This is a genomic window from Vibrio sp. 1151_11 (genome assembly GCF_029478525.1).
GTDB lineage: Bacteria > Pseudomonadota > Gammaproteobacteria > Enterobacterales > Vibrionaceae > Vibrio > Vibrio anguillarum.
The window spans coordinates 1-56,908 of the sequence record NZ_SHMN01000025.1; the positions used below are offsets into that span (position 1 = coordinate 1).

Here is a 56,908-nt window from a genome sequence, read left to right on the forward strand (position 1 = left end):
AATGAATTGACTGTGCCAAAATCAAGTAAACTTGATTCTGATTGGTCACTCAGTTCATTGATAAATCTTTTTTGATTATCATCAACGAGTGCCCACACAGATTGATAGGTTTATATTGTTAAAGAGCTTGCTTGGATGCTTATCTAAAAGCATTCAAAGCGGACGAACATTCTAGCGATATAACCTTAAGTGTCAAACACTTTATCGATTATTTCTTTTAAACAAGTGTCCATCTGTTATCAGCAGAAGTAACTAGCACTGCCCTGACAACGAGGCGCATTATAGGTAGTTTAGAGAAGGACACAAGTCCTAAAATGAAACTTTCTCATAAAAACGAACTGACAGCTCACAAAAGAACCAATGAGAGTGATTTTCAAACAAAAAGGGCCATTTCTGGCCCTTTTGAATGTAAATGTTTAGTCTTGATGAGCAATAATTTGGTCATTGCTAACAACTAGCTTAACTTTTTTATCCGGTAGGATTCTTCCTGCCAAGATTTCTTTCGCTAATGGATTTTCAACGCTTTGTTGAATAGCGCGTTTCAATGGTCTTGCTCCGTAAACAGGATCAAACCCAACTTGAGAAATCAGCTCTAACGCTTTTTCAGATACCTCAAGCTGATAACCTTTCTCTTCCATTCGTTTACCAAGACGGGCTAATTGAATAGAAGCGATCGATTTAATTTGTTCTTGCGCCAACGGATGGAATACTACACTTTCATCCACTCGGTTTAAGAACTCTGGTCTAAAATGTTTACCTACAATCTCCATTACCTCTTTTTTAATGCCTTCATAATCCAAGCTTGCGAATTTTTCTTGAATTTGCGAAGACCCTAAGTTTGAGGTCATAATTACCACTGTATTACGAAAATCAACTGTGCGTCCTTGTCCATCAGTTAAGCGCCCATCATCTAATACCTGTAGTAGGATATTAAAGACATCAGGGTGTGCTTTCTCAACTTCATCCAACAAGATAACCGAGTACGGTTTACGACGAATAGCCTCGGTCAAGTAACCACCCTCTTCGTAGCCCACATAACCTGGAGGCGCGCCGACTAATCGCGCTACTGAGTGTTTTTCCATAAACTCAGACATGTCGATTCGCACCATGGCATCTTCACTATCAAACATAAAGTTTGCGAGTGTTTTACACAATTCAGTTTTACCCACACCAGTTGGCCCTAAGAATAAGAAGGAACCAATCGGTCTATTTGGATCAGATAACCCAGCTCGGCTACGGCGAATCGCATTTGATACCACTTCGACGGCTTCAACTTGTCCGATAACTCGTTGATGCAGCGCATCCTCCATTTGCAGCAGTTTTTCTTTCTCAGCTTCCAGCATTTTAGAAACTGGAATACCAGTTTGCTTTGAAAGCACTTCCGCAATTTCTACATCAGTTACTTTGTTGCGCAGTAAAGTCATCTCTTGCATTTCAGCTTGAGTTGCAAGGTCGAGCTGCTTTTCAAGTTCAGGAATTCGGCCATATTGAAGTTCTGACATACGGTTCAAGTCACCCGCTCTACGTGCGAAATCCATATCCATACGCGCTTGCTCTAATTCGGACTTAATATGCTGAGTACCCGAAAGCGCTGCTTTTTCCGCATTCCAAACTTCTTCCAACTCGGCAAACTCGCGCTCTTTCACTTTTAACTCTTCGTTTAACACCTGTAAGCGTTTTTCACTCGCTTCATCGTGTTCATTCGTTAGCGCTTGTTGCTCAATTTTCAGCTGAATAATTTTGCGCTCAAGCTTATCTAAAGATTCTGGCTTTGAATCTATTTGCATTCGAATACTTGAAGCGGCTTCATCGATCAAGTCAATCGCTTTATCGGGCAACTGGCGATCAGAAATATAACGGTGCGATAGACTCGCAGCAGCAACAATAGCGGGATCGGTGATCTCCACATGGTGATGGAGCTCATAGCGCTCTTTCAAACCACGCAAAATAGCTACTGTGTCTTCTACGCTAGGTTCATCAACCAGTACCTTTTGGAAACGTCGCTCAAGTGCCGGATCTTTCTCTATATATTGACGATATTCGTCTAAAGTGGTCGCACCGACGCAGTGTAGATCTCCTCGAGCCAGAGCGGGCTTAAGCATATTCCCCGCATCCATTGCGCCTTCGCCTCGACCTGCACCGACCATAGTGTGCAACTCATCAATAAAGAGGATGACATTACCCTCTTCTTTCGCTAGCTCGTTAAGCACCGATTTTAAGCGTTCTTCAAATTCACCACGATACTTAGCCCCTGCAACCAAAGACCCCATGTCTAATGACAATACTCGACGACCACGTAGACCTTCTGGCACTTCATTATTAATAATGCGCTGCGCTAACCCTTCCACAATCGCCGTTTTACCTACACCGGGCTCACCAATAATCACGGGGTTGTTTTTGGTCCGGCGTTGCAATACTTGAATGGTGCGACGAATTTCATCATCACGCCCGATGACAGGATCAAGTTTGCCTTGTTCCGCTCGTTCAGTTAGATCTATTGTGAATTTCTCAAGCGCTTGTCTTAGCTCTTCTGCATTTGGATCATTCACTTTCTGACCTCCACGCACTTTTTCTATTGCTTCAGAAACTTTTTTCTCGGTAAGCCCTATTTCTTTGAGTAATTGACCAAGCGCGCCCTTATCTTCTAGTGCGGCTAGCAAAAATACTTCCGAAGAAATGTAGGAATCTTGCCGTTTTTGCGCGAGTTTATCGCACAAATTGAACATAGTACCCATTGCGCTAGAAAGCTGAACATCACCACCGATACCGCTAACTTTTGGCAAACGGTCTAATATCTCACTGAGCTTCGAGCGCAATTGCATAACGTCCACACTTAACATAGTAAGAAGTGGACGAATTGGACTGCCATTTTGATCGAGCAATGCCACCATCAAATGAACAGGCTCGATATATTGATGATCACGGCCTAATGCCAATGATTGAGCATCAGAAATGGCAATTTGAAATTTGCTTGTAAATCGATCAAGACGCATACCAACTTTCCTCACCTTAATTGAGAAACTAATCTTACGTAGCTAAAGATGGCTACGCACTAGTGCTTTTTCAAGGGGCAAGTTAGGGAAGATTGATCTTGCGTAAGTTACTCTTCGATCCAAATAAATGAAGCTTGGCGACCTGTGATTCCGTCGCGTCGATAGGAATAAAACTGATGAGGATTATGGAAGGTACAAAGGCCGCTATCTGATATTTCTGAAACACCGCATTGATGCAACCTTAACGTGGCTAACTGTGCAATATTTGCTAGCCATTTTCCATTCTCTTGAAGAGAAAATGCGACCTTTGCTTTGGTATTTTGATCAACAAAGGCATGGTATACATCATCACCGACTTCAAATGCCGTAGGACCGATAGCAGGACCGAGCCAAGCAAGGATATCACTAGAAAATTTGGCGAGCGTATTTTCGAGTATCCCATTAGCTAAACCGCGCCAACCAGCATGAACTGCAGCCACTTCGCTGCCTTGGTGATTAGTGAGTAGAACAGGTAAGCAATCAGCGGTCATTACAGAACAAACCACATTATGCTGATGGGTAAAAACACCATCGGCACTCAGAATCTGCTGAGTAGGTTGAGTAACCTCTAGCACTTGTGTTGAATGCGTTTGTTCAAGCCAAATAGGTTCAGAGGGCATCGCCGCTTGCTGCGTTAGCCATTGGCGATTTTTTTCAACGGATAAAGGATCATCCCCAACATGCATGCCTAAATTCAGCCCTTGATAAGGAGCTAACGAAAAGCCACCGACTCTAGTCGAGGAGAAAGCTTTTACATGTTTAGGTGCATTCCAGTTAGGGATGATCTTCTGCATTAGAACTCGTCTTTTTTATTCAACTTAGTATCTACGCGTAAAGCTTCCGCCATAATGATCATATCGTCAGGTACTGGCGCATGAAATTCTAGCATTTCACCAGTCACAGGATGCTCAAGTCGAAGCATAACGGCATGCAAAGCCTGACGATCAAAACCACGGATCATATCGGTCAGCTCTTGCGTTGCCCCTTTCGGAATCCTAGCGCGGCCACCATAGGCGGTATCCCCAAGCAAAGGATGCTGTAAATATGACATATGCACACGAATTTGGTGAGTACGGCCCGTTTCTAAACGCAACCGAAGGCGAGTATGTTCACGGAAATGCTCGGCCACACGATAGTGAGTTACCGCTGGTTTACCCATCGGGCTTACCGCCATCAATGTACGTTTTGTTGAGTGGCGGCCAATCGGCTTATCGATCATCCCACCAGCAGTCATAGTACCGATCACAATCGCTTCATATTCACGCGTAATCTTACGCTTTTGCAACGCTCGAACTAAGTGTGTTTGTGCAGGAACCGTTTTAGCGACCACCATTAGACCAGTCGTATCTTTATCCAAACGATGCACAATCCCCGCACGAGGTACTTCTGCAATAGCTGGATAGTGGAACAACAGTGCATTTAACACTGTGCCATCTGGAGTACCCGCGCCTGGATGAACGACAAAATCTCGTGGTTTGTTGATGACCATAATATCGTCATCTTCATACACGATATTTAAAGGTATATCTTGCGCTTCCCAACGCTCTTCATCTTCAAGCTCGGCTTGGACCGTAATGATTTCTCCCCCCATGACTTTCGTTCTTGGTTTAGTGATCACCTCACCATTGACCTGAACTTTGCCTTCTAAAAGCCACTCTTTTAGACGTGAACGAGAGAAATCTGCGAATAATTCAGCGACAGCTTGGTCTAAACGTTGACCTAACTGGCTATCTTTTACTGTATTTGTTAATTCAATCTGCTGAGCCATATCGAACTTTTTTAAAAACCGTGAGACTAATAGCGTCTAGTATGGATAAAATATGGCGTCATTGTATCTGTTACTGCTAAGAAAGTAACGAAACGATTTGTAAAGCGATTACGCACTCAATTAAGAAGCATTAATTCAAGGAAACGACTCCTGTCATGAAACACCACACTTTATCAGGCTTACTCGCATTATCACTGTTATTTGGCTGTTCAAGCAGCGAAGAGATTGTCCCTGATGTGCCGCCTTCTGAATTATACTCAGAAGCACAAACCTCACTGCAAAGTGGTAACTGGTTAACGGCCATTCAAAAACTTGAGGCGTTAGATTCACGTTATCCCTTCGGCGCGTATTCAGAACAAGTTCAACTTGACCTTATTTACGCTTACTACAAAAACGATGATCTTGCGTTAGGTTTAGCGACCATTGAACGCTTTACCCGTTTGAATCCAACCCATGAAAAAATGGATTGGGTACTCTACATGCGTGGTTTGACGCATATGGCGCAAGATCGCAACTTCATGCATGACCTATTTAATGTCGATCGCGCGGATCGTGATCCAGAACCGGTAAAAGCTGCGTTTGCTGATTTTAAGAAACTGCTGCAACGCTACCCAACAAGCCCTTATGCAGAAGATGCTCATAAACGCTTATTCGCGTTAAAAAATAGGCTGGCTGAATATGACCTTGCCACAGCTGATTTTTACTTACGCCGTGAATCTTGGATTGCGGCCATCAACCGTGCTCAGGAGCTACAAAAAACGTATCCAGACACTGAAGCGGCTCGCAAATCATTACACATTCAGTTGGAAGCGTATAAACAGCTCAAACTGAACGATGCCATTGCCAGAACTCAAAAGTTAATTGCACTCAATCCACAATAGTTTGCAATAAGCTTAGGTACGCCATGAAAACCACTCACGCTTTGAGTGGTTTTTTTATTTGGAGTCGATGGGAATAATAACACGCCAGCAAAAGACGGCTGGAAAATGAGTGGTGCAGGGAAAACTGAAATAAAAAGGGAGGTGTTCAAAACATCGTTAGAATAAAAATCACAAAAAACACTTGAATAAGAAATGATCAGCGCTCTTTTTAGGCCGCAAAAACACCCTAAAAATGGGAAATTCTTAGCTTAATCTTTTAACCAATCTATCCAGATTGATAGGAATCACAAGCTTTTTCTTTACTCTTTGTCAGCACTCTTTGCGTGAGATCACGTTTAAACTCGCCCTTTGAAATCACATCCAATAAAGTGATCTGGATCACATTACTTTAGTATTAAATCAGTAATCTGAAGTTAACCCATGAGGGATGCAACAGAGGAAAACATCTATGAAAGTAACTATCACTGGTAAAAATATCGACATCACCTCTGCAATCCGCACTCACATTGAGAGCAAATTTAAAAAACTAGAAAAATGGCAAGTGGATATCATAGGATGCCAAGCTAGCTTTAGTGAAGAGCCTAATAAACAAAAAAGATTCGAAGCTATTATCACGGTACCCAAAGGACAATTAGTCGCTTCTGCAACCCACGAAGATCTTTACGCAGCTATCAATGAGGTAGAACAAAAATTAGAACGCCAACTCAACAAACTGCGCCATAAACCGGAAGCTCGTCGTACCGACAAACCGGAAGTAGAAGAAGAAGTTGAATAAAGTTTAATATGATGAAAAATAGCGCTTTCAAGCGCTATTTTTTTGCTTGACGCTCTACGGTTGCTTGCTTATTGTGTCTTTACATTCAAAGAGAAATCATCTTCTTATGCACTTAACCTCACTGTTCTTTTTTGACTTCTTTTTTCTCCAATAACCTTGGAGGCATGGTCGTTGACAGAAGATAAGTCAAAAACGAACAGGAAGCCTCCCACTGGGAGGCTTTTTTACAAGGACATTTTTATGACTGAAAAGCACTATTCACTTGAAGAGATCCGCTTGCGACTGAACGAGCTTGATGATCAACTGCTAAACCTACTGGCAGAACGTCGAAAGTTCAGCATTGAAGTCGCTAAAAGCAAAGTGGAAACCGCAAAACCAGTGAGAGATGCAATACGTGAACAGCAACTTTTAGTCAAATTGATTAATACTGGTAAAGAAAAATACAATTTAGATGCTCAGTACATTACTAAACTATTTCATACCATCATTGAAGACTCCGTCTTGCTACAGCAAGCATACTTGCAGAATCTAGCCAATCCGCAACTGAGCCGTAAACCGCTGGCAAGAGTTGCTTTTTTAGGTGCTAAAGGTTCTTACTCCCATCTTGCAACCCGTGAGTACTTCAGTCGTAAAAATACAGAGTTGATCGAACTCAATTGCGATCAGTTTAAAGAAGTCACTAAAACAGTTGAATCAGGTCATGCTGACTATGGGGTATTGCCGATTGAAAATACCAGTTCAGGTTCAATTAACGAGGTGTATGATTTGCTGCAACATACTACCTTGTACATTGTCGGTGAGCTCACTTTACCGATTGAGCACTGCTTGGTCGCCACCTCTGAATTACGTTTGGAAGAGCTTAAAATCCTTTATTCACACCCACAGCCCCACCAGCAGTGCAGCGAATTTTTAAGCCGCCTAAAAGGCGTTACACTTGAAACCTGTGCGAGCACCGCTGATGCGATGCAAAAAGTACAGCAGCTTAATCGCAACGATGTTGCCGCAATTGGCAATGCTTCCAGCGGTAAACTGTACGGCTTACAATCGATCAAATCTAATATCGCCAATCAAACAGAAAACCAGACTCGCTTTATTGTTGTTGCGCGAAAACCCGTGGAAGTCTCTACTCAAATTCCAGCGAAGACGACATTAATCATGTCGACATCGCAACAAGCTGGTTCACTTGTTGAAAGCTTGTTAGTGCTGCAACGCTACGGCATCAATATGACCAAATTGGAATCGAGACCTATTATGGGTAATCCTTGGGAAGAAATGTTCTATGTTGATCTTGAATCTCATCTTGATTCCATTGAAATGCAGCAAGCATTGAATGAGCTAACAAAAATCACTAAGCATTTAAAAGTATTAGGTTGCTACCCAAGCGAAAATGTTAAACCGACCCAAGTAAAACTTCAATAATCACATTTAAGTCAAATATTTGACAGAAGTCAGCTGACAGCCATCAACATAGTTCATATAATGCCCAATCATTTCACACATAATTAATCACTATGTTTTGGGCTGTCAGCCTACTTTGAATTCACGGAATATATTCCGCACGTCATAAGATATCTGTGACACTTTCATTGTGAACGATGCCCTTTTCCAATAAATAAGGTTCATCTACTTATATCATGATGAAAATCCATCCTTTGGCTTTAATGCTATTTCTGCTAGGCATTTCAGCGCACATTCGAAGCTCAGAGCTCAATATTTATTTGTGGGAAGACACTATATCACCGCAAATCGTTGATCAATGGCGGCAAAGTAGCGGCATCGATATTAATCTATATCATTTTGATAATGACGATGAACGCAGTCTATTGATGGTCAAAAGTGTCCAGCTGCCTTTTGATATTGTAGTGTTAGATAACGTATCAGCTCTTATCTACTCTCGGCTCAACACCTTTGAAGATCTGAGTGCTCTGCCCAATAGAAAGCATAATGATACGAAATGGAATCAAGCGTGCGGTAGCCACGCCGTTCCCTACTTTTGGGGAACCGTAGGCATCGTCTACAAAAAAAGTAAATTTCCAGCCAAACCCAAAAACTGGGCTGATCTCATCGACATGCCACCAGCACTCCAAGGCCATGTGGGGATGCTTCACGATACAGTTGAAACCCTGCTGCCAGCATTGTATGCCCAACAACAATCGCCAATTACAAATAACGATAATGCACTGAAACAGGCTTATCAAAAGATGCTATCCGTGAATCACAACATCTTAACCTATGAATATATATTGAGTTACGTCCGAAGCCATCCTGACAGTGATGGCTTAGATATGGCACTCGCATACAGCGGTGACCAATTTTCATTGAATAAGTATTTTGGCAGCAATGATTGGGATTTTGTCACCCCGCAAGGCCGACCCTATATTTGGGTGGATTGTTTAGCCATCAACAGCAATTCAAAAAATAAAGAGCATGCAAAAGAGTTTATAAACCACTTATTGAGCCCAGAAGTTGCCGCAATAAATGCAAAAGATATTAAAGCTGCGACACCAAACTTAAGTGCCCTAAATTTAATGCCAGATAGTTACCGAAATGATGCATCATTATTTCCAAACCCAGCTTTGTTAGAACAAGGCATTATTGATAGCGAATTGCTCCCTGCCGATATTAGTTTGAGAGCAAAAATCATTAACAGTATTTTGGAACAACATGAAGCTCAACAATAGAATTCTGTTGCTGATAACACCGGTTATTCTTCTCAGTGCAGTGGCATCTAGTTACATTATCTACTCCAATCAGAAAGATGCTTTGCTGAAAAGAGAAGAAAGCTATCTTCAACTGAGTATGGAAAAACTCGCGGGTCACTTTCGTCAAACCCAATACCTGGTGAATAGCTACGCTTACACCCTAACGAAAAGCGATATCATTCGTCATTACGTTGCACATGAGCGCAACCCTTATCGAGAGTTAGAACTGGTTGATAACTTTCAGCAAACATTGGAGATTCTCCAATCACAAGAAAATAATTTCATTGCGTTATCGATTTTGGATGGCAGCAAAAATGTTCTTTATTATGCCGAAAATAGTGGTGACCCCTTCGCTAAAATCGATACAAAAATTCTCAACCACATACAAGACACTTTCGATAACACACAGAAAACCTCTTATGTTGACTATACGACAAATTCCAGCGGTGAAGGTATTCTAGTTCGGTATGATGTTTTAGATACTCAAACACTTACGACACCGCTTAGCTATAACCGCGATAAAATTTTCTTTGTTGTTGTTTTCGTCGTACTAGAACCCTTTAATCGACTGATGAAGAAAATAGAATTTGATAACCGAAGTACCATTTTTTTCACTGACGCAGCGGATATTAAAAAGGTAGGATTAACGCAAACTGTTGAATTAAAATCAGATCTTTATGCCACGCTTGATCCTGCACAGTATCTAATTAACGACAAACTTTATGCCATTAAAAAACGGTTAGCGTTGTCGTTTGGAATATCGACTCTAGTGACTGTGTTGCTGCTTTTGTATTTATTATACCGGCATGTAATCAAGCCCATATCCCAATTAGATCAACAATTGAAAGAAGTAGAGAATAAGCAGCGTGACAATATCGAAACTCTCAAGAGTAACGATGAAATTGGCCGGCTATCCTCTCGTTTTTACGATATGTATCAGGAGCTTGATACCACATATAAGAAAACAAAAGCACTTGCCGAGTACGACCACTTAACAAAACTTGCCAATCGCCACCACTTTCAACAATCGGTAGAAAGAGTGCTAGCAAAAGCAAGACACACAGATAACATCTGGGTTTTGTATATTGATTTAGATAATTTCAAATACGTCAATGATAAATATGGACATCAGATTGGTGATGTATTGTTAGTCAATTTTGCACAACATATCGGCTCATTGCGCAACTTTTCCTTTGAAAAGTATCAAGTTAAAAGTTTAGCTGCTCGACTCTCTGGGGATGAGTTCTCAATTTTTATCTCTGCCCCTAGTACTTTTAAACAAACCGCAAGCGAATTTGCAAGCCAGTTACTGGCTCCACTACAAAATCAGCACAATTCACCACTCGGGAACTTCCCAATCACAGCAAGTATCGGCATAGCCACCTACCCAACCGATGGCTATACCTTAGAAAAATTATTATCTAATGCTGATACGGCCATGTATCAAGCAAAAAATGCTGGGAAGAACCAAATAGCTTACTACTCGCCAGAGCTCAATAAGGGTGTTCAGCGCAGAGCCAATATTGAGCAAGCATTACGCCGAGGTGATTTTGATCAGGAATTTAGCTTGGTCTATCAACCTTATTTAAATCGTGCTGGCAATACAGTCTCAGGATTTGAAGTTTTACTTCGTTGGGAATCCAACCTGCTCGGTACGATTTCACCAAAAGAATTTATTCCGATAGCCGAACAAACCGGGTTATTTGGCAACATTGATCGCTGGGTCGTCCGTTCAGCTTTCGAGGAGTTCCATGCACTGCAAGCGATGTTTGAACACCCTGTTCAGTTATCGATTAACCTTTCATCAGCAGAATTAAACTCTTTACAGTTAGCTCATTACATTCATAAACATGCGCAGGAGAATGCAGTTCCTCCCCATTTGATTGATTTTGAAATTACAGAAACTTTTTCTGCCAATTCAAAAGGTTTTCCACTGCTTCACGAACTATCGCATTTAGGCTACGGATTGGCGATTGATGATTTCGGTTCTGGTTACACCTCCATTACTCAATTGGTGCAATATCCAGTACAAAAAATTAAGTTCGATCGGCTTTTTTTAGATACACTCATCACCACTGACAATCACAAGATCATTAAGCCTTTGATCGAACTTTGCCACTCTCAATCAATGCAAGTCACAGCTGAAGGGATTGAAAGTAAAGAGATGCATAATTGGCTTGCTGATTACCAATGTGATTTCATGCAAGGCTATTATTTTGCCAAACCAATGCCATTAAATGCGTTGGTTTCATGGTATCAACAACAAAAAGAGTTAAACGCTGTTTATGAAAAATGTGATCATTGCCTCTCTTAACCCGGCCAAAATCAATGCAGTCAAAAGTGCATTTGAAAGTACCTTTCCGCAGGATACTTTCTCATTTAAAGGGGTGAGAGTGCCCAGTGGTGTCGCGGAGCAACCGATGACAGATGAAGAAACCCATCAAGGCGCACTTAACCGAGTACGAAATGCGAAAGAGCAAGATCCCACGGCAGATTATTACGTCGGGTTAGAAGCGGGCATTGAGAATACAGTGACTTTTGCATGGATGGTGATTGAATCCGCCACTCATAGAGGAGAATCGCGTTCAGCCAGCTTAATGCTACCACCTCAAGTATTGAAGCTGTTAAGCCATGAAAATGAGCTAGGCGATGTGATGGATAAACTGTTTGACTGCCAAAATATCAAACAGAAAGGCGGTGCGATCAGCCTACTCACTCATAACCAACTCACTCGCAGCTCGGTCTACCATCAAGCATTGATCCTCGCGTTAATCCCTTTTATCAACCCAGAGCATTTCCCTGCTAATTTATAAAAGGTTGGCAAACTCAAGGAACCCTTAAGACACCTTGAGTAGCAGAGCGGCTAATTGCGACTTTTCTTGTTCTGATTTACTTTTGAGCTCATTTGAGCCACGCGTAATGGTCGCAATTCCTACTCCGAGCAATTGGCTAATCTGCCGCTGTGATAACTCCCCTTTAAGTAGCTCACATAAGATGTTCGCACGCGCCACGAGCGCATCTCGCTCATCTGGGGTCATCATCATGGTGAGTAGCATTGCGTGCTGCTCTTGCTCTGTGGCTGATTTAACCAATTCCATTAGCTGCTGCCAATCAGTGTACTCAGGTTGGTGTGGCATGAATGTACTCGCAAAGTGATACGTTCCGCTATTGTAGAACTTTCACTTCGTATTGGAATTAATATTTTGTATTGAGCTCATCTTGGTTGAGAAATTCACCTTCAATCCCCATCAAATCTCGATAGTAAGTCTCAAACATCAAAATATTTTGCACATACCCGCGGGTTTCCCGAAAAGGGATCGCTTCAATAAAAGCGTAAGCATCTAACTTGCCTTGTGTTTTCTCTCGCCATTGATTGACGCGATTTGGCCCAGCGTTATAGGCAGCAAATGCAAAAATTCGATTGTCGCCGTATTGCTCTAATAATCCATTTAAGTAATGGCTGCCTATTTCGATATTTTTGCCCACCTCATATAGCTCTTGCTCATCGTTATAGGTCAGCTGATATTTTTTAGCCGTATACTTAGCCGTGCTCGGCATAATCTGCATGATACCACGAGCGCCAACGGGCGATTGAGCCTCAACATCCATTCCACTTTCTTGACGAGCAAGTGACATCAGCATAATTGGGTCGATGTCGTGTTTCTGGCCATAGAAGTTAAACCACCATTGATGGGCTAATGGAAAACGCAATTGTATGTTGTCCCACATCCGCGCCGAAATAGAGGCTGTCACAGTTAAACTATACCAACGTTGGGAGTCGGCGTAGGCCGCTAGCATCTCTTTTTCTTTTGTATCTGCACGATCGAGTAACCATTTCCATTCACTTTTTGCAGCAGCGATTTTATCTCGTTCAATCAGCTCTTGGATCCGTACTAAGGCTTTTTTATACGGCGTCAATAAATTAGGATTAAGCTTAATCGATGTACTGGGATAATTTACTGACTGTTTCACCATATTAGCGGCCGCGACACTGTAGAAATTACGTTGCCCAATCATCGCATTTAAACGTTGTAATCCTTTGGCTTCATCACCCAACGCAATATCAGCGCGCCCAAGCCAATATTGCCAACGTAAGCTGGCTTTTTCATCAGCAGGGAGCTGCTCTGTCCAGAATTTCACTTCATCCCAACGACCAACGGTCAGTGCCTTGCGGATCCTCTGCTCGAGCAAAAGACTGTTTGAGCTTTGCGCTATCACACTATCTCGCCAGTTTGCGAGTGCTTGCTCCTCGGTATCGAGCAATATTCTGGCTATATATTCTGCAATAGGACGCTGATAAGCATCCGCCAGTATTTTCTGATCGAGAAGAGTTTGGTACACACTTTGCGCAAGCTTTGCATCTTGGCGTGCTAGCTTTTCTAACGCAAATTGAATCGACTGCTGATTAAACGTGCCATCGGTGTATTGTTTAGCAAAAGTCAGCACATTTTCTGGCGAGCGGTAGAGATCCATCATCGCTTGCGCTGTCGCCTGTGATTTTGGCTTAACTAATTTTTTCTGTAAGTATTTCATTAGCGTTAAATTACGCCCATCAAACGCCAATAACATTCGTTTAAGCAACCAGTCATCGGTTAACCCGCCTTGCTCACTCCATGCGGTGAAGAGTGGATCACAGGCGTCAGAAATGCTACTGCCACTGAGCCATAGTTTTTGTGCGCCTTTGAACGCAATATCTCGCTGGCCTGTTTGGTAATGCGCATTGTAGTAATGACAGCGATAAGGCTCATCATTCGGTTCCACTTTTTGAAAATCAAGCAAGGTGGCCCATTTTCCTTTCGCCGCCAACGCATCTAGATACGGTGCTCGAATGCGGTTTGAAAACGGGAAATCTTGATGTGTATCGATAAAAACCTGAACCGCTAATGGCGGTTTATTACCAATATCGACCAGCAGAGATCGATAATCCAGATAAGGCGTCAATGGATAGTTTTTGATCTTATTTCTAATTTTTTTAGCTTCATCAACTTTATCTTCATCAAGCCACCTCTGAGCTTGATCGTACAGCTCTCGTTGACTATCCAAGTCCTCTATTGCGCCTGAAAACGCAGTGCCGCACACCAAGGAGCTCAAGGCTAATATTGATGATAACAATCGCTGCAGTCTTATAAAATGCATGAGCGCCATGTGCTCTCGTCCTATCCAAAGCAAGGGAATTTCCGTTTCATTACGCTGATTCTAGATAAAAAAGTAAAGGCCATAGATGTAAATAATATTAAATTCATAAAAGTGCGACATATGAACTTAGTAACTTAATCTTTCGTTACTTTTTTATCGATGAAAAACACCATCTAAGCTCTAAAAATTAGGTACCTAGTAACAAATGCGATCGCTTTGGTATAAAATGACCACTTTCTTCTGTTACTAAGATTAGGAACAATCGGCAATGGCTGAATACGTATATACCATGTCGCGGGTGAGTAAAATTGTCCCGCCTAAGCGTCAAATTCTCAAAGACATCTCTCTGAGCTTTTTCCCTGGAGCTAAAATCGGTGTTTTAGGTCTCAATGGTTCAGGTAAATCCACCCTGTTACGTATCATGGCTGGCATCGATACCGATATTGATGGAGAAGCACGCCCGCAAGCAGGATTGAAAGTCGGCTACTTGCCTCAAGAACCAGTACTGGATGAATCAAAAACCGTGCGTGAAGTGGTGGAAGAGGCCGTTTCTGATGTGGCTGGCGCACTAACTCGCCTCGATGCTGTTTATGCGGCATATGCAGAACCCGACGCCGATTTTGATGCGTTAGCCAAAGAGCAAGGTGAGCTCGAGGCTCTGATTCAAGCCAAAGATGGCCATAATTTAGAGAACGCTTTAGAACGTGCGGCCAATGCACTTCGTCTACCAGAATGGGATGCTAAAATCGCCGTTTTGTCTGGTGGTGAGCGCCGCCGTGTGGCGATCTGCCGTTTGCTACTTGAAAAGCCAGATATGCTGCTGCTTGACGAACCAACCAACCACTTAGACGCGGAATCTGTTGCTTGGCTAGAGCACTTCCTTGTCGACTATTCAGGCACAGTCGTCGCCATCACCCACGACCGTTACTTCCTTGATAATGCTGCTGGTTGGATTTTAGAACTTGACCGCGGTGAAGGCATTCCTTGGCAAGGTAACTACACCTCGTGGCTCGAACAGAAAGATGAACGCTTAAAGCAAGAATCATCTCAAGAGAGTGCTCGTCAAAAAACGATTGAAAAAGAGCTGGAATGGGTTCGTAAAAACCCGAAAGGCCGCCAAGCAAAATCCAAAGCACGTATGGCACGCTTTGAAGAACTTAATAATACTGAACATCAAAAACGTAATGAAACCAACGAACTCTTCATTCCGCCGGGCGAACGTTTAGGTGACAAAGTATTGGAAGTTCGTAACTTAACCAAATCGTTTGGTGATCGTGTACTGATTGATAATTTATCATTTAGCATGCCGAAAGGAGCGATTGTCGGCATCATCGGTGCTAACGGTGCGGGTAAATCAACGCTGTTTAAAATGCTAAGTGGCGTAGAGCAACCAGATTCTGGTGAAATTGAATTGGGCGCAACCGTGAAATTAGCCTCGGTTGATCAGTTCCGTGACAGCATGAACGACAAAAATACCGTCTTCCAAGAGATCTCTGAAGGGGCGGATATTATCAAGATCAACAATTTTGAAATTCCTGCGCGTGCTTACTGCTCTCGCTTTAACTTCAAAGGCGTCGATCAACAAAAAGTGCTCGGTCAGCTATCGGGTGGTGAGCGCAACCGTGTTCACTTAGCCAAATTGCTTAAAGCTGGCGGCAACGTCCTATTACTCGACGAACCAACCAACGATCTGGATGTTGAAACGCTACGCGCATTGGAAGAAGCGCTGCTGGAATTCCCAGGTTGCGCCATGGTTATCTCGCACGACCGTTGGTTCCTAGACCGTATTGCGACCCACATTCTGGACTACCGTGATGAAGGTGAAGTGAAATTCTATGAAGGCAACTACAGCGAATACACTGAGTGGTTAAAACAGACGTTGGGCGCTCAAGCGGCTGAACCACACCGCATTAAATACAAGCGTATGACCAAATAACTCTGTATTTGAAGTCTTTGGCCGCAATCTATTGCGGCCTTTTTGTTACTTGTACATCACGCATCACACAACAAGATGCAGGATTCGCGACACTGCCTTCAATTAGGTCTAAACTTAATGGGTATAATTTTTCAATGATCGATACAGAGCCGAAGCTGGCACAGGTCAACGCTCAACAAGAGAGAGTACCATGATTGAAAGACGTCGCTTTTCACGCATCATCTATCAGATGCCTGCCACCTTATTGCAAGGTAAACATACCGTCACCACAACGATTCAAGATTTGTCGCTGCATGGACTATTGCTCTCATGCCCTGACGCGGACAAATTAGTGCTCAATGAAATGGCACAAGTCCATTTCACACTACCAGACAGCGATGTCACTATTAATCTAGTCGCCAAGTTGATCCACATTCAAAACAACATTATTCGTGTCAGCATCAATCACATTGATATTGAAAGTATTGGCCATTTGAAACGTTTAGTTGAATTGAACATGGGTGATGAAAGTTTGCTCCATCGCGAACTGGAATACTTGTCTGATTTAGGGGATGAACCGGAAGAATGAGCGGCGGCCGTATTCACAACAACCGCACTCGCCGTTCAGACAGCCTTAAACACGATGAATGGCATCGTTCGCTTGTTTTAACAGGTTTTGACTTTCAAGCATAAATTGTTGTGAATAACTGCCAAACCAATCACTCACTTTGCTAAAGTTTTCCACAAAAGCTTGCTTCTCACGCCCGTCAAGTAAGGTTAACGCCTCACCAAAACAAGCATGAAAACGTTTTATCATCTCAACGTTCTCTTCCGATGAGAAAATGATATCGCCATACAAGTGAGGATCTTGACCAAAAAGCCGTCCAACCATCGCCAGTTCTAAACGATAAATCGGTGAACTCAGCTGCAGTAATTTTTGGATATTCGGATTTTCTTTAGAAAGATGTAAACCGTATACAAACGAAGTGAAGTGACGCAGTGCTTGGATCAAGGTCATGCCGTGATCGTGTTCTGCGGCATCAATCTGGCACAAACTCGCTCCCCATATCGAAAACTGTTTTAGCAACCACTGATAACTCTCTTCTCCTCGCCCATCGCAATAGACGATCACTTGCTTGGCCATACTAGGGACATCTGGGCCAAACATTGGGTGTAATCCAACCACTGGGCCAGAGTGTGTTTTAAGCATCGCCTGTAGAGGCTTAGACTTAATCGATGTGAGGTCGCACAAAATACAATCGGCAGGCAAATGAGCAAGTTTTTCAATCACACCGACGGTTAAGTGAATAGGAACCGTCACTACAACCAAACCGGCATCATGCAGTATCTCATCGGCTTGATGCCAATCTTTACTGCCTAATACTTTCACCTGATAGCCCGACAGTTTGAACATACGGCCAAATAAGCCACCAAGTTGACCATGACCGCCAATAATCACCACAGAGCGCAGCTCTGGGTTTAAGCACTTAAAGCCAGAATCCTTTTCACTGGCATAAGATTCACGCATAGTACGGCGCAAAATATCTTCAATCAGTTGTGGCGGGACGCCTTTTCTTTCCGCTTCAGCGCGGCGAGAAGCCAGCATCGCCGCTTCTCGATCGGGAGCATAAATCGGTAGACCATGTCGGCTCTTGACTTCCCCCACCTTTTCAACCAAAGCTAATCGGCGTGCAAGCAGCTCGACCATTTGTTTATCGACAGCATCAATTTGATCACGTAATTCGTTAAGTTCAACAGCCATGGCACTTCCCTTTATTCACCTTTTTTTAGGCGATTTTCTAAGAACGGAACGAGCTCTTGATGAGCATGTCGTAATAGTGCCTCAGTTGATGGCCAATTAATACAGGCATCCGTAATCGATACACCGTATTCCATTTCGTTGCGAGGAAGGTCAGAAGATTGATTACCTTCATTGAGGTGACTTTCAATCATCAAACCAATAATAGACTGATTTCCTTCACGAATTTGATGAATCACATCTTCAGCGACTAACGGCTGACGACGGTAATCTTTACGTGAATTAGCATGGCTGCAATCCACCATTAACGACGCATCCAATTTATGTTTTGCCATCTCTTGCTCACACTCGGTGACCGACACTGAATCGTAGTTGGTTTGCTTACCGCCACGTAAAATGACATGTCCATTTGGGTTGCCTTGAGTGGTAAGTAAGGCCACTTGCCCTTCACTATTAATGCCCATAAAGCGGTGGCTGGATGACGCCGCCTGCATCGCATTGATTGCCGTTGCTAAATTGCCATCGGTGCCGTTTTTAAACCCAATCGGCATCGACAAACCACTGGCCATTTCCCGGTGTGTTTGGGATTCCGTAGTGCGTGCACCAATCGCCGCCCAACTGAATGTATCAGCTAAATATTGAGGGCTGATCGGATCAAGCGCTTCGGTCGCCAGAGGGATCTCCATCTCCGCTAGCTCAACTAACAATTGACGACCAACGTGTAAACCATGTTCGATATCAAAACTGCCATCAAGATGAGGATCGTTAATCAGCCCTTTCCAGCCAACCGTTGTACGCGGCTTTTCAAAGTAAACACGCATGACAATGTACAGTTGATCACTCAACTGCTCTGAGAGTGATTTCAAGCGCTTTGCGTACTCTTTTGCCGCATCAATATCATGAATAGAGCAAGGACCGCACACCACCAGTAAACGGTGATCTTTTTTATGGATAATATTGGCAATTGTCTGACGAGAGTGTTGAATGAACTGGCGAGCTTGATGACTGAGCGGCAGCTTAGCTTTTAATTGTTCCGGAGTGATCAGCACTTGCTCATCACTGATATTAATGTTAATTAGTTCACTTTTTTGCATCTCATCACCTGTAATTATTTGTTTACACAAAATCTTTTTGCATACCTAAACACCAATAAAAGACAAATTAACAGGCTTTAAAAACATTTCAAGTGTAAATTTAAAAAAACATCACGTGTAAAAATAAAATTACACGCATATTTATCTTATCTTAAAACGAAAAATATAAGCTGACGCGTATTTTATTCTCTCTATCTCACCTAAAATAGTGAGGATGAATCGTAAATCATACCCAAAGAGATTGGTGTTACAGTCTGGCCATCCGTACATAAATCCTAATGTATATAGAAAACTCTACGCTTAGGAAAATGAACAAAGCCAATACTACTGTAGCTTCAAGTGAAAAGGGGATCACCAAACCAACGGGTTTTTGACATGGATTTAATTCTTTCCTTACTGCAACAGATGTGTGTTTACCTCGTTCTCGCTTATATGTTGAGCAAAACACCCATTTTCTTGCCACTGCTTAACATTTCCAGTCGAATTAGCCACAAAATCAGTACCTATGTTTTGTTTTCCCTCTTTTGCATCATGGGCACCTATTTTGGTTTGCAGATCAACGATGCGATTGCCAATACGCGGGCAATAGGTGCCGTTATGGGTGGGTTATTTGGTGGCCCCATTGTGGGCTTTGCGGTTGGATTTACTGGCGGTATGCATCGCTACACTTTAGGCGGTTTTACCGATGTGGCATGCGCCATTTCAACCACTGCAGAAGGGTTGATTGGTGGATTGCTGCACACCTATTTACTGAGAAAGGGCAAAGGGCGACTCCTGTTTAGCCCCAGCATTGTCTTTGCCGTAACACTGTTTGCTGAAATCGTGCAAATGTTGGTGATTTTGTTAGTCGCTAAACCATTTGTTGATGCGTACGCCTTAGTCTCGACCATCGCCGCGCCCATGATCATCGCTAACTCAGTCGGCGCAGCGCTATTCATGAGCATTTTACAAGACAGAAAAACCATTTTTGAAGAGTACTCCGCCACCTTTTCTCGTCGCGCACTGAATATTGCTGAGCGTTCAGTTGGCATTTTGGCCAACGGTTTTAATCCACACAATGCAGGTAAAGTCGCTCGAATTGTTTACGAAATGACCAATGTTGGCGCGGTATCCATCACCGATAGAGAAAAAATACTCGCGTTTATCGGTATCGGTGATGACCACCACAAACCCAATACGCCGATCTCATCACAAAGTACACTGGATGCGATCACCAAAAACCGCATTATTTACCTCGACGGAAAAGATTCCCCTTATCAATGCTCACTCTCTAAAAACTGCAAACTCGGTTCAGCGTTAATCATTCCACTTAGAGCAGGTGATCGCGTAATTGGAACCATAAAGCTGTACGAGCCGAAGCGTAAGCTTTTTTCAACCATTAACATGTCAATGGCGGAAGGGATTGCACAATTACTGTCGAGCCAAATTCTGTACGGCGAATACCAACAAAAGCAGATGCTGCTTTCTCGCGCCGAGATCAAACTGCTGCATGCTCAAGTCAACCCTCACTTTCTGTTTAATGCGCTCAATACCATTAGTGCCATCACCCGCCGTGATCCCGACAAAGCGCGAGAACTTATCCAGCATCTTTCGCACTTCTTTCGTAGTAACCTCAAACAAAATATTGAGACCGTAACTCTTAAAGAAGAGTTAGCACATGTCAAAGCTTACTTAACCATAGAGCAAGCGCGTTTTGCCGATCGCCTTGAAGTGGATATTGCCATCGATGATGCATTACTGCTTGAGCGCAATGTACCCAGTTTTACTCTACAGCCACTGGTAGAAAATGCGATAAAGCACGGCACCTCTAACTTGTTAGAAGGCGGGCGGGTACGAATCTACAGCCAAGTGCAAACGGAAGGATACAAAATTGTAGTGGAAGATAATGCGGGCAGTTACCAAGCTCCGAATGAAGATTACGATGGTTTAGGCATGCAAATTGTCAATAAACGCTTAACTAATAAATTTGGCGAACAAGCCGCACTAAAAACGGAAGTATTGGCTAATCAATACACACGAATGAGCTTTCTCATTCCTCATCAAGGATTTAACTAAGGGAATAACATGCTATCGGCACTGGTTATTGATGACGAACTACTCGCTCGGGAAGAACTGACTGAGCTACTAGAAGAGACGGGCGATGTTGATGTGATTGGTCACGCCAGTAATGCGATCGAAGGGTTAAAAAAAATCAATCAGCTAAAGCCAGACGTGGTGTTTCTCGACATCCAAATGCCACAAGTTACTGGCATTGAGCTGCTAGGGATGCTTGACCCAGATACGATGCCCAATGTGGTGTTTGTCACCGCTTATGATCAGTATGCACTGCAAGCGTTTGAGGAAAATGCGTTTGATTATCTACTCAAGCCAGTTGACCCTGAGCGCTTAAAGAAAACGCTGCAACGTTTAGTTCGCCAAGGGCACAAAAAGCAGGATTTTTCGATTTTATCACCAGCAGGGTTAGATCAAGTTCCCTGCATTGGATTAAATAGAATTGTGATCATTGCCACCAAAGATGTCGAGTTTGCTTTGAGCGACATCAGTGGTGTTCATGTGCAAACCCATTTACAACGAGCCACCAGCCAATTAACGCTCAAAATTTTGGAAGAAAGAACGCCACTGGTTCGTTGTCACCGCCAGTATTTAATCAATACTAGGGCCATTAAAGAGATCAAATTATTGGACAATGGGCTGGCGGAAATCATCACCCTGAGTGATCACAAAGTGCCCGTCAGCCGACGTTATCTAAAAAATTTAAAAGAAGTTCTGGGTTTTCACTAACCGCAACGAATAGAAAATAACGGCGCTGAAGCTTTCACGCACAGCGCCATTTTTTTACTCACCAAGCAGTCGTTTCATCGCTTCTGAAGCTTGCTTCCACTGTTCAGTACTTTGCAGTTGAGGAAGATTAAAAGCACGACGTTTGAGTAGAGACTCAGCCGCTGGCACATCCAAAATCGGCAAATTATCCAATACTTCAATTTGAGCTGCGCGTTGATTGCACACTAAAATCATGTCACATCCAGCGGCTAGCGATTGATGCGCGCGCTCGGCAGGACCGCCCATGACAGATGCCCCTTCCATTGTTAAATCATCAGAAAAGACTAATCCTTTGAACCCTAACTGCTGGCGAAGTACTTGCTTCAACCAAAACGCAGAACCGCTGGCAGGTTGATCATCATAGTGAGGATAAATCACATGTGCAGGCATCATGGCATCGAGCACTCCAGCTTCAATCTGCGCTTTGAATATTGCCATGTCCTCTTCCATCACCGTGCTGCGCTCATCGTAGGGCGTCTCAAGATGCGAGTCAGCGATTACCCCACCGTGACCGGGAAAGTGTTTACCTGTTGTTGCCATGCCAGCCTCTTTCATGCCTTGCATATAGGCTGAACTGTGGCGAATGATGCTCTGTACATCATCGCCAAAAGCACGATTACCAATCGCTTTACACGCATGACCTTTATCCAATACAGGAGCAAAGCTGAGATCAATATCATGAGCAATCAACTCCGCCGCCATCAGCCAGCCACCTTGGCGAGCTAATGCTTCACCATTATTCTGCTTAGCATACTGCTGCGCGGCAGGGATCAGCGAAAACCCATCACGAAAACGCTGTACTCGCCCACCTTCTTGATCGACACCAATTAAAATCGGACGTTTTGCTGCGTGGCGAATCGCTTTATTAAGCGCAAGCAACTGCGCGTTATCGTGATAATTACGCGCAAAAAGAATGACCCCGCCGACAGTGGGATGCTCAAGAATCTCTTTGTCTTCAGCGCTCAATTCACAGCCTGCCACATCTAGCCACAACGGTCCCATGCTCACTCCAAAAATTTACTTAAACAGTTAATTTAACGAGGTTATTCGCTTTGAATTTCTATTACAATGATTTTGTTTTCGAGTTGAAGGAGAAGCGAATGAAGAGCATTGAACGCTACATTGGTGTGATGTCTGGCACCAGCATGGATGGTGTCGATACAGCGCTGGTCGAAATGGATGGCAACCAAATTCGTTTATTGGCTCACGCTGATTTCCCAATGCCAGAAGATCTCAAACAGCGTTTGCTGAATGTCTGTATTGGGCAATCAACCAATGTGCAAGAGATTGGCGAGTTAGACCACTTGCTCGGCCATCTGTTTGCTGATGCAGTCATCGCTTTACTGGCTCAATCAGGCTATCAAGCGTGCGATATTCGCGCGATTGGCTGCCATGGCCAAACGGTTTTTCATCAACCCAACGGTAATACGCCTTTTACGATGCAACTCGGTGATGCCAATATCATCAGCAGCAAAACTGGCATCGACACGGTGGCTGATTTTCGGCGCAAAGATATGGCGTTCGGCGGCCAAGGAGCTCCATTAGTCCCTGCATTTCACGACACCATTTTCAAATCAACCGATTCGAGCGTTGTAGTACTCAATATTGGCGGCATCGCTAATATTTCGGTACTGCGGCCGCAGCAAAAAGTATTAGGCTACGATACGGGCCCGGGCAATATGTTGATGGATGCGTGGTGCTTTGAACAGACAGGCCATAAGTTTGATGATAATGGCATGTGGGCGAGATCGGGAAAGGTACACCAACCACTACTCGAACGTCTCAATCAAGAGCCGTACCTTGCGTTGAATGCACCGAAAAGTACGGGTCGCGAGCTGTTTAATCTCCCTTGGCTTCAGCAGATATTGGCTGAGTTTTCGTTAGCAGCAGAAGATGTGCAACGTACACTCTGTGAATACACAGCACTCACCATCGCCACGCAAGTCGCTCACTATCAATGTGGGCCTGCGCCGGAATTGCTGCTGTGTGGCGGCGGCGCCCGTAACCCGCTATTGGTAGAACGTCTGCAGGCCCATTTAGCACACTGGCGCATCATGCCCACCAGCGATAAAGGGGTGGATAGTGACTACATGGAAGCGATGGCTTTTGCTTGGCTTGCTCAACGTCGTCTGCATAATTTACCCAGCAATCTACCAGAAGTAACCGGAGCAAGCGCTCTCGCTTCGTTGGGTGTGGTCTATTTTGCTCATTAATAAGTAAGGAATGGTATGACTAATGACGCGCTGCTCTCTGCGCTTTCTCACCTTATTTCCGAAGGTCGCAATCCTGACACAATGGATATTGACCTACTATCAGCACAAGAAATTGTAGAACGGCTCAATCAACAAGATAAACACGTTCCGCTGGCCGTCGAAAAAGTCCTTCCGGAGATCGCCTTAGCCGTGGATCGAATTACCTATGCATTCAAACATGGTGGTCGATTAATCTACATTGGCGCAGGAACCAGTGGTCGATTAGGCGTTCTTGATGCATCAGAGTGCCCTCCAACATTTGGGGTTAGCGATCAGATGGTGATTGGTTTGATTGCCGGTGGGAAAGAGGCCATGTTCAGTGCTAAAGAAGGGGCAGAAGATTGCGCAGAACTCGGCATTCAAGATCTCAAAAGTATTCATTTTACGGATCAAGATGTGGTTGTTGGCATTGCCGCTAGTGGGCGCACACCTTATGTCATTGGTGCCTTGGAGTATGCTAATGATTTGGGCGCGACAACCATTGCCCTATCATGTAACCCGGATTCCCCGATTGCAGAATTGGCGCAAATAGCCATTAGCCCTGTCGTTGGGCCAGAAGCTCTGACCGGTTCAACGCGCTTAAAATCCGGTACAGCGCAGAAGCTGGTACTCAACATGCTCACCACCGCTAGCATGATCCGTCTTGGTAAGAGTTACCAAAATTTAATGGTCGATGTTAAGGCCACTAACCGAAAACTCATCGCCAGAGCGGTGCGAATTGTGATGCAAGCAACCGACTGTGAACGCGCTGAGGCTGAAGACTTATTAGCCCAAAGCAACAACAATGTAAAAGTAGCGATATTGATGCACTTGACGGGGTTAAGTTATGCAGAAGCTATGGATAAATTGACTGAGTCTGATGGTTTTCTTCGCCGGGCAATGGAAAGCGAATAAGAGAGCCGCTAGCGGCTCTCAATCAAAAAGTCAGTTAGAAAACTCATTCCAACCCCGTTGCCATTCCATGCGAAAGCGCTGTGCTTGCTCGGTTCCTTCGCACGCACCTTCATAATAGAGTCCTGACAATCCAATTTGATAGGCGAAATTGGGGTTACAATACTCGCTTAGCCCTTTAACGTATCCCGCTTCGTAATCGGCTTGTTGCACCGAACCCAGCTCAGAAAGCTTTTTATAGCTGCGCTGAGTATGACCTGTGACTCCATCTTGATAACCAATTTGTTGCCAATCTCCGTTTTGTGCTAATTCGGCATCAGAGGCCGCACACCCAACCATCAATATAGCAGCGCACAGTACACTTAACTTTTTCATTATTGTCCTTAAGTTCTTATTTTCATTCGATTAGCCTAGCAGATTGCTTGTAAGATGCCACTCATTGCCTCCCAGCAGCAAAGCATTATTGATCCAGATGATGAGACGAGCCTTAAACCACTTATTGTGTGAAATAGCCACTTAACTGGCTATAGTGCCGCTCACTGGAAAAGCAGATGTTTCTCGTCACAGAGCCCTTTATTATCCACAGTGAGCTTAATTCATTCATAAAGGACAATTGCTATGATGTGGTTTCTTACCTGTGTCGCAGCCCTACTGGCCGGATACTTTATCTACGGCGCTTTTGTAGAAAAAGTATTTGGTATTAACGAGAACCGTAAAACACCGGCCCACACCATGAGTGATGGCGTGGACTATGTTCCTATGTCGACCAAAAAAGTCTACTTGGTACAATTGCTTAATATTGCTGGCGTAGGCCCAATTTTCGGCCCAATCATGGGCGCACTCTATGGTCCTGCAGCAATGCTGTGGATTGTCGTCGGCTGTATTTTTGCAGGTGCGGTGCATGACTACTTTTCAGGCATGTTGTCGGTACGCAATGGCGGCGCTTCAGTGCCTACCATTACCGGCCGTTACCTAGGCAATGGCGCCAAACATTTTATGAACATTTTTGCCATTGTACTGTTACTGCTTGTGGGGGTTGTTTTCGTTTCTGCGCCTGCGGGGATGATCACCAATCTGATTAACGAGCAAACGAGTCTAACGGTGAGCATGACCTCAATGGTGGTGATCATTTTCGCTTACTACATTCTTGCCACCATCGTTCCTGTCGATAAAATCATCGGCCGCTTCTACCCACTGTTCGGCGCATTGTTGATCTTTATGTCGGTTGGCTTAATGACCGCGATTGCGCTTTCCAGTGAACACACTGTGATGGGCGGTTTTGAAATGAGCGACATGTTCAGCAACATGAACCCGAACGACCTACCACTTTGGCCAGCGCTCTTTATCACGATTGCTTGCGGTGCTATCTCTGGTTTCCATGCAACTCAGTCGCCATTGATGGCTCGCTGTATGGAAAATGAAAAAAATGGCCGCTTCGTGTTTTACGGTGCCATGATTGGTGAAGGCATTATCGCACTTATCTGGTGTGCGATTGCACTCTCTTTCTTTGGCTCATTGGAAGGATTATCAGAAGCGGTGAAAAACGGCGGCCCAGGTAACGTTGTGTACAGCGCATCCTTTGGCTTATTAGGTGTGTTTGGCGGCATCATCGCCTTCTTGGGTGTGGTTATCCTACCGATCACCTCAGGCGACACTGCATTTCGCTCTAGTCGTTTGATCTTAGCTGAATATTTCAATATGGAACAAAAAACGCTGCGTAATCGCTTGTTCATGGCACTGCCGCTGTTTGTTTTGGGTGCCATTCTCACTCAAGTGGATTTCGGTATTATTTGGCGCTACTTCGGTTTTGCCAACCAAACCACAGCAGTAATGATGCTTTGGACCGCTTCCGCCTATTTACTACGCCACAACAAACTGCATTGGATTGCGACTATCCCCGCGATGTTTATGACCACGGTTTGTGCCACCTTCATTCTTAATAACAGTGCATTAGGCTTTGGCTTACCGATGCAAGCATCAACCATTGCCGGTATTTTGTTCTCACTGTCCGTAACCATATATGTAATTAGAATCTCCAAAGGTAAAGGCGACATCGAACTTACCGATGAAGAAAAACCGAAAGCAGTCACAGAAACTGCATAGTGTGAATGACGCTTCGCTTGCGTTATAGAAAAGGGCTTCCATTTGGAAGCCCTTCTTCTTTTATTAGTACGTCTAATTCAAATACTTTTTATTGACTAGTCGATTTGCTTGATTTGCAGCTCTTTGGGCACTTCAAAAAACATGTTCTCTTCTCGTCCAAGCACTTCTTCAACCGATTGAGCACCAAGCTCTTTAATTCGATCTAGGATCTGATTCACTAATGCTTCGGGTGCCGATGCGCCGGCCGTGACGCCAACGGTTTTCTTACCATCAAACCACGTTGGATCAATATCTTCAGGGCAATCAATCAAGTAACCCGGCGTTCCGAGCTTTTCCGCCAATTCTTTTAAACGCGTAGAGTTTGATGAGTTTTTCGAGCCCACCACCACCACCAAATCAACATCCAATGCAAGTTGACGCACCGCATCTTGGCGGTTTTGTGTCGCGTAGCAGATATCATCTTTACGTGGTCCCTGAATATCAGGAAACACTTCACGCAATTTATCAATCACATCGGCTGTTTCATCCACCGACAAGGTGGTTTGGCTAACATAATGTAAATTAGTCGGATCTTTAACGATAGCTTTTAGTGATTCAACATCTTCCGGTTTTTCAACCAAGTACATGCCGCCTTTTTTACTGGCGTATTGGCCCATGGTTCCTTCCACTTCAGGATGACCTGCATGGCCAATCAGCACTACTTCCATACTGCGGCGACTGGCTCGAGCCACTTCCATATGCACTTTAGTCACCAAAGGGCAAGTGGCATCAAACACGGTTAATGCACGCGCTTTCGCTTCAAGTCTCACCGCTTGCGAAACGCCATGAGCAGAAAAGATCACAATATTGTCATCAGGTACTTCGTGTAAGTCCTCAACAAAAATGGCCCCGCGCTGCTTCAGCCCTTCCACCACAAAGCGGTTATGCACCACTTCATGTCGTACATAAATCGGAGGCTGATACAGCTCAAGTGCGCGTTCAACGATGCTGATCGCACGATCAACACCGGCGCAAAAACCACGAGGGTTGGCTAACAATATTTTCATTTCATTGCTCATTGAATAGGGTTATCGCAAGTTGCCAATTATTCTACAGACAAAATTTCAACATCAAAAATGACATCTTGTCCTGCAAGTGGGTGGTTAAAATCAACCGTTACCGAATCGCCCGCAATAGCGGTGATAATACCAGGAATTTCTAAGCCATCGCGGCCACTAAACGCCATAATCGTGCCAACTTCCACCTCAGTATTACCGGCAAATTTGGCGCGATCCATATGATGGATGTTATCTGGGTTAGACAAACCAAACGCGTCTTCGGCTTTTAACTCAATGGTTTTGGATTCTCCGGCACTCAGACCGATTAAGCACAACTCAAAATTGTCGCTTAGACTGCCATCACCAATAACCAATTTCGCTGGTTTGCCCATATTATGAGTGCTATCCGCAATAGAGCCATCTTTTAATTTAATGGTGAAGTGTAGGGTTACCGCACTGTTTGCTTTTATTGTCGTCACGTGATTTCTCTTTATTTATTTTAGTGTGGAGACAAGGCATCCATAACGACATAAAAATGCCCGTTTTTAGTACGCCTATCACCACCGTATTTTTAGAGATGAAGAGTAAACAAAAAGCGCCACCTGAATCAACAGACAGCGCTTAGGGTTATTCAACTATTTTAGCCATTATGAGTGCGCATCGTCTTTTTTACGAAAGCCATCAAGGATAATCATTGCTGCACCAAGGCAAATGGCACTGTCAGCCAAGTTAAACGCTGGCCAGTGATAATTACCCCAGTAGAAATCAAGATAATCAACCACAAAACCGTGCACGATACGATCAAACACGTTGCCGATTGCGCCACCAATAATCATGGCATAAGCGATATTATGCCACTTCTCTTGCGCAGGCAGCTTACTCATCCAGTAAGTGAGGAGCCCCGTCACCGCAAAGGCAATAGCGGTAAACAACCAACGTTGCCAACCCGCTTGATCGCCTAAAAAGCTAAATGCCGCACCATAGTTATGTACATAAAGTAGGTTAAAAAAAGGCATTACTTCGATGCGATTTGCCCAACCATACCCCATGTTATCCATGACCATCAGCTTTATACCGACATCAAGGGTAAAGACCAGAAGCGCTAGCCATAGCCAGCGAACTCCTGATTGTTTCCAAGTAAGCGTCTGCTCTGCCATATTGAATCCCAATATTATTAAGCGAACTTACGAACTTCGCCTTCACCATCCACGTTCGACACACAACGGCCACAAATAGTTTCATGACCAGTGATAGTGCCAACGTCAGGAGTATGATGCCAACAGCGATCGCACTTCTCTGCTTCGGTTGCGCTCACCAACACAAACAAACCTGCAGTTTCCGTTGCTTGTGCCGCATCGCTTTTCTCAGCCAGAGGCTTCACTATCGCTTTTGATGTCAGCAGTACAAAACGCAGTTCATCTTCAAGCTTGTTTAACTGAGCCACTAAAGCGTCATCAGCAAACAGCACCACTTCAGCTTGTAATGAGCCACCAATGATTTTTTCACTACGAGCAGTTTCAAGCAACTTGTTCACCGAGCTACGAACTTTTTGCATCTCTGCCCAAAATTCATTGTTCAACTCTTCGCCTTCAGTTAACCCAAACAGACCTTCAAACCACTCACCCGTGAAGACAAATTTTTCACGCGGCTCGCCGTTAGCTTGCATCGCTGGCATTTCGTTCCAAATTTCATCAGCCGTAAATGACATGATCGGTGCCATCCAACGAACCAAAGCCTCAACGATGTAATACAGCGCCGTTTGACAGCTACGCTGTGCATGTGCACCCTGCTTAGCGGTGTATTGGCGATCTTTAATCACATCAAGGTAGAACGAACCCATTTCAATTGAGCAGAAGTGCATCAAACGTTGGATCACGCCATGCGTATTATACTCTTCATATGCTTTGACAATTTCTTGTTGCGCCGCAAAGGCACGGCCTACAGCCCAGCGATCCAGCGACACCATCTCATCTGCTGCAACCATATCCGTTGCTGGGTTAAACCCATTGAGGTTGGCTAAGAAGAAACGTGCTGTATTACGGATACGGCGATAAGCATCCGCCGAACGTTTTAGAATTTCGTCAGAAACCGCCACTTCGCCAGTGTAATCAGTCGATGCAACCCATAGACGCAGGATGTCTGCACCCAGTTTATTGGTGACATCTTTTGGCGCAACCACGTTGCCGATTGATTTTGACATCTTGCGGCCATGACCATCGACCACAAAGCCATGCGTCAATACTTGTTTGTAAGGCGCAGCACCTTTCATTGCTACCGATGAAATCAATGAAGATTGGAACCAACCACGATGCTGATCTGAACCTTCAAGGTACAGATCAGCACCGTGGCCATTGAACTCTTCACGCTTATCAACAACGGCGTAGTGAGTCACACCAGAGTCGAACCACACATCCAGTGTATCGAGTACTTTTTCGTAATGCTTGGCGTCTTCTTCGCCCAAGATCTCAGCAGTGTCGACATCCCACCACGCTTGAATCCCTTTTTGTTCTACCAATTGCGCCACTGTTTCAATCAGCGCAGGGCTATTAGGATGAAGTTCTGCCGTCTCTTTATGCACAAATAGCGCAATCGGTACACCCCAAGTACGCTGACGAGAAATACACCATTCAGGACGACCTTCAATCATTGCTTCGATGCGGCTTTGACCCCATTCCGGCATCCATTGCACGCCCTTGATCGATTCTAGAGCTTGGGCGCGCAGACCGGCTTGCTCCATAGAGACAAACCATTGTGGTGTTGCACGGAAAATGATTGGGGTTTTATGACGCCAGCAATGAGGATAACTATGCTCGTAGGCATGGTGGTGCAACAAAGCACCTTTTTCTTTCAGTACTTCAAGTACAGAGTCATTCGCTTTAAACACATGTTGACCAGCAAATAGCTCGGTGTCTGCTAGATATACGCCGTTTGAACCGACAGGGTTGGCTACTTCAAGGCCGTATTGCTGACCGACCACGAAGTCTTCTTGACCATGACCAGGTGCAGTATGAACGACACCAGTACCCGATTCAGTAGTTACGTGCTCGCCTAAAATCGCAGGCACAGTAAATGCGTAAAATGGGTGATTAAAAGGCATGAGTTCAAGGTCTGCGCCTAGGCAAAAACCAAGGTTGTGGTAATGACTGATACCAGCACGATCCATGACACTTTTTGCAAGTTCTGACGCAACGATAATGCGTTCAGCAGGGCGTTCACCGTCTGCTTCAATTTGCAACAAAACATATTCAAGATCATCACGTAAGCAGACTGCGCGGTTAGCTGGCAAGGTCCAAGGTGTGGTTGTCCAAATTACAATCGACACTTCACCGTGCCCGGCGTGATCAGCCGCGAGCGTGAACTTTTCAAGCAGCGCCGCTTCATCGGCCGCTTTGAATCGCACGTCAATTGAAGGGGATACTTTGTCTTTGTATTCAACTTCCGCTTCAGCCAGTGCTGAACCACAATCAGTACACCAGTGAACGGGTTTGAAACCTTTCAGCAGGTGGCCTTTATCGGCAATTTTACCCAATGCGCGAATAATGTTCGCTTCGGTGGCGAAATCCATGGTGCGATAAGGTTTATCCCACTCACCCATGATGCCCAAACGCTTAAAGCTCTCTTTCTGGCCTTCCACTTGACCTGCTGCATATTCACGGCATTTTTCACGAAACTCAGCCGCAGTCACTTTCTGGCCCGGTTTGCCGACTTTTTTCTCTACCATCAATTCGATAGGTAGCCCGTGACAGTCCCAGCCTGGGATGTAAGGCGCGTCAAAACCGGATAAGGTTTTCGATTTGATAATAATGTCTTTAAGAATCTTATTCAGTGCGTGACCAATATGAATATCACCGTTGGCATAAGGAGGGCCATCGTGCAATACGAAAGATTTTTTGCCTTTTTTGGCTTTACGGATTTCGCCGTAAAGATCTTCTTGATACCAACGCTTTAACATTTCTGGCTCACGTTTAGCCAGATCGCCACGCATTGGAAACCCTGTTTCAGGTAGGTTCAGGGTATCTTTATAATCACTCATCGATTCTTAATTCCGTTATATTGGGCGACGTTAGACATGATATTAATCGGTGGAATAATCCGACTAATTCTTTAGCTGATGCAACCACACCCTTGCCGCATCAGCATCCAATTCAATTTGTTGCTTTAACGCTCCAAAAGATTCAAATTTCTTTTCATCTCGAAGCTTATGTAAAAGTGCCACTTCTAGCTGTTTGCCATATAAATTGGCATGAAAGTCAAACAAGTGTACTTCAAGTTGTTGGCGAACCCCGTTGACTGTTGGCCTATTACCAATATTGGCAATTCCTCCGATGGGCGAATTATCAAGGCCATAGACATTGACGACGTAAACACCAGAGACCGGTGAAACACAGCGCTTAAGCGGAATGTTCGCTGTAGGGAAACCAATGGTTCGCCCTAACTTTTGACCATGCGACACTCGACCACTGATACCGTAATCACGACCGAGCATCTGCTTAGCTAACACTAAGTCATCGCTTGCTAAAGCGTTACGAATAGCAGTACTACTCACTCTTTGTTGTTGCAAGCAAAAACTGTGGGTACTTACCACCTCAAAACCGAACTGTTGCCCAGCTTGCTGCAGCATACTGAAATTACCTTGGCGATTTTTACCAAAACAAAAATCATCACCAATCACCAGAAACTTAACACCCAACTGAGCGACCAACAAGTCACGAATAAAAGCTTCTGCCGTTAAATTAGCAAAGTGCTGGTTAAAATTCACACATAACAATCTGTCAACCGACTGCTTGTTCAATTGCACAAATTTATCACGTAATCGAGTTAATCGAGCTGGTGCATTGTGCTTGGCAAATAATTCTAATGGCTGTGGTTCAAACGTCATGACCACCGAAGGTAAACCCAATAATTGCGCTTTCTTGGATACTTGCTTCAAAACTTGCTGATGTCCTAAATGAACACCATCAAAGTTTCCGATGGTTAATACACAGCCATGATGCTGTGGCTTGATATTGTGAATGCCGCGAATCAATTCCATTAGAAAATGCTTAAAACCTATAGTTCTCAATTAGCAAGGTGCGAAACCGACGGATTATATACTAATCACCATTAATCTGTCGCCGCTTTTAAGTCTTTTAAACGCACGCCAAGCACGGCTAGGCAAAGCAAATAACTGACCGCACCGATACTGATCAGCATCACCAATGATGTAGCCCTCTGTGTCAGGCTCCACTCTAGCCACGTTGACATTTCTTCCAATTGCCAAACAATGACCACAACCATCGCACTGCTGGCCACCATTAAGCGAATAATAAAACCAATAGTTTTACGGGTGATTTGATACACCCCTTGCACATGTAACCCACTGTAAAGCAGTGCCATGTTGATAAAAGCAGATAATGACGTAGCTAACGCCAAACCAACATAACTTAAATGCCACGCTAAAAGCGCATTGAAGACCATATTAGAGATCATGGCGATAATGCCATAACGAACTGGCGTTTTGGTGTCTTGCCGAGAGTAGTACCCTGGAGCAAGCACTTTGATCAGCATAAAACTGATCAAGCCCAAACCAAATGCATAGAGTGACAACGCCGTTTGATTGACATCATTCGGGGTAAACTCACCTCGCATAAATAGCACCATAAGCATCGGTTTTGCCAACACAATCAGGCCTAACATCGCAGGAAAGCCGAGCAGACAAACCATACGAATACCCCAATCCATGGTTTGCGAAAATCCTTCGCTGTGGGCATCGACATGTTTACGGGATAATGCGGGCAAAATAACGGTAGCAATCGCAATACCAAATAAGCCTAACGGAAATTCTAGCAAACGGTCTGAATAGTAAAGCCAGCTAATGGAGCCCGTTTGTAAGAAGCTGGCGATGAAGGTGTCCAGCAATAAGTTAATTTGACTGACCGATACCCCAAAAAGAGCGGGCAACATCAAGGTGCGAATTTTCACAACCCCCGGTTCATTCCAACCCCATTGAGGCCAAACCAATAAACCTGCTTTGAGCAAAAATGGAATTTGAAATAGAAACTGGACCAATCCCCCAAGAAGGACGCCAATCGCCAAGCCAATTTCCGGTTGCTGTAAGTGCGGCGACAAAAACCAAGCGCAACCGATGATCATCACATTCAAAAATACAGGGGTAAAAGAAGAGACGGCAAACTTGCCCAGGGTATTGAGAATCGCTCCTGATAAAGCAACAAAAGTGATGAACCATAAGTAAGGAAAAGTGATTTTTAATAATAAACTCGCAAGCTCAAACTTATGCGCATCAGGACCATCATTAAGCCAATCTAAAAACCAACCAGCCCCAAACAGTGCCGTGACCGCACCAGAGCATAAGATCCCCACAACAGTCACCAAAGTGACAATAACCCCCAATGTGCCAGATGCTTTAGCAATCAGTTCGCGTGTTTTATTGATATCTCCGGATGAATGGTATTCGGTCAGTACTGGAACAAACGCTTGAGAAAAAGCCCCTTCGGCAAATAGCCGACGTAAAAAGTTAGGAATTTTATTAGCAAAGAAAAAAACATCGGCACTCGCACCTGCCCCCATCAAATTCGCAACAACTACGTCACGAACTAGGCCCAACACACGAGAAATCAACGTCATAGCACTGACAATCAAGCCAGATTTGAGTAGGCGTTTGCTCACTATTACCTCGAAAAACAAGCCAAAACGTCATTATCCACAGCAACACGTAAGGAATGTCAGTGCGAGATCAGATAAGTATTAGCATTGGAAAAAAAATACTGTTAGAATCCCCGCATCTTAACCGCGATGACCTTCCTATACCAAAATTTGTTTGGCCTAGAACGGTTTTTGCACAAATCATTTGACAATTGAGAGCAAATAAGGGATATTCCCCGCCCTTAAATTGTCACCGAACTAAGTTTTTGGGAGTTAGACCCTTGGCAAATAGTAAATCTGCTAAGAAGCGCGCTATCCAAGCTGAGAAACGTCGTCAGCATAATGCTAGCCGTCGTTCTATGATGCGCACTTACATGAAGAAAACCATCGCAGCTATCGCAGCTGGCGATAAAGAAGCTGCAACTGCTGCATTTGCTGCAGTTACACCAATCCTTGACCGTATGTCGACTAAAGGTCTTGTTCACAAGAACAAAGCTGCTCGCCATAAGTCTCGTTTCGCTGCAGCAATCAAAGCTCTATAATTTAGACTTGGTTCCACGCGAAAATAAAAACCGGCTAAGGCCGGTTTTTTTATATCTGCAATGTCAAGTAAAGTATTTACTCTAATTTTAATATAAAAAAATCCGAACTATGTTACTGAAACATAATTTCGGATTGTGTATTTTTCAAAACACTAGCGGCAGTATAAACCGTGTAACAACTCAATCATCGCCTTGATCTCATGGCTGCTGAGTGTGTAGTAAACCGTCTGAGCTTCTTTTCTTGTATCCACTAACCCATCTCTTCTTAACCAAGCAAGATGCTGCGAAAGTGCCGATTGACTCAATTCTAATTTCCCACATAGCTCACCAACCGACAGTTCTTGATTGTGTAATAAACACAATATTTGTAGGCGTCTTTCGTTAGCCATAGCCTTTAACAACACCACTGCTTTAGCGGAATTTTTTTCCATTTCTTGTAGGTTCATGAATAAGCTCCCTTGGAACAACTTCTTACATCAAACGCATCACAAGTTTGCATCTTCCTTAACCCAACAGGTTATGAGTTTATAAGTAAGGTTAGTACCTTTTTCTACGTAGTTTAATTGTTATACCGTTTATGACGGCAACCATTCAATAGAGCGTCAATAACGGCATCAGAAGGCGTATAACCAGTTTAGATTAGTATTACTTGGCAAGCGATAATTAATAATATTGCTAGATAATGAGATAGTAATCTATTTATCGTTAGTAGTGAAAGCATCATACAAACAAATTATTAAAATCTGCATCGCAAACATTTTTCACTGCCGGATGTTGGATCATCCTCTCAGCAAAAATGACGTAGTACTCTTCTTTTAAATCATCAATCTGACCGATGAGTTGCAAAGGAAGATCATCACCAACTTCAGTCACATAGATTGAGGGCGCTAAAAAAATTGCATCATGATGATAACGCGCAAAAGCTTTCATCAATGCCGCATCATCAAACTCCCCCAGAATATTCGGCTTCAGGCCTTGACGGTCAAACCATTGCAATAGATTACGCCCCATCGCGGTTCGGCTTCCCGGTATCAACAACTTTCTCTGCTCTAAAATGGCGGGAAAAGAGACATTTTCAACCTTGCCTGAACAAAAAAAACTCATGTGACTCTCACCCAGTTTTTTGCTGAACAGGCCCGGGCTTTGGCTGGAATCGACGGGATAATCAGAGAGAATCATATCCAATTTGTGTTGTGAAAGTTGCTCTAACAACATTTCATGGGTCGATTCAAAACAACGCAAGTGGATACTGCTATCGGCCGGGACCGTCGTCATCAGTATTTTACTGACAAGCCGTTTAGAGAGGGCATCCGCCACTCCTACATCAAACAGCAGATTAGAGCGCTGACTATAATTGACAATATCGAGCATCTCATAACTTAAGCCGAACATCCGGTCAGCATATTTAAAAACCAGTTGCCCAAGTTCTGTCGGTTCAATGCTACGACCATTACGCTTAGTAAGCTTACCATCCATGCGCTCTTCAAAAGCCTTAATTTGCCCAGTGACGGTTTGCGGAGTCAAGAAGAGTGCTTCTGCAGCTTTAGTGACCGATCCCTGCTTGCATACCATCCAGAAGTAGTAAAGATGATTGTAGTTGAGGTGAAACATGATAAAGACACTCAATTTTATCTGGTCGTTGTTTATAACAAACCCAAGCCAAATGAGCAATTAACTCGGAAAAACCGAACTTAAGAACGTTAACTAATCTTAATACCGAGCAGTTAGAGTTCAAAAATGACAACTTCGTCATAAAATATCTAAAACTAGCGTCCCTCGTCCTCCTCCTCCACGTTGTTAAAATCGCATAACATCATGAAAATTCAATAAATAAAGAATTAAAAGTCACCGTGAAACTTGTTTTTATCAGAGTTATCAATGAGAAACTCACTGTCATATAAATGAAATAATTATTCTCTACTATCTCGCTCAGATTCAACAACAGACCGAACAACACTCAAAAGGTCAATGGAGAAAAGAAAATGAACCAAGCGACAACTACTGCTGCACCCATTGCGAGTACCACTCGTTGGCTGCGTTGGGCGAACTTGGCATTCATGCTCTACCTACTGCTACTTGCAGTGGCGATGGTAGGTAGTGGATTTAAATGGGCGACTGGTGATCAAGCTAAGGTACTGTTTGAGTTTGCCTCACACCCAATAGCGGGGTTGATGATAGGGTTAGTCGCCACAGCATTGATTCAATCTTCAAGCACCGTAACCTCTATCATTGTCGGTCTTGTGGCTGGCGGATTACCTGTTGAAATGGCGATCCCAATGGTCATGGGTGCCAATATTGGCACCACAGTAACCAACACGCTTGTTAGCCTTGGACACGTTCGTTGCCAAGTCGAATTTAAACGCGCTTTTGCAAGTGCAACAATTCACGACTTCTTTAATCTTTTGGCGGTACTGATTTTCCTACCGTTAGAGATGATGTTTGGTATTTTAGAGAAAATTTCTCATTGGCTTGTGTCACCTTTGCTCTCTACTGGTGATATGAGCATGAAAGGACTCGATTTTATCAAACCTATCACGAGCCCAATTATCACGGCACTAAAAGGCCAGCTGATCACTTTTGGTGAAGTTGTAGGTGGCGTGATGTTGATTGTTCTTGGTATTGCGACCATTTTTGTGGCTATCACTGTCATGGGTAAGCTCATGAAGAGTTTGATGGTGGGTCGTGCGAAAGAGATACTCAAAGATGCCATTGGGCGCGGACCGCTGCACGGTATCCTTTCAGGTTCAATCGTCACTGTATTGGTTCAATCTTCTTCAACTACCACCAGTTTAATGGTTCCGCTGGTCGGCACTGGTGTATTGAAAGTACGCGATGTTTACCCATTCACTTTAGGGGCTAATATTGGCACTTGCATTACCGCCCTACTCGCGGCAACGGCCGTTTCTGGTGAGTTTGCGGTATTTGCCTTGCAAATTGCTTTAGTCCACTTAACCTTTAATGTATTAGCCACTGTGTTGATCTATGGTGTTCCGTTTTTACGTGAACTGCCAATTAAAGGCGCAGAAATGATTGCTGAGATGGCAACAAAGAATAAAGCGGTCGTTGCGGGTTATTTACTATCGGTCTTTATCATTATGCCTGGCGGTATACTGGCACTAACGGCTTAAGTAACGAACAAACCACACGCCTGATCAAAAAAAATCCCCGAGCAACGCTTCGGGGATTTTTTACAACTAGAAAACAGTACTTTTTAATAATGCGAGAGGGCAACTAAACCGAAAACGGGTACTGGATGGCATCATGGCATTGGTAGCCTTCAATCCAGAAATCATCCAAGGTAACCCAAGTCTCAAGATCTTCTAGCGTTTTAATTTTCGGGTTAATATGAAACTTCGCCATAGGGAGCGGTTCACGCTTAAGTTGTACACCTTTCATCAACGCCAGTTGGTCTTCATAGATATGCGCATTGACGATCTTATGGTAGGCCACGCCCGCTTTTTTGCCGGTAATTTGCGCCATAATTGCGAGGAACACGTAGACCTGAACCATATTAAAATTCAAGCCAATGAATTTTAAACCCCCAAAATATTGCACAATTAGTAGATATAAGTCGCGGTTTATTGAGCTTATCAACTATGCATTTTATACCTTGCACAATTACTATGGCCAGGTACCTTTTTCTCAATGCGCTCATTATGGTCGATTTCTTTTCAATTGCTAACATCATCTTTCGAAAGCTGATTGAGTAGAAAGCATTGGCTATCCGATGAAACACGTTTGGACAACAACGTGTTATATGCCTCAATAAAATAGCATTTGGCGGATTACCTTAGGTATTGCAAAAACTCTGAGTAAGTGGTCAAACTCACTTATCCACTACACTTCTCGCTGCGGTCTTCACCGATTTTATGCAGGCCATGATTACAACAAGAACACTGCTTTTCATGGTCGTCTAAATCGAGTTCGATAACCTCACGAGGTAAGGTCTTAGGCAGAGGTTTTCGTTTACCGCGCTTTTTCGTTGTGGTCGTCGTTGTCACCTCAACTTCGTCTTCTTTAACGGCTTCACATTCCGCTTCGTTGAAGAGGTCACCTTGTGATTCATCGTAAGGCTTTAACGCCTCCGAGCGTTTCGCGAACTGGCGGTCAAAGGCGAGTTTGAGTTGTTCAAGCAACGATTGACGCTCTTGTTTCCACTCATTTTTCTCCGACATCAGAGCGGCTACCATCGCTTGTAGCTCGGCAACATCTTGGCTTTCAGGATTGATATTTGGTGTCTTTTTCATGGCTTTGATTATACTGAAACCGTGCCGTTAACGCTTGGTATATAAGGCTTTATTCTCGATTAACTCATTGTAAAATCGTTTATTTTGATGGGTTCGTGACCGATAATTGTAAAGCCAGAAAGCAGTCTATCAAGCTCAAATTGAGTGAGGGTAAACACCTGATTTTTCTCTTTTGAAGGCCACTTATACTTGGCTTTTTCAAGGCGTTTATACCACAGGGCAAAGCCTGTCTTATCCCAGTACAGCACCTTAATCTTATCGAGCTGTTTATTGGTAAATAGGAACAGCGCACCGCTGCCAAGAGGCAAGTCCGTGTCATTTTCGATAATCGCTGCGAGACCATTGATGGACTTTCTAAAATCGACGCTTTCACGATAAAGGTAAATGTCTGGAGCGCTGAGCATACCTTTCATGACAACGCTCCAATGGGTTCAGCAAGATAGGTCGCTGGCGTACCTTGAGGAATGCTCAGCTCCACATCATTGATGAGAAGTGTCATGTTAGCCGTAGCTATCTGGGCCTGATACTTGGTTGTCTTTTCAACGATTTCAGCTCTAACAAATCCGACAGATTCCGATTGGTTTGCTGTTTGGAGTTGACGCCGTTTGGCAAAGAACGTGGATAAACTCAGTCCATGCTCTTCACAAAAAGCGCGTTGGGTAACACTGCTGCTTTCATATTGCTCAAACAGTGATTGCCATTCTAGGTTGGTGCGTCGTTTTGCCATTTCAACTCTCCTTTGGGTTGGAGAGATGATCTTATTCTTCGTGCTGAAAGATTAGAATGCGGGGTTCGTGGTGCGCTTACGTCTCAACTTCTGGTTTTTTCTTTGAAAATTATCCAATTAGCTAGCGAAACCTCTATCTGTGTATTTTACTTAAGGTAGATAACTACGATTCACGGATGAGAAAAAATGGCTAACAAAAAAAACGTCGAAACAAAAAAGAAAAATACAGAAATAAAAATTAAAAAAAGTAGCGAGCTAGAACAAAAGAAACGAACGCAAAAAAAGAAGCTCAGACTGCATTCGCATCTAAAGGTTAATATCCCTCTTTTTCAATCACTCATTATGATATTGCCGTCATTGGCTAAACACGCATCTGCCGAGGGGGTAGACAATTACAGCAATGAGGCAAATCGAGCAACGGAAAATAGCGTGGCAGAAAAAGACGTCACCGATGACCATGGTAAAGCAAACTCATCGGCGGTTACTCATCAAGAGTCTCCAACGAGTGAAAACCACGTAGGATCAACCTTAAGTGTAAGTCATGCTCCCCATGGTTCGAATTCTCACTTGGTCCCTTCTCATCATTTGTCGACGTTTTCTCACCCGCAAGTCCATTACATTCCTTCGATATCGATGCCAACCATATCCTTAGAAAGTAACGGCCAGCCCACTCATTCAAATAATACGCCTCCGACAACTCCCGCTTCGCCAGTCACCTTTGTGTCAGAGGTAATAAAAGGTGCGTACGGAGAACTCCATGTTGATGCAAATGGTCAATACACATTTGTCCTGAACCCTAACTCTCCTCAATATATTCTGTTAAATCAGAACAAACATGGCACAGACCATTTTGTTTTAAACCTATCTGACGGTTCTAAGATTGTTGTTCAGATCCCAGTGACAGGTAAGCAAGACACGCCGACCATTTCTGGTGATTTAGCAGGTGTGGTAACGGAAGATCACAAAGTTGATTCACACGGTTTGCTACATGCGAACGGCAAAATTGATGTCATTGACCCTGACCAAAATGAAAGTTCGATGAAACCCGAAGTGCTCGCAGGTAAATATGGTTCACTATCCATAGACGCTGATGGACACTGGCAATATCACGTAGATAATTCTCTCTCTAATATTCAAGCGTTAACTTCTGCCACTTCGCTGCACGAAAGTTTCGTCATTCACACTCAAGATGGCACACCGCAAACACTCGATATGACCATTGGTGGCAACGATGATAATGCCGTTGTAACGGGTATCGATACAGGCGTGGTAACGGAAGATGTAACGACACAAATCCAAGGTCAACTTACCGTCAATGACTCAGATCTTGGAGAGAATCATTTTCAAGCCTCACAAATTAATGGTCATTTGGGTACGTTAACTATCACCAAAGATGGTGCGTGGACGTACGCTCTCGACAACAGTAACCCTGCAGTTCAAAGACTTGCCCAAGGCTCTACTGCGACAGATATCATTACTGTTCATTCTGCCGATGGGACAGCACATCAAGTCACAGTCACGATTACTGGTACTGGAGATGCGGCCACCATTGGTGGAGTGGATACTGGTTCAATAATCGAGAATACCGCTGGCGTTAACATGTCTCCTGATTATGCCCAACCAGGCATAGCCACACTCGGCAATACAACACTCTATGCTGATGGCAAGCTCACCATTACAGACCCTGATACGGGTGAGTCTATTTTTGAAAAGCAAGGTAGCAGTGGCTACCACGGTACCTATGGAGATCTGATTCTACAAAATGACGGTACATGGCATTATCACGCCGATGCCGGACATAGAGCCGCTACTGATGGCGTAGCAACAACGCGTGGCACTGCAATTGACCAACTTGGTGAAGGGCAAAGCTTAACCGATACGATTACAGTCCATTCAAAAGATGGTACAACACACGATATTGTCATCACCATTCACGGCAGTAACGACAGACCTTACTGTTCATCTGAAGTGGTGCTTGCAAATGGCAGTGAAGATACACGCCAAACCTTAACCACTGCGCAACTATTAGCCAATACCGTCGATGTCGATGCCAATGACGCCGGTAAACTAACCATTGAAAACCTGCATGCTGACCATGGATCCATTCTAAACAATGCCGATGGCACGTTTACCTTTACCCCAGAAAAAGACTATAACGGCGATGTACACTTCCGCTATGACGTTAAAGATGCACACGGTGGTGTGACGCACACAGGCGCATCAACGACACTCTCGGCGGTTGATGATGCGGCGGTCATCACAGGGACGGGCGGGCATCTGCTTGAGGAAGATAATCTATATTACGGCTACACGATTAAAACAAGTGGTCAGTTTCAGGTCGTTGATCCTGATGGGCCAGGCCAGTCGAAGTTTCCGGACGGTTTGCACCACCACACCGGAACTCTTGGTGGAACGTTGCAACTCTATGGCAATGGTAACTATTTTTACCATATTGATAATAGTACGGTTAATCACCTTGCGAAGGGACAAGAAGCTAAGGAAACCTTTACTATTCACAGTGTCGATGGAACGCCACATCAGGTTGAATTCGTTATCGAAGGGACCAATGATGCGCCTGTTGCAAATATTGTGACCTTGTCTAATGGTATTGAAGATACCCACTACCAAATGCAAGCAAGTCAGTTTGGTTTTACTGATGTTGATAGTGGCGACACATTACATGCCATCACAATCACAGATATCCCAGCAGTATCCCAAGGTAAATTTGTGCTTGATGGACAAGAGGTAAGTGCGGGTCAAAGTATATCAACTGCCGATATCAGCAAACTACAATTTGTACCGACCAAAGACTTTAATGGTGATGTACAATTTAAATATACCGTTAACGATGGTCGTACAGATTCAGTAGAAGCAACGAATACCTTGCACATAGCCAATACAGATGATGCTTCAGTTATTTCAGGTGATAGACAAGCTGTTGTTAATGAAGGTGATATTGGCGATACCGTTACTGCTACAGGGCAGTTATCAATTACAGATGTTGATACTGGAGATAATCCAAGCTTTATAGATGTAGCATCAACGGCGACAACATACGGCCATATTGAAATGCGCAATGGCCAATGGACCTATACACTAGACGAGAGCAAAGTTCAGCATCTCGATCCCGATCAACCTGCGGTACAGGATCACTACACATTTAAAGCCAGTGATGGCTCGACGCAAATTGTAGATATCACCATTCAAGGCACCAACGATAAACCTATCATCGAGTCAGCACACGCAGCGGCGGTAGGCACATCAAGCACCTTAAAATTACAAGATGTTGACGTAATCTCAAACCCAACAGGCGCCAACATTAATGTTGCGCCAAGCAATGCAGAAAATATGGCGCGTTGGGGGACTGATCAGGTCGGTGTCGGATCAGGGGTAAAATTAGTCGGACTATATAAACCTGGATCAGATCATAACTGGATAACAAACCCTGCAACAACAACAACAGCACATAGTGGCGCAGGTGGCTTCAGCCGAATTGATAACCATGATTGGTGGCATACAAATGGAGTTCCAGATACAGTAAACACAGGCTCTGGCGGAGCAACGGGCCATGGCAATGCATGGACAGGCGGGATAGCTGTATTTGAAGATAACACAGGCCATCAGACAATTGCGATTGTAAATCGTGTTTGTACAGGCGGTGGCAGTGAAGTAGATTACCTCTACTATCACTCATATCAACACCTACAAGTAGGTAATACTGTTTATAGTGGCACTGCAACTGCAGGTGAAACAATCAATGTGATGGACGGTAATCATCAAATAGCCTCTGTTATTGCCGATACTAATGGCCATTGGGAAATTTCTGCAAGCAATTTAACTGATGGTAAACATACTATACATGTCGAAAATAGCGCAGGTGAACATTCTGCTGAAACTATTTTACAAGTCAGTGGCCATACGGTTCAAAATATTACGCCTGCAGCACTTAATGCAGAAATAAAAGAAGATGCAGCTCAAACAACAATCAATGGTGAATTAAGAACATCAGATGTTGATACAGGCGATACTGCAAGTTTCACGGTACAAGCTGATCACGCAACTAAATATGGCCATTTCTCCATAGATAGTAATGGCCATTATCATTTCACCATTGATAATAATAATGCTGACGTTGATCACCTTGGTGTACATCAGACATTAACTGAAGTCATTCCAGTGACCTCAACTTCAACAGATGGTACTTCAGTTACCACAAATGTCACAATCACTATTCAAGGCTCACTAGATAAGCCAATTCTAAATGCGACAGCACCAGATGCACAGCAAGGCACCACTATTGCGTTAAATTTAAATGTGGCTACAACAGATACGGGTGGTGATACTGAAGATCTGTTAATAAAAATTAGCGGTTTACCTGATGCAGCTACACTAAATCATGGTACACACGATGCGGTTGCAAAAATGTGGGTTCTTCATAAATCAGACCTTAATGGTTTAGAACTTAACCTTCATAACGCTAACTTTCATGGGGATTTGCATTTTAATGCAACAGCAACAGCTTCAGCAGGAGGTGAATCTCAATCAGCAACACAAGCTATTTCTTTATTTGTAAATGCGCCTCCTTCAGTTACTTCCGGAGTAACTAGCAGCAAAGCTGAAGACTCAGGAATGGGTGCAATAGATCTTCTTTCTGGTGCTACTGATGCTGATACAGGCGATACATTATCTGTTGGCCATATCGAATATCAAATAGGTACAGCCTCAAAAACATCAACAGTTCCTTCATTTTTAACGATGAGTAAAGGTGGACATATACTCATTGTTAATTCTAATACACCTGAGTTTCAACATTTAGCTGTAGGTGAGACTGAAACAGTTAAGATCACTTATAATATAACGGATAGTCATGGTGGAACAGTTCAACAGTCTGCGACATTAACTGTTACGGGCACAAACGATTCCCCAGTCATAACAGGCTCTACAACAGCGAAAACAGTTACGGAAGATGGCGCAAGCGAGACGATAGATCTGCTTAGCGGAGCCACGGATGTGGATGGCGATACGCTGTCTATTGCCGGTATTGAAACCAGCATCGATGGTGCAGCCGCAACCAGTGGGCTTGCTGCCGGGCTGACTTTAGGTGCTGACGGACACACAATCACAATCGACCCTTCTAACAAGGCATTCCAAGATATAGCAGCCGGTGTTACTCGCAACATCACCGTGAGTTTTAACGTTGACGATGGGCATGGTGGGACAGTCCCGCGAACAGCACAAGTTGAAGTGGTAGGAACCAACGACCGACCAACGGTGACGTTATTTAGTCAGATGGCTGCGACAGACGAAGATCGTGCTATCACGCTTACCAAAGCTCAGATTCTAACGGGAATTGGTGCGAAGGATGTAGATGGTGATTCGCTGTCAATAACTGACCTCAACGTTAGCAGTCACGGAACCTTGGTTGATAACCACGATGGAACCTATACGATCACCCCTGACGCTAACTTTCATGGCCACTTAATGATTGTAGGTAAGGTCTCTGATGGTTCCGAATCGCGACCATTTGCTAATCCTCTAGTAGTGAGTTCAGTTAACGATGCAACAAAGGTCGTAGCGACGAGCGCTAGCACCACAGAAGACACCGATATCGTCCTGACTAAATCGCAGCTTTTGGCTGGAGCGACCGACGTAGATGGCGACACCCTGGATATCAACAGCGTAACGGTTAATGGTGGCCACGGAACAGTAACAGATAATCACGATGGTACTTGGACGCTGCATCCTGAAGAAAATTACAAGGGTGACATCACTTTAGGCTACAAGGTCAACGATGGCACCGCGGATGTCGATAATCACATGACAGTGGCGGTGACATCGGTTACCGACGCTGCGGATATAAACCTTTCTGTTGCACCGCAAAAAGGCTTTCAGACGGATTCTGCCCATCATCTATCAATCGATGCGATACGTAATCCTGATGGCGGTGGCGACCCCACAGCCAGAGACTCCGGAGGCACGCTGACCTTTGAAATGGGCATTACGCTTGATAAGAGCGAAACCTACCACAATGGTGATGTGATCGCGCAGTACGGTTTGCACGAGAAGGACCCTAATGCAGCCCAAGTGGAATATCTACAGGATGGTTCGAGATACGGGGACGGCGGAGTAACCCTTACAAATCCCCACAGTGTCACCGTTTGGATTGGGGGTAAGGATCCGATTGATACCCATATTGATATTACCGATGGTAAGCTCCACCGATTAACGGTGGTTGTGGATGATGGGCAAGGCCATAAAGCGCCCACCATGTCGATATTCGATAATGGTAAGCCGGTTGATTACCCCGATGGATCAAATTCGGAGAATATGCCAGTTCATTATTTAGGCCAAAGTGGTTCGAACGAGCATTATATGGTTGGTGGACAAGAGCGCTATTTCCACGTTGAGCAGGTTTCGATCCCTTGGGGTGGTGGCCATTCTGAGGCGGTTAAATTTATTTCTGATCGTACGGGATCGACCGAGCTTTCAGTGGGAGCGGGCCGAAGCCCTATGGCACTTGGAGATGGGCGTTATGCTACCGGCTACGAGCATGGCCACATTATCTGGGGCCACGGATCTTCTATACCTCCCATCACACCAATCGTCGCAACGTTTAGCCACGTAACAGTAGTAAAACAACCTGTGACAGCGGCTCAGGTAGCTCAAAGTCCACTCGGTGAGCTGGGTCTAGATCCAAAACAAGTGTTGATTGATCTAGGTGTCAGCGGGGGAGGGAGTATTGTTGATCATACTGGATCACACAGCACCGTAGATCCCAACAAGCACGATCCGTACGGGATAAACGCGGCAGGAATAAATGTTACCAATGACCCACACCACTTAGTCATCAATGCCGATGTGACACCACACGATAAAGACGATGCTCTTCAAGCTGTTCATCTGCACGGCTTGCCCGTTGGCTCAGTTGTCACTGATGGAGCGCATACGCACACCATCGATGCGACGGACCAAAAAGATGGCTTAGATATTTTGGGCTGGACCCGAACCTCTATCGAGGTTCGAATCCCGGCTGGTGTAAATCACAATGCCATTATCACCGTGGAGGCAACCACTCAAAATCCGGATGGAACCCACGCGCATAGCGCTTCATCTGCGCCGGTAATACTCGACCCTGCTCACGCGGGCGATGTGATTGTGTCTGCTCCGCCTATCAGCGGAATTGAGGATAAAGGACCCTACGATTTAAGTTTAACGGCTCTTGATCCCTCAGATCCCCACGCTGCTATAACTTTCGTTGTTTCAGGCTTACCAGCTGGCGCAACACTCAGCGCAGGTAGCTACGATACGCACACCAAAACCTGGACAATTTCACCAAGTGAGACGAATGGGTTGCAGATTACTCTGCCGAAGGACTTCTCTGGCAGTGTGACGCCCCACATTACAGCAACGTCGAGTGCCGGTCATAGTCACAGTGTTGACGTAGTCGGTAGCATTACGGACACCCCAGATACCGCGGTAATTTCAGGCACCGATAGCGCGAGTATCACAGAAGATATTCACGTACAGTCGTCGGGGATAATTGAAACCAACCAGAATCAGCTCAATGTACGGGATCCAGACGCAGGTGAAGCCCTGTTTACGCCTACGGGCACTCCATCGGGGTCGGGTAGCACAGCAACGGGTAGCTGGGTTGCAGGTGATAAGGGGATAGGGCTGTTCATTCTGCATGCTGACGGACGTTGGCTCTACAAGGTTGACAACGATAACACTCATATTAAAAGTCTCGGCGATGGTGATACCTTTACCGAAACCTTAACCGTTCAAACTAAGGATGGTACAACACACCAACTAACGTCGACGATTCATGGTACTAACGACCAACCTGTCATTGATGCTACTTCAGCCGTTACTGCTATTGAAGGTGGCCATACTGCGCATAAAGGGCAAATCACAACAACAGATGTTGATACGGGTGATAGCGCTACTTACACGGTAATTACGCCAACAACGGGTCAGCATGTTCCAGGCTTTACACTTAATGCAGATGGTAGTTATGAGTTTGATGCCACCGATGCGGGTTACGATCATTTAGCATTAGGTAAAACTGAACAAGTAAGCGTTTCTGTAACGGTAACTGATGGCGCAGGCGCTACGGATCAAAAAGATTTAATCATTACAATCACTGGCACCAACGACAGACCAACGGTTGTTTCGTCACTTGCTCAGCATATTCATTCGATTGATGAAGATACAACACAACACTTTAGCGCTAAAGATTTTGGTTTTATCGATAAAGATCACGGCGACCAGCTTGACCATATAACGATTACCGCACTGCCAGATGCTTTTAAAGGGCAATTTGAGTATGACGGCCACCCTATCACTATTCCTTTGGATGTGTTGACGGCTGATATCAGTAAAATAACCTTTGTACCTGCTCAAAATTATAACGGCGGCGTGCAATTTGGCTTTACCGTAAATGATGGACATACCGATTCCTTTCCTAAAATAGGTAATTTCGAAATCATACCGGTCGATGATATTTCTACGGTTAGTGGTACTGATACATTGTCAATGACTGAAGGGAGTGCCGCCAATACCCATGCAGACTTAACCGTCGCCAAAGGAGCATGGCTAGCGAATGTTGATGGCCATTTTGACTTCCCAGAGGTCGTAGCTAATGACCCTAATGCAGGGCGTTGGTATGCAATAGTGGGGGCCGGTGTAGCGGGAGGCGCAGCCCATGGTATGAAAATTGAAACAACACAATGGGTCATGAACATGGGAGACCCAAATTACGGTCATAATGGCTATATGACATTTACCCGTAATACCAATAGTGCCACTGCTTCCTATAATGCAGTAGACCGTGTCGAGGGAGATTTACTCATTAATGACCCAGACACAGTACCAGCAACCTTTATTGATGTAACCGATAGTTTGGGTGATAACGGTTATGGCAATTTTTCAATGCATAATGGGCACTGGTCGTTTGTTGGTGGTGACAAAACCACTGCGCTAGCGGATGGCGAAAAAGCGACCGAGACCTTTACATTTAATACCTCCGATGGTGTGACACATCAGGTGACGGTTAACCTTACGGGTAGCGATACTAAGGCTGAGTTTAAAGGTGATATTTCTGCCAACCTCAAAGAGGGAGATATCGGTGATACGGTGTCTGCACATGGCACCCTTAATATTGTGGATGTTGATACAGGGCAAAATCCGATAATTGCAGATTTTCATGATAAAAATGGAGTCAATGGTTACGGACATTTTTCAATGGTCAATAATCAATGGACTTATGAGATTGATCAAACGAAAGTTCAAAAACTTAATGCGAGTGAATCAGTTCAGGATAAAATAACGGTGACCGCCAGTGATGGCACCACACAAGATATTGTCATTAGTATAAGAGGTACAAACGATGCTCCTGAAGTGACGGGCGCAGTGGCGAATACCGACGATAGCGAAGGTCATGCAATTGACATGACGCTCCCATCAAATTTATTTACCGATGTAGAGGGGGATAGCTTTACTTTAAGTTTAGCTGTTTCGCAACATACTGAGGAAGCAGTCAACCCTGATAGCGTCAACCCAGGTTGGCAAGGCAAAGATACAGCTTTAGGTATGCCAAGTTGGCTTCATTTTGATGAGAAAACTGGTCGCATCTGGGGGACTCCACCACATAGCGCAGACGGTGACTTAGATATCACGGTCACGGCAACGGATGCTAACGGTGCAAAAGGTACCTATGACTTTCATATCGCAGTTACTGATGTTGATGCAAAAGGCATTGCACACGCGAATGTAAATGAAGATGACAGAGCAACGGGTCAACATTCAGCGAATGGCCAGTTAGATGCGTATCATAATGGTCAACATATTATCTGGCATGAACAAGCTACAGGGCAAGATAGCACCCCTAATATGATTCAGGGTAAGTATGGCCACTTACAAATATCAACAGGTGGTACATGGATTTATTTCCTTGATCATGATGGCGATCAACATTGGGCCAATAAAGATCTTAATGCCCTAAAAGCAGGTCAGGTAGAGCAGGAGCACTTCACTATCCATGGCTTACAGAATGGTAAAGAGGTCGCTACCGAACAAGTTATTATCGCGGTTACGGGTAAAAATGATGGTGCGACTATTAATGGTACTATGACAAGTAAAAGCGTAAGTACAATTACAGAAGATGCTGCGAAGGATACCTTAGCAGGCCACTTGAATTTAGTCGATGCCGATCATGGTGAAGATCAGTTCATACCAGATCCACACATTGCAGGAACTTATGGACATCTAGAATTAGCAGCCAATGGAGACTGGGTATATCATCTTGATAATAGTTTGGCGACTACAAACTCATTAAGCGCTGCGCAGGGTGGAACAGAAACCTTTACAATAAACTCACCAGATAATACTGCTTCTCATACAATAACAATTAATGTGAATGGGGTTGATGATCCATTAACGTCACCAGCGCCACCACCGCCAGTACAACATGATGAACCTGACTTTAGTGCTGAAACGAGTGAAGATATTTCTGTCACCCTTGATGATGTTGGTCTCGTTGTCCCCGATAGCCAACATCAAGCAGTAAATGCTCACCCTGTTACTGGCGCTGCTGCTTATCTTGATGCGTTAGGTATTTCACCACCGCCTCCATCAGCTAATGATGCAATTGAACATCAATTACCTGCAGATATCGATATTGTGATGGCAGAGGCGGATCATGCTGCATTAGGGCATGATGATGTTTCACATATAGATTTATCGGACGCGCTTGAACACCAAGGACATGAACATGATACTAACCAACAGGATCACGATGACACGCAACATCATAATCAAGTCGATGATTTACCAGACATTGATCCCAATAGTTAGCTCATAAAATGGAATCACTAAAACCAAAAAAGGAACGCTATTGAGCGTTCCTTTTTATTTCTATTCTATTTTACATTTCAGTTATAAATTATAGTTATAACTTTAACTATAAAATAAACTAACGTTCCCCAAACGCGACACTCACATTGGTATAAATCGGTTTCCATAGGTACTGAAAAACCGATTTCTCACCCGTGGTAATGTCAACTTCACCGGTCATCCCCGGTAAAATAACAAACTGTTCAGGGTTATCTCTAAAATACGGCTTGTCTACCGACACGATCACCTCGTAGAAAATCTCGCCTCTTTCACTTTGGCTCGTCGTCGGCGAGATACTTTCAACTAACCCCTTCAATGCACCAAATCGGCTGTAGTCAAAGGCATCTACCTTGATACGGGTTGGCTGACCAACGCTCACAAAGCCGATATCTCGTGGAGATAAACGCGCTTTGAATGCGGCTTTTCCACCAACAGGGACAATTTCAACAACAGTACCTCCCGGTTGAATCACGCCACCATTTCTTGTGCTAGGAATACTTTGAACCAAGCCTTGCACTGGGGATTCCATAACCGTATTGACTAACTTAGCTTGACTGGATCGCACTCTTGCGTTCAATGCGGACAAGTCTGAAACCGCTTTGGAGCGTTGATCGCTCACTTCCACTTTAGCCTCAGCGAGTAACTGCTCTATTTTTTGATCATTACTTTCACCTTGACGAATCAACACGGATTTCTTGCCTCGTGCTTCTTCTATCTTTTGTTCGATGGAGGCTAGTTTCTGACGCATTTCGAGTACACGCAAACGGGATATATTTCCCGCTTTGAAACCTTTTTCAAGTATCACTAATTCTTGCTTAGTGGCGGTGAGTTCTTTTTCATAGCTGGGCAACGTCTTTTCAACACTTCTTAGCTGCTCTGATATTTGCTCGCTCTCTTTTTCCAGTACAATTCTTTTTTGGAAATACAACGCTTTTTGGGCATTCAGCTGGGCTTTTTGTTGGCTGACAATGTCGGGAAAGTCCACTTCAAACTCAGCAAAGTTCGGCTCTCGTTGCTCAAGCAGCGCATTCATTCGCTCAACACTCATTTGCAGTGTAACTTGTTGTGATTGCAACTCTTCGAGCGCCGTTTGTTGGAACGTTGCATCAAACTCTACCAACGGCTGACCAACCTCCACCAGCTGCCCCTCTTTCACAAGAATACGTTTTAATTTCCCGCCAATGTCGCTTTGCAGTATCTGCTTCTCTCCTTCAGGAATCACTGCGCCTTTTGCTTTAGCAATTTCATCAACTTGAGTGACCAAAGACCAAGTGACAAAAGCGATGACACAAAAGGCAACCGACCATGTCGCCAATGCCAATGTACGAGCCGTATTTTGTGATTCAACAAGTTCACCGTAGCGCTTGCCCTTCTCGATAGATTGTTTAGCCATTAGCGACTCCTTGCTTAGACTCAGATTGTTCTTGTGGGGCTGCATTTTGTTGAGCAGACGGATCTTGTTCTTGGGAAGTTTGAGGCTCTGAAGGCTGTCCCTGCTTCGAAGACTGTTCCGGCTCTAATGGGCCTGCATAAACCACTGCACCTTCATTTAATACCACCACTTTATCGGCAAGCTTGATTAAATCCGGATCGTGGGACGTGTAAATCACCGTTGCTTTTCCTTTTTTCGATTGCACAAACTCACCAAATATACGTTTAGCATTTGGGTGAGCATCAGGCACAGGATTATCCATTAAGAACATTGGGTAGTCACAAACCAGCGCTTTCGCGTCAATGAGGATCTGCGCGACGCTGCCAGACAACATGTCAAAAAGGCTGTCCGGCTGAATACTGCTGATGGAAGTATCGAGCCCACCTGATAATGTCTCGAACCAACGCTTTCCACCGACCATTTCAATTGCAGAGATCATTTTCTGATCTTCGACTTTGTGACCGTCGTTTAGCCACTCTCGAATACTCAGCGTAAGCAAATCAGGATATGCGGCTCGAATGAAACACCAATGGCGATAAAGCTGCGGATCGTATTGAACGAGGTTAACGCCTTCAAGCTCGACCATGCCATTTTGGATAGGCTGCAAGCCAGACAGCACTTCAATTAATGTTGATTTACCGCTCCCAGAAGGGCCGGTAATCGCGACAATTTCACCGGCTTCAATATCAAAACTCACACCATTCAAGGCCGGGCGACTCTGTTTGGGATAGCGCAGTGTCACTTGGTCTAATTTCAAATTAGGCGCTACCACAGGTAACGGGTGATGCTGGTAACTGAATTCACGCTCAGACGGCTGAGACAAAATACGGTTCACTTGCAACTTGGATTGATTAAAGCTATTAAAACGCATCGCACTGTTTGCCAACACCTGAGCAGGACCCGTTACTTTAGATATCAACATCATTGAAGCAATCAAACCACCAGGGGTCATCACTTGTTCAAAAATAAGTCCTATACCTAACCCCATCACGGCGAGTGTCGACCCCACACCAATGAAATAGTAAATCGAGGTGTACCGGCTCTGGAGAACCGATTGATTAAAGGTCACTGTTGAAGCAAGAAGATTGGCCTTTTTGAAACGTTGAATCCAGTGCTCTGAGAATCCAGCACTGCGAATAAAGGCAAGCTTGGATGACAGCTCATTAGTCATGTTTTGACGATTCGTACCTGCCACTGTCGATTGCATAGAGCGCTTGCTGCTAGAGCGTATCGAGCGTTTTGCTAGCAAGTAATAAAGGATTAAAGAGACGACTGGAACCAGTACCAACCACCCGCCTAAAACACCTATCGCAAGTACAAAAATAAGAATGAATGGTAGGTCAAATAACGCATTTCCTAATGGCCCCGATAGCACACCTGAAATACGCTCTGACAACATCACTTGGTTTTGCTGACTAGAAGAAGCTGTTTGCTGATTTTGAGCATAGCTATTACGAAGCAGACGCTGCACGAGGGATTGAGAAATCTCACGACTTACTCGGTTCGAAACTGAAGCAAACACGCGGCTACGTAATGTTCTCAACCAACCCATCATCACAAACAGCAACGCCGCGCCAATGGCGATACCTTGCAACTCATGGCCTGCATCACCACCAATCACATGGTCATAAATCGACATCGTGATGAAGGGGACGGCAAGTGCAAACAAGTTGGTAATAAAGCTGACCAACAACAATTTAGGAATGATGGGACGAAACGCATGTAACCTTTCGCCAACCCAATCAGGAGAGGCTTTCTCTAATGGCGGACCTTCGATAACGATGCAAAACTGCGGGACATCGGTGATGTCGTCATTGGCGTTAAAAGAAACAAATTGTTTGGATTCTAAATGACCAGAGACCAGCTCATTTTCACCAAGCACCAGTAAAACCAATTTATGCTCGCCAACTTCGTCTAGGTTGGCAACCAAGCGATATGGCAATGCAAGCCTATCGAACAAGGCAAACATATCGTCGATTGATTCAATCCCATTTTCATCGACCCATTGACGTGCAAACAACTGGATATTCGTATTCACTTCCAACTGTTTAAGGACAGAAAGGCTTTCATTTTCTAAATGATTCATCACCTCTTGTCGACCATTCGTATCTGCAAGGTTGTTCGTACCTGAAGGGTTACCAGTATCTAAACGATTCATACAATAGCCTCCTGGTTGTTCTCACTGTCGACCGCAATAGTTCGACTTTCCACTGTAATGATTCGATTAGCCAATTCGCGAAGTTTAGAATGGTAGCTCACCATCAGTATCGTGCGTCCTGCCGTCACTTCTTCTTCCAGAACCTTAGCTAGGTTTCCGAGGGCATCTAAATCAAGCGAGGAATCTGGCCTTTCTAACATGATAATGGGTTTATCACTTGCCAGTTGAGTCGCGATATTGAGCATTTTCACGTTGCCCATACTCAGCAGAGACGCACTCGTATGGCCAATTTGTGTCTCTAGTCCATCGGGTAATCGAGTGATTTCCTTGGTTAAACCCAAACGCTTAGCATAGTCACTGGCGCTATGTGTTCTCTCAGGATCAAACCCGCACAAGTTGTCGAGAATAGTACCTGACACCAACTGCCCTTTAACACCGCAGTAGGCCGCAATGTTGGTTACGGATGCGATCGAAACGGTAACTCCGTTAATGGAGCACTCCCCCGCTTTTAGATCGTCAATACCTGCAATCGATGACAATAAATGACTGTTGGTGTGGCGATCCTCACTCTCTAGCAATACCAACTCGCCTTTATTCAATGTGACATCTGCATGAGCGAGTTCACCGTATCTTTCAACGGTCGCTTGCTTGATTTCCAACACCTCAAAGTCAGATAAGTGGCTCTCGGCTTGCTCAGAATCTGAAGAGTCCGATAGTGACAAGTCACTCAATTTTTCTATTGCCTGATTGGCACTGTGTATTGAATTAAGCTTGATTCGAACTCCCACTAAAGCACTTAACGGTGCAACCGCTCGGCCAGATAAAATAGAACATGCTGCCAGCCCACCTGTGGTTAACTGTCCATCCAGCACCCACAAGCTGCCAGTAATCACAAGTAAAACTGACGTCGCTAATGCTGCAAGCTGAATACATTCTTGGGCGAAGGCGTTCTGTTCTTCTTCTCTCGCTTTAGACTGAGAGCGAACATTATTGAGGGATTTAAACTGGTTGAAGATTCGAGATTCAACGGCCTGGCGTTTGATTCCCTGAATGGTTTGGCTCAGTAAAATCAAGAACGCTTTGCGCTCCTGCTCATCTTGAGAAGCTTCTTCACTTAAGCTTTTTACGCGAATAGAAGATAACCAGACAATTCCGAGAGTAATAAGCCAAACTGCCAAAGGTATCGCCACTAACTCACCACCGATGTAAGCCACCAAACCCAAGAAGATCAATGCGAAAGGCAAATCAATAAAGCCTGCAATCACCCCTCCGGAATACCAATCTTTAACTTTGGATACAGAGCCGAGCCCTTCTTCTACGCCACCAACACCTAAATGACGCAGATGACCTGATGAAGCGTTAGTCACCCTTTCAACCAAGGTTTGATAGGTCGCTTTCTCGGTGTTACTGGCCGCGGCAGACAAAAGCCAAGTTCGCACAAACCGGATTAGCGCTTCCATAGCGACAGCCAACGTCGCACCCGCTAATAACAGAGTGGCAGTCCCATAACTCTGGTTAGGTAAGATACGATCGTAAATTTGTAAAACCGTTAGCGGAACGGCGAGAGAAAGAAGATTTATGAGCAAAGAAGGCAGTAGGACTTTCCCCACCACCCCTTTGTTTTTCATTGAACTTGCGGGCATACACAATCCTTATCCATGCTTATGAAATAATATTGGTACAGGCTACTATGTTATGCAAGGTAAGGGGCTGATTTAATTTAATTTTAAGATATTACTAGAATTCTGTTATTTCGAGAAAATCCTACAGCCAAAATCACACGTTATCACTAATTAAGTTATAACGAGAAACATCTAACTTTAGCTAGTTCTGTTCAAATCAAGATTTTCAATATTAGAGCTTCTTTTAGATTAGTAAATGTATGTGTGATTCATATTAACGGATTATGAATGAGCTTTTATACTAAATGATATTGGGGCGTGCGACGTGAGGTCGTATGAAGCGCTGTTCACCTCTTAATGTGTGAACCATCTGTATCACCAGATGAACCTAGGACTCTGAATAAAGTAGCGAGTCTGACAATGTAACGAAGACTGGTCATGCACCAGTCGGGATCTAAATCGCGAGAGAACGATCCTCCT

At 44.3% G+C, this 56,908-nt stretch carries 38 protein-coding genes, 2 pseudogenes and 1 other annotated feature; of the genes and pseudogenes, 16 read left to right on the forward strand and 24 right to left on the reverse strand.

Features of this window, described 5'->3' with window-relative positions; all coding sequences use genetic code 11:
- Positions 1-416: 416 nt before the first annotated feature.
- The 3 genes from clpB to rluD form a co-directional block, all read right to left on the reverse strand.
- Positions 417-2,993, reverse strand: coding sequence for an ATP-dependent chaperone ClpB (gene clpB, locus EXZ60_RS15660; protein ID WP_026027339.1), 2,577 nt, complete (start codon positions 2,991-2,993; stop codon positions 417-419).
- 107 nt (positions 2,994-3,100) lie between these two features.
- A complete protein-coding gene (gene pgeF / locus EXZ60_RS15665) occupies positions 3,101-3,826 on the reverse strand; it encodes a peptidoglycan editing factor PgeF (RefSeq protein ID WP_094150769.1) in 726 nt (241 codons plus the stop codon).
- Positions 3,826-4,800 carry a 23S rRNA pseudouridine(1911/1915/1917) synthase RluD gene (gene rluD / locus EXZ60_RS15670; protein ID WP_013857530.1) on the reverse strand — a complete coding sequence of 325 codons (975 nt, stop codon included), beginning with the start codon at positions 4,798-4,800 and terminating at the stop codon, positions 3,826-3,828. Before rluD ends, pgeF begins: the two co-directional genes overlap by 1 nt.
- 155 nt (positions 4,801-4,955) lie before the next feature.
- On the opposite strand from rluD, the gene bamD reads away from it, so the two are divergent.
- From bamD to yjjX, 6 genes are all read left to right on the forward strand, one after another.
- Positions 4,956-5,681 (forward strand): outer membrane protein assembly factor BamD, encoded by a 726-nt coding sequence (bamD, locus tag EXZ60_RS15675; protein ID WP_013857531.1) that lies wholly within the window; start codon positions 4,956-4,958, stop codon positions 5,679-5,681.
- Between the two features lie 448 nt (positions 5,682-6,129).
- Positions 6,130-6,456, forward strand: a complete 327-nt coding sequence (raiA, locus tag EXZ60_RS15680) for a ribosome-associated translation inhibitor RaiA (RefSeq protein ID WP_026027341.1) — start codon at positions 6,130-6,132, stop codon at positions 6,454-6,456.
- A 108-nt stretch (positions 6,457-6,564) separates the two neighbouring features.
- Positions 6,565-6,684 (forward strand) — a sequence feature (Phe leader region).
- Positions 6,685-6,696: 12 nt separating this feature from the next.
- Positions 6,697-7,875 carry a prephenate dehydratase gene (gene pheA / locus EXZ60_RS15685; protein ID WP_026028348.1) on the forward strand — a complete coding sequence of 393 codons (1,179 nt, stop codon included), beginning with the start codon at positions 6,697-6,699 and terminating at the stop codon, positions 7,873-7,875.
- Positions 7,876-8,090: 215 nt separating this feature from the next.
- A complete protein-coding gene (locus EXZ60_RS15690; protein ID WP_064624520.1) occupies positions 8,091-9,137 on the forward strand; it encodes a spermidine/putrescine ABC transporter substrate-binding protein in 1,047 nt (348 codons plus the stop codon).
- Positions 9,121-11,472 carry an EAL domain-containing protein gene (locus EXZ60_RS15695; RefSeq protein WP_277435938.1) on the forward strand — a complete coding sequence of 784 codons (2,352 nt, stop codon included), beginning with the start codon at positions 9,121-9,123 and terminating at the stop codon, positions 11,470-11,472. The genes EXZ60_RS15690 and EXZ60_RS15695 overlap by 17 nt, the downstream gene beginning before the upstream one ends.
- Entirely contained in the window at positions 11,444-11,971 is a 528-nt protein-coding gene (gene yjjX / locus EXZ60_RS15700) for an inosine/xanthosine triphosphatase (RefSeq protein WP_017047886.1), read from the forward strand. The genes EXZ60_RS15695 and yjjX overlap by 29 nt, the downstream gene beginning before the upstream one ends.
- A 24-nt stretch (positions 11,972-11,995) precedes the next feature.
- On the opposite strand, the gene trpR is transcribed toward yjjX, so the two are convergent.
- Positions 11,996-12,295 (reverse strand): trp operon repressor, encoded by a 300-nt coding sequence (trpR, locus tag EXZ60_RS15705; RefSeq protein ID WP_013857539.1) that lies wholly within the window; start codon positions 12,293-12,295, stop codon positions 11,996-11,998.
- A 58-nt stretch (positions 12,296-12,353) separates the two neighbouring features.
- Entirely contained in the window at positions 12,354-14,303 is a 1,950-nt protein-coding gene (locus tag EXZ60_RS15710; RefSeq protein WP_277435939.1) for a transglycosylase SLT domain-containing protein, read from the reverse strand.
- Positions 14,304-14,562: 259 nt separating this feature from the next.
- Here EXZ60_RS15710 and ettA point away from each other — a divergent pair, with 259 nt between their 5' ends.
- Positions 14,563-16,230: an energy-dependent translational throttle protein EttA gene (gene ettA, locus EXZ60_RS15715; protein ID WP_010319161.1), complete on the forward strand. Its 1,668-nt coding sequence runs from the start codon at positions 14,563-14,565 to the stop codon at positions 16,228-16,230.
- 190 nt (positions 16,231-16,420) lie between these two features.
- Positions 16,421-16,798 carry a PilZ domain-containing protein gene (locus tag EXZ60_RS15720; RefSeq protein ID WP_013857542.1) on the forward strand — a complete coding sequence of 126 codons (378 nt, stop codon included), beginning with the start codon at positions 16,421-16,423 and terminating at the stop codon, positions 16,796-16,798.
- 45 nt (positions 16,799-16,843) lie between these two features.
- On the opposite strand, the gene tyrA is transcribed toward EXZ60_RS15720, so the two are convergent.
- Positions 16,844-17,971: a bifunctional chorismate mutase/prephenate dehydrogenase gene (gene tyrA / locus EXZ60_RS15725; RefSeq protein ID WP_017043283.1), complete on the reverse strand. Its 1,128-nt coding sequence runs from the start codon at positions 17,969-17,971 to the stop codon at positions 16,844-16,846.
- Positions 17,972-17,982: 11 nt separating this feature from the next.
- Entirely contained in the window at positions 17,983-19,062 is a 1,080-nt protein-coding gene (locus tag EXZ60_RS15730) for a 3-deoxy-7-phosphoheptulonate synthase (RefSeq protein WP_277435940.1), read from the reverse strand.
- Positions 19,063-19,437: 375 nt separating this feature from the next.
- Between EXZ60_RS15730 and EXZ60_RS15735 the strand changes: the two genes are divergently transcribed.
- Both EXZ60_RS15735 and btsR read left to right on the forward strand, forming a co-directional pair.
- Positions 19,438-21,117: a sensor histidine kinase gene (locus EXZ60_RS15735; RefSeq protein WP_088720932.1), complete on the forward strand. Its 1,680-nt coding sequence runs from the start codon at positions 19,438-19,440 to the stop codon at positions 21,115-21,117.
- A gap of 9 nt (positions 21,118-21,126) precedes the next feature.
- Positions 21,127-21,843: a two-component system response regulator BtsR gene (gene btsR / locus EXZ60_RS15740; RefSeq protein ID WP_017046291.1), complete on the forward strand. Its 717-nt coding sequence runs from the start codon at positions 21,127-21,129 to the stop codon at positions 21,841-21,843.
- 54 nt (positions 21,844-21,897) lie between these two features.
- On the opposite strand, the gene nagZ is transcribed toward btsR, so the two are convergent.
- Positions 21,898-22,884 (reverse strand): beta-N-acetylhexosaminidase, encoded by a 987-nt coding sequence (gene nagZ, locus EXZ60_RS15745; RefSeq protein ID WP_038220500.1) that lies wholly within the window; start codon positions 22,882-22,884, stop codon positions 21,898-21,900.
- Between the two features lie 98 nt (positions 22,885-22,982).
- Here nagZ and EXZ60_RS15750 point away from each other — a divergent pair, with 98 nt between their 5' ends.
- Positions 22,983-24,095, forward strand: coding sequence for an anhydro-N-acetylmuramic acid kinase (locus tag EXZ60_RS15750; protein ID WP_164996751.1), 1,113 nt, complete (start codon positions 22,983-22,985; stop codon positions 24,093-24,095).
- Between the two features lie 15 nt (positions 24,096-24,110).
- Positions 24,111-25,028 carry an N-acetylmuramic acid 6-phosphate etherase gene (gene murQ / locus EXZ60_RS15755; RefSeq protein WP_088720928.1) on the forward strand — a complete coding sequence of 306 codons (918 nt, stop codon included), beginning with the start codon at positions 24,111-24,113 and terminating at the stop codon, positions 25,026-25,028.
- 30 nt (positions 25,029-25,058) lie between these two features.
- On the opposite strand, the gene EXZ60_RS15760 is transcribed toward murQ, so the two are convergent.
- On the reverse strand, positions 25,059-25,400 hold the full coding sequence (locus EXZ60_RS15760) for a DUF2799 domain-containing protein (protein ID WP_026027448.1): 342 nt from the start codon (positions 25,398-25,400) through the stop codon (positions 25,059-25,061).
- A 243-nt stretch (positions 25,401-25,643) separates the two neighbouring features.
- On the opposite strand from EXZ60_RS15760, the gene EXZ60_RS15765 reads away from it, so the two are divergent.
- Positions 25,644-27,128, forward strand: coding sequence for a carbon starvation protein A (locus EXZ60_RS15765; protein ID WP_017043277.1), 1,485 nt, complete (start codon positions 25,644-25,646; stop codon positions 27,126-27,128).
- A 95-nt stretch (positions 27,129-27,223) separates the two neighbouring features.
- On the opposite strand, the gene ispH is transcribed toward EXZ60_RS15765, so the two are convergent.
- The 6 genes from ispH to murJ form a co-directional block, all read right to left on the reverse strand.
- Entirely contained in the window at positions 27,224-28,186 is a 963-nt protein-coding gene (ispH, locus tag EXZ60_RS15770) for a 4-hydroxy-3-methylbut-2-enyl diphosphate reductase (protein ID WP_013857553.1), read from the reverse strand.
- Between the two features lie 26 nt (positions 28,187-28,212).
- Positions 28,213-28,644: an FKBP-type peptidyl-prolyl cis-trans isomerase gene (gene fkpB, locus EXZ60_RS15775; protein WP_013857554.1), complete on the reverse strand. Its 432-nt coding sequence runs from the start codon at positions 28,642-28,644 to the stop codon at positions 28,213-28,215.
- Positions 28,645-28,812: 168 nt separating this feature from the next.
- Complete coding sequence (gene lspA / locus EXZ60_RS15780) at positions 28,813-29,322, reverse strand: signal peptidase II (RefSeq protein ID WP_026028078.1); 510 nt, start codon at positions 29,320-29,322, stop codon at positions 28,813-28,815.
- Positions 29,323-29,339: 17 nt separating this feature from the next.
- A complete protein-coding gene (ileS, locus tag EXZ60_RS15785; RefSeq protein WP_088728646.1) occupies positions 29,340-32,198 on the reverse strand; it encodes an isoleucine--tRNA ligase in 2,859 nt (952 codons plus the stop codon).
- A gap of 63 nt (positions 32,199-32,261) precedes the next feature.
- Complete coding sequence (gene ribF, locus EXZ60_RS15790) at positions 32,262-33,197, reverse strand: bifunctional riboflavin kinase/FAD synthetase (protein WP_026028079.1); 936 nt, start codon at positions 33,195-33,197, stop codon at positions 32,262-32,264.
- A gap of 71 nt (positions 33,198-33,268) precedes the next feature.
- Positions 33,269-34,831, reverse strand: coding sequence for a murein biosynthesis integral membrane protein MurJ (gene murJ / locus EXZ60_RS15795; protein ID WP_194663786.1), 1,563 nt, complete (start codon positions 34,829-34,831; stop codon positions 33,269-33,271).
- Positions 34,832-35,088: 257 nt separating this feature from the next.
- Between murJ and rpsT the strand changes: the two genes are divergently transcribed.
- A complete protein-coding gene (gene rpsT / locus EXZ60_RS15800; protein ID WP_026027444.1) occupies positions 35,089-35,349 on the forward strand; it encodes a 30S ribosomal protein S20 in 261 nt (86 codons plus the stop codon).
- Between the two features lie 152 nt (positions 35,350-35,501).
- On the opposite strand, the gene EXZ60_RS15805 is transcribed toward rpsT, so the two are convergent.
- Together EXZ60_RS15805 and nhaR are read right to left on the reverse strand one after the other, a co-directional pair.
- On the reverse strand, positions 35,502-35,795 hold the full coding sequence (locus EXZ60_RS15805) for a metalloregulator ArsR/SmtB family transcription factor (RefSeq protein ID WP_026028082.1): 294 nt from the start codon (positions 35,793-35,795) through the stop codon (positions 35,502-35,504).
- A gap of 274 nt (positions 35,796-36,069) precedes the next feature.
- Positions 36,070-36,960, reverse strand: coding sequence for a transcriptional activator NhaR (gene nhaR / locus EXZ60_RS15810; protein WP_026027442.1), 891 nt, complete (start codon positions 36,958-36,960; stop codon positions 36,070-36,072).
- Between the two features lie 371 nt (positions 36,961-37,331).
- Between nhaR and EXZ60_RS15815 the strand changes: the two genes are divergently transcribed.
- A complete protein-coding gene (locus EXZ60_RS15815) occupies positions 37,332-38,477 on the forward strand; it encodes a Na/Pi symporter (protein ID WP_017047902.1) in 1,146 nt (381 codons plus the stop codon).
- A 103-nt stretch (positions 38,478-38,580) separates the two neighbouring features.
- Here EXZ60_RS15815 and EXZ60_RS15820 read toward each other — a convergent pair.
- From EXZ60_RS15820 to EXZ60_RS15835, 4 genes and pseudogenes are all read right to left on the reverse strand, one after another.
- Positions 38,581-38,877: pseudogene (locus EXZ60_RS15820) on the reverse strand (thymidylate synthase); the annotation flags it as partial.
- Between the two features lie 314 nt (positions 38,878-39,191).
- Positions 39,192-39,596 (reverse strand): annotated as a pseudogene (locus EXZ60_RS15825) (IS66 family transposase); the annotation flags it as partial.
- Positions 39,597-39,655: 59 nt separating this feature from the next.
- Positions 39,656-40,009, reverse strand: coding sequence for an IS66 family insertion sequence element accessory protein TnpB (gene tnpB, locus EXZ60_RS15830; protein ID WP_096036092.1), 354 nt, complete (start codon positions 40,007-40,009; stop codon positions 39,656-39,658).
- The gene (locus tag EXZ60_RS15835; RefSeq protein ID WP_277435941.1) at positions 40,006-40,323 is read right to left on the reverse strand and encodes an IS66 family insertion sequence element accessory protein TnpB; all 318 of its coding nucleotides are present in this window, start codon (positions 40,321-40,323) and stop codon (positions 40,006-40,008) included. The genes tnpB and EXZ60_RS15835 overlap by 4 nt, the downstream gene beginning before the upstream one ends.
- Before the next feature lie 186 nt (positions 40,324-40,509).
- Here EXZ60_RS15835 and EXZ60_RS15840 point away from each other — a divergent pair, with 186 nt between their 5' ends.
- Positions 40,510-51,177 carry a VCBS domain-containing protein gene (locus EXZ60_RS15840; protein ID WP_277435942.1) on the forward strand — a complete coding sequence of 3,556 codons (10,668 nt, stop codon included), beginning with the start codon at positions 40,510-40,512 and terminating at the stop codon, positions 51,175-51,177.
- Positions 51,178-51,295: 118 nt separating this feature from the next.
- On the opposite strand, the gene EXZ60_RS15845 is transcribed toward EXZ60_RS15840, so the two are convergent.
- The 3 genes from EXZ60_RS15845 to EXZ60_RS15855 are packed head-to-tail and all read right to left on the reverse strand — an operon-like array spanning position 51,296 to position 56,449.
- Positions 51,296-52,609, reverse strand: coding sequence for an HlyD family type I secretion periplasmic adaptor subunit (locus EXZ60_RS15845; RefSeq protein ID WP_088728642.1), 1,314 nt, complete (start codon positions 52,607-52,609; stop codon positions 51,296-51,298).
- Entirely contained in the window at positions 52,602-54,806 is a 2,205-nt protein-coding gene (locus EXZ60_RS15850; RefSeq protein ID WP_277435943.1) for an ABC transporter transmembrane domain-containing protein, read from the reverse strand. Before EXZ60_RS15850 ends, EXZ60_RS15845 begins: the two co-directional genes overlap by 8 nt.
- Complete coding sequence (locus EXZ60_RS15855; protein ID WP_080539430.1) at positions 54,803-56,449, reverse strand: ABC transporter transmembrane domain-containing protein; 1,647 nt, start codon at positions 56,447-56,449, stop codon at positions 54,803-54,805. The genes EXZ60_RS15850 and EXZ60_RS15855 overlap by 4 nt, the downstream gene beginning before the upstream one ends.
- Between the last annotated feature and the right edge of the window lie 459 nt (positions 56,450-56,908).

Coding starts and splice junctions, on each gene's coding strand:
- EXZ60_RS15850 (WP_277435943.1), bottom strand. CDS start 54,806: ATGAATCGTTTAGATACTGGTAACCCTTCAGGTACGAACAACCTTGCA.
- EXZ60_RS15845 (WP_088728642.1), bottom strand. CDS start 52,609: ATGGCTAAACAATCTATCGAGAAGGGCAAGCGCTACGGTGAACTTGTT.
- bamD (WP_013857531.1), top strand. CDS start 4,956: ATGAAACACCACACTTTATCAGGCTTACTCGCATTATCACTGTTATTT.
- btsR (WP_017046291.1), top strand. CDS start 21,127: ATGCTATCGGCACTGGTTATTGATGACGAACTACTCGCTCGGGAAGAA.
- yjjX (WP_017047886.1), top strand. CDS start 11,444: ATGAAAAATGTGATCATTGCCTCTCTTAACCCGGCCAAAATCAATGCA.
- trpR (WP_013857539.1), bottom strand. CDS start 12,295: ATGCCACACCAACCTGAGTACACTGATTGGCAGCAGCTAATGGAATTG.
- nhaR (WP_026027442.1), bottom strand. CDS start 36,960: ATGTTTCACCTCAACTACAATCATCTTTACTACTTCTGGATGGTATGC.
- EXZ60_RS15835 (WP_277435941.1), bottom strand. CDS start 40,323: ATGGCAAAACGACGCACCAACCTAGAATGGCAATCACTGTTTGAGCAA.
- tyrA (WP_017043283.1), bottom strand. CDS start 17,971: ATGGCTGTTGAACTTAACGAATTACGTGATCAAATTGATGCTGTCGAT.
- EXZ60_RS15710 (WP_277435939.1), bottom strand. CDS start 14,303: ATGGCGCTCATGCATTTTATAAGACTGCAGCGATTGTTATCATCAATA.
- EXZ60_RS15735 (WP_088720932.1), top strand. CDS start 19,438: ATGGATTTAATTCTTTCCTTACTGCAACAGATGTGTGTTTACCTCGTT.
- ribF (WP_026028079.1), bottom strand. CDS start 33,197: ATGGAATTGATTCGCGGCATTCACAATATCAAGCCACAGCATCATGGC.
- EXZ60_RS15695 (WP_277435938.1), top strand. CDS start 9,121: ATGAAGCTCAACAATAGAATTCTGTTGCTGATAACACCGGTTATTCTT.
- EXZ60_RS15765 (WP_017043277.1), top strand. CDS start 25,644: ATGATGTGGTTTCTTACCTGTGTCGCAGCCCTACTGGCCGGATACTTT.
- murQ (WP_088720928.1), top strand. CDS start 24,111: ATGACTAATGACGCGCTGCTCTCTGCGCTTTCTCACCTTATTTCCGAA.
- EXZ60_RS15855 (WP_080539430.1), bottom strand. CDS start 56,449: ATGCCCGCAAGTTCAATGAAAAACAAAGGGGTGGTGGGGAAAGTCCTA.
- EXZ60_RS15720 (WP_013857542.1), top strand. CDS start 16,421: ATGATTGAAAGACGTCGCTTTTCACGCATCATCTATCAGATGCCTGCC.
- EXZ60_RS15760 (WP_026027448.1), bottom strand. CDS start 25,400: ATGAAAAAGTTAAGTGTACTGTGCGCTGCTATATTGATGGTTGGGTGT.
- ileS (WP_088728646.1), bottom strand. CDS start 32,198: ATGAGTGATTATAAAGATACCCTGAACCTACCTGAAACAGGGTTTCCA.
- raiA (WP_026027341.1), top strand. CDS start 6,130: ATGAAAGTAACTATCACTGGTAAAAATATCGACATCACCTCTGCAATC.
- pgeF (WP_094150769.1), bottom strand. CDS start 3,826: ATGCAGAAGATCATCCCTAACTGGAATGCACCTAAACATGTAAAAGCT.
- EXZ60_RS15690 (WP_064624520.1), top strand. CDS start 8,091: ATGATGAAAATCCATCCTTTGGCTTTAATGCTATTTCTGCTAGGCATT.
- EXZ60_RS15840 (WP_277435942.1), top strand. CDS start 40,510: ATGGCTAACAAAAAAAACGTCGAAACAAAAAAGAAAAATACAGAAATA.
- EXZ60_RS15750 (WP_164996751.1), top strand. CDS start 22,983: ATGAAGAGCATTGAACGCTACATTGGTGTGATGTCTGGCACCAGCATG.
- ispH (WP_013857553.1), bottom strand. CDS start 28,186: ATGAGCAATGAAATGAAAATATTGTTAGCCAACCCTCGTGGTTTTTGC.
- tnpB (WP_096036092.1), bottom strand. CDS start 40,009: ATGAAAGGTATGCTCAGCGCTCCAGACATTTACCTTTATCGTGAAAGC.
- rluD (WP_013857530.1), bottom strand. CDS start 4,800: ATGGCTCAGCAGATTGAATTAACAAATACAGTAAAAGATAGCCAGTTA.
- clpB (WP_026027339.1), bottom strand. CDS start 2,993: ATGCGTCTTGATCGATTTACAAGCAAATTTCAAATTGCCATTTCTGAT.
- ettA (WP_010319161.1), top strand. CDS start 14,563: ATGGCTGAATACGTATATACCATGTCGCGGGTGAGTAAAATTGTCCCG.
- lspA (WP_026028078.1), bottom strand. CDS start 29,322: ATGGCAGAGCAGACGCTTACTTGGAAACAATCAGGAGTTCGCTGGCTA.
- EXZ60_RS15805 (WP_026028082.1), bottom strand. CDS start 35,795: ATGAACCTACAAGAAATGGAAAAAAATTCCGCTAAAGCAGTGGTGTTG.
- pheA (WP_026028348.1), top strand. CDS start 6,697: ATGACTGAAAAGCACTATTCACTTGAAGAGATCCGCTTGCGACTGAAC.
- EXZ60_RS15815 (WP_017047902.1), top strand. CDS start 37,332: ATGAACCAAGCGACAACTACTGCTGCACCCATTGCGAGTACCACTCGT.
- nagZ (WP_038220500.1), bottom strand. CDS start 22,884: ATGGGACCGTTGTGGCTAGATGTGGCAGGCTGTGAATTGAGCGCTGAA.
- EXZ60_RS15730 (WP_277435940.1), bottom strand. CDS start 19,062: ATGCAAAAAAGTGAACTAATTAACATTAATATCAGTGATGAGCAAGTG.